Raw genomic sequence first — 53,943 nt, forward strand, 5'->3', positions numbered from 1 at the left:
CTTGACCCCGTCGTCGATGGTCGCAGGTCGGTCCGCCACCCAATCGCGGTCCCGCCGACGATCGACACCGTTTTCGCCGAATCCGATATCGTGGTCCCGGAGCAGATGGTCGCGCCCGAGCCTGCGCCGAGCGCTCTGCGGATCGACATGGCGCTCGAGCAGGCCTTGAGCGTCGGGATCAAGGCCGATGTCGGTCCGCGGCTGCTCGATCTCGACGAGATCGAGCGCCGTTATCCGGCGCTGCGCCACGCGCTCTGAGCGCGTCAGCGCGCAAACACGTTGCCAGCGACCATCAGCTGCGCATGACGCTCTGCGCCCTCCTGCGTCAGATCGCCCGTGACCGGCTTGATGTGATCGAGCCCGACCACTGCGCCTCGCGGCGCGCCTGAGATCATGTTGTTGCTGATCACAGCATTGCCCGCGCCGGCAACGACCGACACGCCGACGCCGGCGAGTGCATTGCGGATCACATTGTTCGAAATCACCACGTCGCGCAGATATTTGCCCCAGCCGGCGACGATCCCGAAAGACGGTGCGTTCTCGATCACGTTGCCGGTGACGGAGGCATCCGCCTCGACATAGATGCCGATGCCGGCATCGTCGTCGGGCGCGGTGCCGATCGGTCGCTTCGGGATCAGGTTGCGGATGATATTGCCCTGGACCACGGCGATGCGGCCGCCTTCGTTGAAATTGCAGACGGAGACGCCGAACGCCGCGCCGTCGACCGTGTTGCCGCTGATCACGGCGCCTTCGAACGCGAACTCGGAATAGAGGGCGACCTCGCGCACGTCGCTGATGCTGTTGCCCGTGATCTGGATGTTCGAGGCTGAGTTGCCGCGCACGGCAGAGTAATCGCAGTTTTTGATGCGATTGCCGCGCACGATCACATTGCTTGCGCGAAAGGCGTTGATGGCGTTGCCGTATTGTCCGGAGCCGCCGGGCCCTGCCTTGATGTTCTCGATCCGGTTGTCGGTCACGAGCGTGCCGTCGTCGCCAATGGCTGTGCGCAGGATCTCGATGCCGTTGTCGGAGGTCGCCACGATTGTGTTGCGCGCGACGATCAGGCCGAGCGCATCGAAGGAGACGATGCCTGTCACGGCGATGTCGGTGATGATGTTGCCGCTGATCTCGCCCGAGACCTGTTCGAGCCAGATCCCGCTGCCGCCGGCATTCCTGATCTCGCAATCGGCAATGCGGACGTCGCGTCCGCCGAGGACATGGAGCAGGCCGCGACGGGCGGGCAGGGGGATATTGCCGCCATCGAGCGTCACCCCGTTCAGGCTCATCGTGTCGGCGCCTTCGCTGAGCAGCATGGACGGACTGCCGCCGGTGAAGAGAAGTTTGCTGGCACCTCTGACGCCGATCAGCTGCGTGCCGGCCGTGAGCCGCAGCATGCCCGTGCTATAGACGCCGGGGGGCAGCGCCAGGGGCAGCTGCGCCCGCGCGGCCTCGTCGATCGCGCGCTGCAAGGCGCGCGTCTGATCGTCGGGGTGATTGGGCCGCACGCCATATTGCGTCGCGTCGCGGCCGAGCGTGGAGATCAAAGGCGCGGCGCGCGCAGGTTCGGCAGGCAGCGCCAGTGCGCCGGCTGCACCGGCCGCTGATGCGCCCAACAGACTGCGGCGATTGACGGCCATCGTGAGCGCCTCACGCAAAAGATGATGTTCAGCCATCACTTAGGCCGAAACCCTCAATCCTGATGGTAGGTCGAGCGCGCGCCCCAGCGATTGTTATCGGTAGGGTTAAATCTTCACTCAAAGGTGTCGCCTTCGGCGGAACCAATGACAGGCGCCGACATTGTTCCGACGAATCGCTCGACGAGGAGAAGGTGATGCATCTGTCCAATGAGAGCCTGCTGGTGATTCTGTTCGTCGGAATCATTGCAGGGTGGCTTGCCGGCCGCGTGATGGAAGGCGGTGGGTTCGGCTTGATCGGGGACCTGATTGTCGGTCTTCTCGGCGCATTCATTGGCAGCTGGTTATTGCCAAGGCTCGGTATTCATCTTGGTGTCGGACTTGTGTCTGCAATCCTCAACGCTTTCATCGGCGCCGTCGTTCTCCTGCTCGTGCTTCGGTTGCTCGGTGGATGGAGGTACCGGCGCCGCGGTGCCTGGTAGACCCGGGCGCGGCAGCTCAAAGCAAGTTGAGCGATGTCCTAGCTGAGCCTCGCCCGGATGGGCGAGGCCTCTTGTTATGAAGAGGGCTCATCGGTTGGGCGTATGAAATCTACGCCTCATTCCGAGCTGTGGATTCGCGTAGCTGATGCCCGCCGGGTCAGTTTCACCAGCTCCATCAGCATGGCTTCGCCGGCATCGACCAGATGCTCCAGCGTGATCCGCCCGCTGCCCTGAGAGAGAGCTGCGCCGTCGCGTGGCAGCGGGGGAATGTGGATGAAGGCGGCTAGCCGCGGACCTCCCTCGGCCTGCGTCGCCTCGATCGCGCGCCAGCTCAGGTAGTTGCACAGATAGCTGCCGGCATCGCGCGACGGCCGCGCGTCGATCCCAGTCGCGCGTGCCGCTCGCAGAAGCCTTGCCGTGTGGGGGCCGAACAGCATCGGCCCCGCGCGAGGAACGATCGACCCCTTACGCGCGAGGGTGCGATCGGCATCGGGGAAGGTGGTCGTGACTGCATTGCGGGCACGGGTCTCGATCCGAACATGCGCGGTGCGCCCGGCCAGCCCAAACATCAAAATGGCGTCGGGGCTGACGCGCGCGATCAGCTCGGGCAGCTCGCGATCGACGGTGCGATAGGTCACATGAAAGATGTGGCTGGCGAGTTCGACCCCGTCGAGCGCAGGCCGGCGCAGTGCCGCCAGCCGCTTTACCAGCGGCATGGTCGGATTGTACGGGGCACCCGGGAACGGGCCGAAGCCGGTGATGAGGATGCGAAGCTTTTGGCTCATTGCAGCATCTCCGCGAGCCGCTCGGCGGCGACTGCCGGTGCAACGTGCCCTTCCGCCACCTCGGCCTCCAGCTTCTTCACCTTGGCGCGAATAGCGGTGTCGGTGCGCAGCTTCGCCATGATCCGTTGTTCGAGCATCGACCACATCCATTTCACCTGCTGCTCGCGCCGGCGCTGCGCGAATTCGCCTGACGCCGTCATCGCCTTGCGATGATCGAGTACCTTCTGCCACAGCCCGGCAATGCCAGCGCCAGTCAATGCCGAATAGGTCACCACCGGCGGATGCCAGTGTTCGGAGCGGGGGCCGAGCAGATGTAGCGCGCCACGGTAATCCGCAGCGGTGACGTTGGCGCGCTTGATGTTGTCGCCGTCGGCCTTGTTGATCGCGATCACGTCGGCGAGCTCGACCAGACCCTTCTTGATGCCCTGCAGCTCGTCGCCGCCGCCGGGCAGCATCAACGCCAGAAAGAAATCTGTCATGTCGGACACCGCGGTTTCGGATTGCCCGATGCCGACGGTCTCGACCAGGATGACGTCGAAGCCGGCAGCCTCGCACAACAGCATCGCCTCGCGCGTCTTGGCCGCGACGCCGCCGAGCGTGCCGGAGGACGGGGAAGGGCGGATGAAGGCGTGGTCGGCATGCGACAGCCGCGCCATCCGCGTCTTGTCCCCCAGGATGGAGCCGCCGGTGCGCGCCGACGACGGATCGACCGCGAGCACCGCGACCTTGTGACCTTGCTCGATCAGATACATGCCGAGCGCGTCGATCGTGGTCGACTTGCCGACGCCCGGCGAGCCGGTGATGCCGACCCGGATGGCCTGACCTGTCTGCGGCAAGACCGCCTGAACCAACTCGCGCGCCGCGGCCTGGTGGTCGGCACGGCGGCTCTCGACCAAAGTAATCGCCCGCGCCAGCGCGGCGCGATGGCCGGCGCGGAGATCGCGGGCCAAGACGGCAATATCGGGCGACAGGACGGCTGATCGTGGGGACATGCCGCCCGTTATAGCCGATAGACGGTCATCGGCTAGTTTTCTTCCGCATCGCCTTTTGGCCGGCCGCCGCCGAAGATCCGCGTGCCTTCCGGCGTGAGATAAGGCTTGAGCGTTTCCCACGGCACGAAGGCGACGTACTCGCCTTCGGCATAGGGACCGACCGCGTAAGGCGGATAGTGGAAGGTGAGGCCGGAGCTCTTGCCGGCGTCCGTCGACGGCGCCAGTGTCACTGCGCCGATCTTCAGCAGCTTCGGCTCCAGCCCCTTGGACCAGTCGTCATTGTCGTCGCCGGCGTCCCGCTTCTTTTTCTCCGCCTTCAGCGCAGTGATCACGGCTTTCAGCATGGCCTTCATGGTCGGGCCATTGTCCGCCGTCTCAGCGAAGAACGGGCGGATGCTGATCGGTTTGTTGTCGGCCTTGTCCCAAAGGATGGTGTTCACGTCACTGTTGGGGTGGGCGCCGCGCATATCCATGTAGTCATCCCGGACCACGCTGATGTAGCGATCGGCAACATTCGAACGCACTGAATATTTGCGCTCGAACGACCATTTGCCGTCGCGGAACAGCGCGAGGTCTTGCTTGCGCTCCTTGGCCGCATCGGCCGCCTGCTTGTCGATCCACTTCCGACCTTCCGCAAGGCAATAGGCGGCAAGCGCCGGATCGGACTTGATCTCGGGATCGAGCGTCACATTGGCCTCGATCGCCTTGGTGTTGATCGTGGCGTCGGGCTTGGGCTCGACCTTGGGCTCGGCGGCCAGCGCGGGATGAAGACAGAACAGGCCGAGGAGCAGGGCGAGGCTCAATTTGACGGGAGACATGGTGACGATCGGATCCGTTGGTTGGTGATCTGTGCGATCCCGCCCGCAGCAGGTTCAATTGCCGGCATCACGCGGCTGCACCGGCCGCGCCGTGACACCAAAGAGAGCTCAGCGGCTTGAACGTCGGCTACTCCGCCGCCTCGCTGTGGCCGAGGCGGGCGTTGAGCTTATGGATCAGCTCCTCGGCGGCATCGGCGATCACGGTGCCTGGCGGGAAGATCGCCTCGGCGCCGGCTTGGTAGAGCGCGTCATAATCCTGCGGTGGCACCACGCCGCCGACAATGATCATGATGTCCTCGCGCCCCTGCTTCTTCAGCGCCGCCTTCAATTCCGGCACTGCGGTGAGATGGGCGGCGGCGAGCGATGACACGCCGAGGATATGAACATCGTTCTCGACCGCCTGGCGGGCCGCTTCGTCGGCGGTGGCGAACAAGGGCCCGATATCGACGTCGAAGCCGAGATCGGCGAAGGCCGAGGCGATCACCTTCTGGCCGCGGTCGTGGCCGTCCTGGCCGATCTTGGCGACCAGGATGCGCGGCCTGCGCCCTTCGGCCTCCTCGAACGCCTCGATCAGCGCCTGCAATTTGTCGACCTTGGCAGACATGCTCGCGGCCTCCCGCTTGTAGACGCCGGTGATGGATTTGATCTCGGCGCGGTGGCGGCCGAACACTTTCTCCAGCGCGTCGGAGATCTCGCCGACGGTGGCCTTGGCGCGCGCGGCATCGATCGCGAGGGCCAAGAGATTGCCATTGCCTTCACCGGCCGAGCGGGTCAGCGCGGCAAGCGCCGCATCGACCTCGGTCTGATTACGCTCGGATCGCAGCCGCGACAGCTTGTCGATCTGCAGCCGCCGCACCGTTGAATTGTCGACCTTGAGCACGTCGAGCGGTGGTTCGTCGGTCGGCTTGTACTTGTTGACGCCGATCACCGACTGCCGGCCGGCATCGATCCGCGCCTGCGTCCTGGCGGAGGCTTCCTCGATGCGCAGCTTCGGCACCCCGGCCTCGATCGCCTTGGCCATGCCGCCGAGCTCCTCGACCTCCTGGATGTGGCCCCAGGCCTTGGCCGCGAGATCCTGCGTGAGCCGCTCGACATAGTACGAGCCGCCCCAGGGATCGATGATGCGGGTGGTGCCGCTCTCCTGCTGCAGGAACAATTGCGTGTTGCGGGCGATGCGGGCGGAGAAATCCGTGGGCAGCGCCAAAGCTTCGTCGAGCGCATTGGTGTGCAACGACTGAGTATGGCCTTGCGTGGCCGCCATGGCCTCGATCGCGGTCCGCACCACGTTGTTGTAGACGTCCTGCGCGGTCAGCGACCAGCCGGAGGTCTGGCTGTGGGTGCGCAGCGACAGCGAGCGCGGGTCCTTCGGATTGAACGGCTTCAGAAGCTTGGCCCAGAGCAGGCGCGCCGCGCGCAGCTTCGCCACCTCCATGAAGAAGTTCATGCCGATCGCCCAGAAGAACGACAGCCGCGGTGCGAAGCGGTCGATGTCGAGGCCGGCGGCGATGCCGGCGCGCAAATATTCGACGCCGTCGGCCAGCGTGTAGGCGAGCTCGAGGTCCTGTGTCGCGCCGGCCTCCTGCATGTGGTAGCCGGAAATGGAAATCGAATTGAACTTCGGCATCCGCTGCGAGGTGAAGGCGAAGATGTCGGAGATGATCCGCATCGAAGGCGACGGCGGATAGATGTAGGTGTTGCGCACCATGAACTCTTTCAGAATATCGTTCTGAATGGTGCCCGACAGCTTTTCCGGCGGCACGCCCTGTTCCTCGGCGGCAACGACGTAGAGCGCGAGAACCGGCAGCACCGCGCCGTTCATGGTCATCGACACGCTCATCTGGTCGAGCGGAATGCCGGAGAACAGCGTGCGCATGTCGTAGATGGAATCGATCGCAACGCCGGCCATGCCGACGTCACCGGCGACGCGCGGATGGTCGGAATCATAGCCGCGATGGGTGGCGAGGTCGAAGGCGACCGACAGGCCCTTTTGCCCGGCCGCGAGATTGCGCCGGTAGAACGCGTTGGAATCCTCCGCCGTAGAGAAGCCGGCATATTGCCGGACCGTCCAGGGCTGGTTGACATACATCGTCGGGTAGGGGCCGCGCAGGTAGGGCGCGATGCCCGGCCAGGTGTCGAGGAAATCGATGCCGGCGAGATCGGCCTCGCCATAAGCCGGCTTCACCAGGATGCCTTCCGGCGTGAGCCAGGGGTCGGCAGCGCCAGGGGGCACCGGGACGGCCGTGGGCGCGAAGGTGATATCGGCAAAGTTCGGTATCCGGCTCATTCCTGGACTTCCTCAAATCGCTTGTTGCGTGCGATCAGTTCCTGGACATTCTTCGTGTAGGCCGGATCGTCAAAGCCCTTGTTCTGCATCGCGTCCGAGAACAGCCGCGGCACGAATTCCAAGAACAGCTCAACAATCCTAAAGGCCAGGTGAAACATCAATCATGATCCGGATGCTGGTGGCTTGTGATGGTCGCCATCTTCTCGGGTCCATAATTCTGCATCGTGGTCTGGCTCGGCAGGTTGGAGATTCCGACCACCCACCCGAGCCGCGATTCGGTGCCGTATTGGCGGGTCGGGACCACGCGGTCAGGCCGGTCGAAGCTGCCGGTCATGATCTCGATGCGCGGCCCATCGATGCGCCCGAAGCCGAGCGGCGTGCCGCACGCGGCGCAGAAGAAGCGTTCGGCGATAGTCGAGGAGCGGAAGGTTCCAGGCCGACCGCGGGTCCAGGCGAAGTTCTCGCGATCGATCTCGGCAAAGGAGGCGAACGGCGCGCCGGCCGCCTTCTGGCACATCCGGCAATGACAGATGCTGACCTTGCTCGGCGTGGTCTTGAACGCGAAGCGGACGGCGCCGCATTGGCAGCCGCCGGTCAGGAGAGGCTTGGTGTCGTCGGTCATGCTCACTCCAGATGCGTATAGGCGTCCTCGAGCGTTGTCAGCGCGTCGCAGCCGGCAAAGACGAAGCCATCGACGCCAGCCGTGCGCAGCGCCGCCTCCTGCTCCCCGGGGCGGCCTGCCAGATAGATATGCCGTGCACCGGCCTCTTTGAGGGCCTTGGTGGCTGAAACAGCGGCGTCAGCGTAGACCTTGTCGGACGAGCAGAGGCAGGCCAGCGCGGCGCCGGACGCCTTGTAGGCTGTGGCCAGCGCGACCGGGTCAGATGATCCCTCGCCATTGATCGCAGCGATGCCGCCGACTTCGAAAAAGCTCTTGGCGAAAGTGGCGCGCGCGGTGAAGTCGGCGGCCGTGCCGAGATTGGCCAGGAATACGGACGGTCTGTTACCCTTGCTCTTGAGCAGGGCATCGGAGCGGTCGCGCAGCCGCTCGAACGGCTCGGCAAGCCGCAGAGGGGCAAGAGCTTGGAAGCTGATTTTCGGCGAAGCCACAGGCGCGAGCGGGACCGGCAAGGCCGCGTCCACCGCGACATCGGCTTCGTCCAGGTTGGGAAACTCGCTGGCGCCGGTCAGCACCTCGCGCCGCTTGGCAATGTTGGCGGCGCGCGCCTGACGTGTCGCGCCGACCTTGGTCTGGATCAGGCCGACCTGCAATGCAGCGAACGCGCCACCGGCCTTTTCGATCTCCTGGAACAGTGCCCAGGCGGCTTCACACAGCTCCTTGGTGAGGGCTTCGATGCCGCCGGAGCCGGCCGCGGGATCGGCGACGCGGGCGAGATTGCTCTCTTCCAGCAGGATCAGCTGGGTGTTGCGGGCCACCCGTCGCGCGAACCCATCCGGCAGGCCGAGCGCGAGCGTGTGCGGCAGCACGGTGATCGCGTTGGCGCCACCGAGGCCTGCGGAGAACACGGCGATCGTGGCGCGCAGCATGTTCACGTAGGGGTCACGCTGCGTCAGCATGCGCCAGGCGGTTTCGGCGGCGATGAACAGGGGCTTCGGCGCCAGGCCGCAAGCCTGCTCGATCCGCGCCCACAGCAGACGCAGGGCACGGAATTTCGCTGATGTGAGGAACTGGCCGGCATCGGCGCAGAGCCGAAACGACAGCGCCGCGCGGGCGTCGTCGAGCGCGACACCGGCTGCCTCCAGCGTGCGCAGATAGGCGAGCCCGAGGCTGAGCGCGAAGGCGAGCTCCTGCGCTTCCGATCCGCCGGCGTCGTGGATCGGGCGGCCATCGGCCAGCACCAGATGCCGCCTGAAGCCGCGGTCCATGAGGCTGTGCACCACCTTTGCAAACGGCCCCTCCATCTCGGACCACGCAGCGGCAGCGCTGCCGCGGACGGCAATGGTGGAAAGCGCCTGATAGTTGATGCGGAGATCGACCCCGGCGGGATCGACGTTGTGGGCTTCGATGAGGGATGCAAGCGCTTCGCCAGCGTTGCCGCGGCCGAGCACGGGATTGAGTGCGATCGAGATGCCGGCATCGAACATGACGCCTTGGAACAGCCGTTGCAGCGTTGCTGGCTCCGCATCTGCGATGCCGAAGCCGCGCGCGCCGGGGCCGCCCTGGAATTCGATCTCGAGACCGGTGGCACCGTTCTCGAGGTCGGTCAGGATCTGGGTATTGGCTTTGGCGACGTCAGGATGATCGACCCGCTGCATGATCTGCCACGGGGCTGCCGCGGAGCGGCCGGCCAGCAGGGACGCATCCTTGGCGCGGCTGTAGATCGGCTGAATGGCCAAGCCATCATAGGTCTTGCCGACGAGCTTTTCGTAAGGCGCGCCCTTCAGCACGCCGTCGACCAGCTTGCGCCACTGATCGTAGCCAGCCGGCGCGAACTCGGCGGCCAACCGCAGCTCCTCGGTTACGGATGTCATTCGGCTTAACTCTCCCGGGCGCCTGCTTCACGTTGGCCGCAAATTGCCACGCCGCGCTGGCCAAGCCAAACGGTTGTTTCGGCTCCTAAGACGGCTGGCGGGGAGCGGGCAGGCGCGTGATTCCGTCGTGCGAAACATTTGCAAGTGCGTCCCGGACGCGGCGGCCGGCGATCAGCCGGTCGGGAGCGATCTCGGCCAGCGGCACCAGCACGAAACCGCGTTCGAACAGGCGCGGGTGCGGCAAGCTCAGCTCGGGCGTGTCGATCGCGACATCGTCATAGGCGATCAGGTCGAGATCGAGCGTCCGCGGTCCCCAGCGGCTCTCCTGCGCCCGGTCGCGGCCGAAGATTTGCTCGACCTCGTGCAAGGTCGCGAGCAGCGCATGCGGATCGAGCTGCGTCTCGATCGCAAGACAGGCGTTGATGAAGGGCGGCTGCTGCGTCTCGCCCCAGGGCGGGGTGAGGTAATCGGCGGAGCGCGCCTCGAGCCGCGCCTGAGCGCGCCGGCAGATTTCGGGGATGGCGCGCTGAAAGGTCGCCTGCACATCGCCGACATTGCCGCCGAGAGCGATCAGCGCGCTCGCCATTATTTTCGTGAGCGCGTCAGCACCACGCCGACGTCCTCGAAGATCGCGGCGATCGGCGCGTGGGGCTTGTGGACGGTGACCTTGACGGCATGGATCCGCTCGAAGCTCGACAGGATCGCGTCGGCAACGGCACCGGCGGCGCGCTCCAGCAATCTGTAATTGGTGTCCTTGAAAGCGGCAGTCGCGCTTGCGACCACGTTCGAGTAGGAAACGGTATCCGCAAGCTTATCGGTTCGCGACGATTCAGACAGATCGGTGTAAAGCTCGAGGTCGATCACGAAGCGCTGTCCGACTTCGTTCTCATGCTCCAGCACCCCGTGACGGGCGTGGACCAGAATCCCCTTGATGAAAATCGTGTCGGTCATCGTTTCATCTCAATCGCGGCGGCCACGCGCAATGCTTGTACTGTCTCGGCGACGTCATGGGCCCTGATGATCTTGGCGCCGTGCCTCGCGGCAATAAGGTGCGCCGCAAGCGATCCGCCCAGGCGCTGGTGCGGCTCCGACGGCGCGACGGAACTGATGAAGCGCTTGCGCGAGGCGCCGACCAGGATCGGCAGGCCGAAGCGGGCGAGTTCATCGAGCCGCGCCAGCATCGTCATGCTCTGCTCCGGCGTCTTGCCAAAGCCGATGCCGGGATCGAGCGCAAGATTGCCCTCGGGAATGCCGGCCTTTGCGGCAATGTCCAGCGAGCGGACGAAGAAGTCGCGCACGTCCGTCATGATGTCGATCGCGGGATCGACGGAGAGGCGGTTGTGCATCACGACGACAGGCACGTCGTGGGCGGCTACGATCTTTGCCATATCTGGATCGCGCTGCAGGCCCCAGACATCATTGGCGATCGCAGCGCCTTGCTCCAATGCAAATGCGACCACTTCGGCCTTCATGCTGTCGATGGAGACCGGCACACCGAGCGAGACGACATCTCGGAGAACAGGCTCAAGTCGCGACAGTTCCTGTTCGGCTGACACCGGCGCCGCGCCGACATAGGGGCGGGTGGATTCTGCGCCGATATCGATGATATCGGCGCCCTCGGCGATCATGCGCCTGGCCTGGTCGAGTGCGCGGTCCGGCGCGTCGAACCGACCGCCATCCGAGAACGAATCCGGCGTCACGTTGAGAATGCCCATCACGGCCGGATACGGCCGCGCCAGCCATCCGCGCAGCAGCGGATGCGCCGCTGAAGCCGGCGTCGGATGGGATTGTGGCACGGGCGCACTCATGCTGCCGCTTTGCGCGGTCGCAGCCACGGAGTCAAGGTCGGCTCGGCGTGGGCCGGTTTGGCGCGGCCTTCCGCTTCAATAACTGATCTTTGGGTCCAGTTTTCGCGCCTGTTCGATCATGTGTCCGATCGATTTTTCCGAAGGCAGGATCCGCACCAGCTTGCGCTTGGTATTGACCTCCTTGATATTCTGCGCCAGCCGCGCCGGGTTGCGATGAGCGAGCTCGCGCACCGTGGTCACGCCGGCTGCACGCACCAGCCCCACCTTGGCCTTGCCCATACCGGGAATCCGCATGTAGTCGGCGACGTTCGCCCACTCCAGCAGTTGCTGCTCGCTGATGCCGGTCTTGGCGGCCAGTGCCTTGCGGCCCTTCGGGGTGCGGGCGGCTTCGAGCAGTGCGTCGGTGGTCCGGATGCCAAGCGCCTTCAGCTTGGACGTAGCGAAGGCGGTCATGTCTTCAATCTCGGAGATAGGATATGTCATGATGTTCAATATGCGAAGGTGCTTCAGGCGAAGTGGCTCAGCCCCGGTGTGCCCACGATCGCGCCCATTCGATCGGCTTGGAGTTTGTCGCGGCGGAACTTGAAAAGTTCACCTGCAACGGCCTGCATGTTGGCGATCCAGAGATCGCGCTCATCGAGTGGATGCCGACTGTTTCGAACGCGCCCATCGCGTGGCGGCGCCGATCGACCTTCATTGCTGCAGGAATCGCGGCCTCCGCGCGCGGGATGGCGTCGATCCGCACATGAACCTGTTCCGAAGGTTCCTTCGTCGTGGCGAAAGCTGAGGATGATGCCGACGGTCTCTGCCGACGCGTCAGATACACCTCTCCCGTTGCCGATCCTTGCGGTCGGCCGCTCAACCTTGTCGTCCATCTTGCCCCGTCCTCGATCCGGCCCCCCAAGACCGGACTTCACAGCTAAGGAATTATCTTGATCGGACGACCAATGAAAGACAACACGAATGCGCGAGCCGATTCGCGATCGCGGCAAAAGTGTTGCAGCCGTGCAAGACGCGGTATGAAAGTTGCGGACAAATCGCGCGATATCTGCTCTGACCGCATGGCGGCGGAGCGCGATTGGCGGTGTGACCGTCAATTGAGGCAGTGCTGGTTTCAATGGACTTGAGATCAAGTATGATGCCAGCAGGCCGATGCCGACTGCAAACGCAAGACAGAAACGAGTGAAAGACCCGTTATAATGGCACTCTCCGGAACATCCCTGGCTGACACCGGGGACAAGATCTTCGTCGGCAAAGGGGAGCAGCCGGCCTGGTTGACGCTGGCACTTGCCAATCGGCACGGCCTGGTCACCGGCGCCACCGGCACCGGCAAGACGGTGACATTGCAGGTGATGGCGGAAGGGTTTGCGCGCGCGGGAGTTCCGGTTTTTGCAGCCGACATCAAAGGCGATCTGTCAGGGATCGCGGAGGTTGGCGAGCCCAAGGATTTCATCGTCAAGCGTGCGAGCGAACTTGGTTTGACCTATCAGCCGGACCAGTTCACGACGGTATTTTGGGACGTATTCGGCGAGCAGGGGCATCCGGTGCGCGCGACCGTCACCGAGATGGGACCTTTGCTGCTGGCGCGCATGCTCGACTTGAACGACGTGCAGGAAGGCGTGCTCAACGTCGCGTTCCGGGTCGCCGACGATAACGGGCTCACGCTGATCGACATGAAGGATCTGCGCGCGCTGCTCGACGCGATCATTCCCGAGGCGGCCAAAAAGAGTGCCGACGGCGAGGAAGATCCGCTGGCCTCGATCCGCAAGGCCGCACAGTCGTTCGGGAATGTGACGCGCGCCACGATTGGAACAATCCAGCGCCAGCTGCTGGTGCTGGAAAACCAGGGCGGCACCAAGTTCTTCGGCGAGCCTGCGCTGTCCTTGCAGGATTTCATGCGCACCGACCGCGACGGGCGCGGCATGGTCAACATCCTGGTTGCCGACAAACTGTTGCAGAACCCGCGGCTCTACGCGACCTTCCTGCTCTGGATGTTGTCCGAACTGTTCGAGGAACTCCCCGAAGTCGGCGACCTCGCCAAGCCGAAGCTCGTCTTCTTCTTCGACGAAGCGCATCTTCTGTTCAATGACGCGCCGAAGGCGCTGATGGACAAGATCGAGCAGGTGGTGCGGCTGATCCGCTCCAAAGGCGTCGGCGTCTATTTCGTGACGCAGAACCCGCTCGACGTGCCGGATCGTGTGCTCGGCCAGATGGGCAATCGCGTGCAACACGCACTGCGCGCGTTCACGCCGCGCGATCAGAAGGCTGTTGCTGCCGCCGCCCAAACCTTTCGTCCCAATCCGAAGCTCGACACCGCGCAAGTGATCATGGAACTCGGCAAGGGCGAGGCCCTGGTGTCGTTTCTTGAAGGCAACGGCACGCCCGCGATGGTCGAGCGCGTGCTGGTCCGGCCGCCGTCGGCGCGGATCGGGCCGGTCACGCCGGAGGAGCGCAAGGCGATCATGGATGCGAGCCCGGTGAAGGGCAAATATGACACCGCGATCGATGCGGAGTCCGCTTACGAAATGTTGCAGAAGCGGATCGCCGGCACGGCCGCGACCGCGGAAAGCTCATCCGGCGGCGTGCTTGGCAAGATCGGCGATATCGCCGCCACCATCTTCGGTACCAATGTCAGGCGCGGCCGGCTGTCAACCGGCCAGCTGATCGCCCGCAATATCGCCCGCTCGGTGACCGACAAAGTTGTCGGCGGTGCCGCCGCCGATCTGGGTAAAGAGGTCGGAGGTTCGCTCGGCGGCTCGATCGGCCGCTCGTTGGTACGTGGTGCGCTCGGCGGATTGCTGCGGCGATGACGATAAACATGTCTGCTGATTGCGTGACCTGCTGATGTCCAAAACTTCGTCTAGCTTGAGATGGCCGTCGCTGCGCGCGCCGGTCGACATACTCTTCTTGATTTGTTGTGTGCTGCTCGTCGGCGATGTGCTGGTCCCGGAGCTGTGGGGCCACGGCAAGAGCAAGGACTATCCACTCTGGTACTGGGCCGGCCAGCAGGTGCTCGGTGGCGCGGATCTCTATCCACAAAATCTGGCTGACTATTTCGCCTTTCTCTACCCGCCGTTCCCGGCGGTGCTGCTCGCGATTCCGGCCTGGTTCGGCAAGGTTGCGCTCTACAGCTGCCTGGCACTGCTCAACGTGGTGGCGTGGTGGATGACGGCGCAGCTCTCTCATGCGATGACCGGGTCGGGCAGGGTGCCCAATCAATGGCTGTACTTCCTGCCGGGCTTTGTGACGATCAGCTTCGTGTTCGACATGTTCGACCTCGGCCAGCCGAACCTGATGCTGCTCGCGCTGATGCTCTACGGCTTCTGGCTGATGCAGCACGCGCGGCCATATGCACGACCATGGCTCGGCGGCAGCATGTTTGCACTCGCAACTGCGATCAAAGTGTTCCCGGTCGCGGTGCTGCCGTATCTGGTCTGGCGCCGGCAATGGGCGGCAGCGGTCAGCATGATCGTGTTCACGCTGGTGTTTCTGTTCGTGGTGCCGGCGCCGGTGCGCGGCTTCCAGCACAATGTCGATGAACTGAAGACCTGGTATCAGGGCATGGTCGGCGGGAGTTCGGAGAAAGGCTTCGGCCAGCGCGACGAGCAGAACTGGTCCTGGGTCAATCAGTCGATCATCGCGGTCACGCATCGGCTGACACGCCCGGTGAACTACAACCAGGACGATCCGTCCAAGCCGGCGGCGACGATGAACGTCGTCGACATCTCCTTCAAGGAAGCCAACCTCGTCGTGCTCGCGGTGTCGCTGGCGCTGGGCCTGGGATTCCTCGCGGTGATGCCGCGCGAGAAGCGGCGCACGCCGCGCTCCGATGCCGAGGAACTCGGCATCCTGTTCTGCCTGATGACCGTAGCCTCGCCCCTGGCGCGGCAATATTATTTCATGTGGCTGTTCTTCCCGATGACGGTGTTGATGCATCGCGCCGCCTATGATCCGCGGCCGCAGGTGCGGCTCTGGACCTGGCTGGCGCTCGCGCTTTCCGGCATCCTGCTTCTCTTGTCCTTGCCGCCGTTTCCGAAGGATATCCAGGCCTGGGGCAACAATCTTGCCGCGACCGCCGTCATGGCCGGCGCGCTGGTCTGGCATATCCTGCATCCGCCTCTGCAGGAGGTCGCTGGCTCGCCGCGGCCAACGGAGCTAAAACCGGCGCAGCAATCAGCTTGAAGGAATTGGCGACCATGGCCAGCGCGCAGCTTCAATCCGTCCTCGACCGCATCGATGCCGATTTCGACAACAGCCTGGAGCGGCTGTTCGCGCTGATCCGGATCAAGTCGATCTCGGCCGATCCGGCCTTCGCTGCAGACTGCAAAGCGGCAGCGGAACATCTCGCCAAGGACCTCGCGTCCCTCGGCTTCGCAACCGAGGTCCGGCCGACCGCCGGCCATCCGGCCGTCATTGGCAAGAGCAACGGTCATGGCGGCTTGAAGCCGCAGGTGCTGTTCTACGGACATTACGACGTGCAGCCGGTCGATCCCCTCGAGCTCTGGCATCGGCCGCCGTTCGAGCCTGTGGTCACCGATCATGCCGACGGCCGCAAGATCATCGTCGCGCGCGGCGCCGAGGACGACAAGGGCCAGCTGATGACCTTCGTCGAGGCATGCCGGGCCTGGAAGGCGGTCACCGGCTCGCTGCCGCTCGATATCACCGTGATGATCGAGGGCGAGGAGGAGGTCGGCTCGAAGAATTTCGTGCCGTTCCTCGAAGCCAACAAGGACGAGTTCAAGGCCGACTACGTGCTGGTCTGCGACACCAGCATGTGGGACCCGAACACGCCCGCGATCACGGTGGCGCTGCGTGGCCTCCTCTATGAGGAGGTCAAGATCAAGGCCGCCAATCGCGACCTGCATTCCGGCGTGTTCGGCGGCGGCGCGCGCAATCCGATCCGGGTGCTGACCGAGATCCTCGGCCGCCTGTTCGACGACAACGGCCGCATTACCATCCCCGGCTTCTACGACGGGGTGAAGGATCTGCCGCCTGACGTCCTGGAGCAATGGAAGCGCCTCAATTTGACGCCGGAAAGTTTCCTGAAGCCGATCGGCCTGTCGATTCCGGCGGGCGAGAAGGATCGCCTCCTGATCGAGCAGATCTCATCGCGTCCAACCTGCGACATCAACGGCATCTGGGGCGGTTATATCGGCGAGGGCTCGAAAACGGTCATCCCCGCACACGCATCAGCCAAGGTGTCGTTCCGCCTGGTCGAGGGCCAGGACCCCGCGAAGATCCGCAAGGCGTTTCGCGAATTCGTTTCGGCCCGCATTCCCGGCGACTGCTCGGTCGAGTTCGGCGACCATTCGGCGGGCCCTGCGATCGCGCTCGATTGGAACATGAAGCCGCTCGCCGCCGCCAAGCAGGCACTGACCGACGAATGGGGCAAGGAGGCGCTGTTGATCGGCTCCGGAGCCTCGATCCCGATCGTCGCCGACTTCAAGAAGACACTCGGCCTCGACTCGCTCTTGGTCGGCTTCGGTCTCGACGACGACAACATCCATTCGCCGAACGAGAAGTACGACCTCAAGAGCTACCACAAGGGCATCCGCTCTTGGGCGCGTATCCTTGCAGCGCTGGCGGAACTGCCGCGGTAGGAGGCCCAGCAGCGCCCCAGTCGTTGCGGAACGCGGCGAAACCTCTCTTTCGCGAGCCTCCGCATAGCTATCTGACCATCTGCTCCTCTATGGCGCTCTCGGAAGTTTGCGAGGGTTCCCGCGCCGGATGTGCACGACGCATGCTAACCTCGTTGAGCCAGATCTTCCTGCTGTCATCAAGCAGTGAAGATCGTTGGCTGGACAGGAGAGTATGTCATGAAGATCGTCGTGATTGGCGGCTCGGGCCTGGTCGGATCGAAACTGGTCGCGACACTCAGGCAGCGAGGACATGATGTTGCTGCTGCTTCACCAAAGACCGGCGTCAACAGCGTGACCGGCGAAGGTCTTGCTGACGCACTCACCGGCGCCGAGATCGTGGTCGACGTTTCCAATGCTCCCAGCTGGGAGCCGGCCGCTGTGCTCGACTTCTTCCAGACGTCGAGCCGTAACCTGGTCGCTGCGGAGGCTGCGGCAGGGGTCAGGCATCACGTCGCGCTGTCGATTGTCGGCACCGACCGCACGCCGGCTATCGCCTATTTCCGTGCCAAAGTGGCGCAGGAGCAGGTGATCAAATCGTCCGGCCTGCCATATTCGATCGTTCGCGCCACGCAGTTCTTCGAGTTCCTGAGCGCGATTGCCGATGGCGGCGTCGTCGACGGCAAGATCATCGTTCCCTCGGCATTGTTTCAGCCGATCGCGACCGATGACATCGTGAGTGTGCTTGCCGAGGTCGCGACCGGTGCTCCGCTCAACGCGACGATCGACATCGCCGGTCCGGAGAAAGCGCCGTTCAACACCTTCGTGGCGCGCCGCTTGAAGGCGGCAGGGGACGCCCGTCCCGTTCTCGGCGATCCCAAGGCTTCGTACTATGGCGCGCCCATCGATGACCGTTCGCTGGTCCCGCTTGGCCCGGCACGCCTCGGTCCGACCGGTTTGGACGCATGGCTCGCGAAGGCCTCTTAGTTAGTCAGCCAGCCATTCACCCCGAGGTTCGCGGGCGCGCCCGCTCCTCCGGAATGGGCGCCACCTCGACCACGGCATTGCCTTGCGCGCGATCGCGCTCGAAGGTGAGGCGGACGCGCTGGCCGACCGGCGTCAGCCCGATCAGGTTGCGCACCTGGGTGGCGCTGCGCACCGGCACATCATTGGCCTTGACGATGATGTCGCCCTTGCGCAGGCCGGCCCGTTCCGCCGGTGAACCGGCGCCGACATCAGCGATCTGCGCGCCCTGAACATGGCCGTTGGCGGGCGCGTCGAGATCCAGCAGCGTGACGCCGATGCGGCCGCGGTCGACCCGTCCGCTCTGCACCAGCTGTTCCATCACCCGCCGCGCCATGTTGATCGGCACGGCAAAGCCGATGCCGACATTGCCGCCGCCCGGCGAGATGATCGCGGTGTTGATGCCGACCAGCTCGCCGCGCAGATTGATCAGCGCGCCGCCGGAATTGCCGGGATTGATCGCCGCGTCGGTCTGGATGAAATCCTCATAGCCTTGCTTGCCGAGGCCGGTGCGCCCGAGCGCGCTGACGAGGCCCGATGTCACGGTCTGGCCGAGACCGAACGGATTGCCGACCGCGATCACGAAGTCGCCGACCTCCAGCGCATCGCTGTCGCCAAGCGCGATCGCCTTGAGATCGCCGGGATTGCTGATCTGCAGCAGCGCAATATCGGTGGCGGGATCGCGGCCGACCAGGCGCGCTGCAAACTTGCGGCCGTCCTTGGTCCGGATCTGCACCGACGTCACGTGCTCGACGACGTGATTGGCGGTCATCACATAGCCGCGCTGGGCATCGACGATCACCCCGGAGCCGGTGGCGCTGAACTGCTTCTCGACCTGCTTGGGGACGTCGAAGAACTCGCGAAACAGCGGATCGTGATAGAGCGGATTGTCCTCGCGGAGCCGGCCTTCGACCGAGATGTTGACCACCGCCGGCGTCACCTCCTTGACCAGGGGGGCCAGGGTCGGCACCCGCCCGAGCTTCAGGTCCGGAATTTGAGCGTCGGCCGGAACCACGGACAGGCAGAGCAGGACGGCTGGCGCGATCAGCAAAGGCCGGACCCAACACAGAAGCTGCATCGTTCACCCCTCGAACAGGCTGATAAAGGATTTTTGGCGCCGATTTAGCTGGGAAAATGTCGGGGCGCGGTCAAGACCATGTTTGGCAATCGTTCTCTTGGACCGCCAAAAAATTTCGACCTCCCTCTTGAAACCGACTTCCGTTTTTCTAAGTCGCTTGTTGCCGCCGCAAGCGGCGCCGGGCGCCCTGTCGGGCCCGGCGAACTGCCTGGGCGCAGGACCGGTCCCGTACCAACCAGGTCTGGCACCGGCCTTGTGCTCCTTCGTATCCATCTTGCTCTTAGGAGGACTTGGCTATGAGGACTTATGACTTTACGCCGCTCTGGCGTTCGACCATCGGCTTCGACCGGCTGTTTGATCTGCTCGACGAGACGCAGCGCGCGGTCGAGGACCATTATCCCCCTTACAATATCGAGCGGCTCGGCGAAGACCGCTATCAGATCTCGCTGGCGCTTGCGGGCTTCAGCCCGGACGAGCTCGCCATCACGGCCGAAGCCAACGTGCTGACGGTGGAAGGCCGCAAGACCGACAAGGATGCCCGCGAATATCTCTATCAGGGCATCTCCGCGCGTCCGTTCAAGCGGCAGTTCAACCTTGCCGACTATGTGCAGGTGACGAACGCCTCTTTCGACAACGGCCTGCTGCGGATCGAGCTGGTGCGTGAGATTCCGGAAGCGATGAAGCCGCGCCGCATCGCGATCGGCGTCGCGCCGGTCGAGACCATCGTGCAGCAGAAAGCCGCTTGAGGTCCAGACGGCCTGATCCGTTCCCTCGCGGAGGCGGCCGACCGGCCGCTTCCGCATTCACAAAACTGTCTCTGCGAAAGGAGCATTGGTAGGAGACACACGACATGAACGAGCGCAGTATTTCGATCAATCTCGGCGAGGCCGCGTTTCATCCCGTCTCGCACTATGCATCCCCGGCTGCGGTACTCCGCGATGACAGACTGTCCGCCGCGGAGAAACGGCTGATCCTGTCGTCCTGGGCGTCCGACATGTACGCAATCGAGGACCAGCCGGCGCTGCGAAAGATCCCGGGAGTTCCTGAGCCGCTTCGGCTCGCCGACATCCTCGGCGCGCTGCGGCAGCTTGACGGGGAGGATCAGCCGCCGCGACCGCGGGGCGGTGCGGCGATGCGGGTCCCGTCTCCGATCAACGTGGACGCGCGGGCGGGCTCGCCGGATGGAGAGGGCGGAATGCCGGCGCACGGTCTGCGCGGTCGTCCGATCCGGCTGTCCCCCCGGGCCCGCTTCTCTCGCGAAGCCAATGTGCGACGTTATCGGAGCCTGCTCGCAACCAAGCTTGCAGATCACGAGCGGCGCTTCGTCGAACGCAGGCTTGCCGAAGAGCTGCAGAGCTGAACGCAAAGCGCCGTCGCTTTGCGCGGACCCGCACGTCCTAAGCTCGCCAAACAAAAACGCCGCCCGGAATTGGGCGGCGTTTCATTCCAAGACGTGTAGAGGGTGTGTGAATTCCAGATAGCACATTCGCGCGGCCCGGTCCAGTTACGCAGCGTTGGGCCTCTTAACTCGGCCCGTGTCCGACCGGGTAGGGGCCGTCAGCGAAACTGCGGTCGTGATAGCCCTTGCTGCCGATCGCCTGCGCCAGCGGACTGCGGAAGTCCTGGTTGGCCTCAAGCCGCGCCAAGATCGATCGGAAATCGTGGCGCGGCCGCCAGCCGAGCTCCAGGCGTGCCCTCTCGTTGACATAGACCCGGTCGACCCCAGCGAACATGGTCCAACCGCGCCGCGCATATTCCGGCTCATAGTCGGGAACATGACGTCGCACCACCTGCGGCGCGTGCCGGCGCAGCTCCGCGAGATCCTCCGCCGAGAACGGCGAGGTGGCGCTGATGATGTATTTCGCAAATCTCGCCGCTGGCGCCTGGGCCGCGGCCAGCAGGTGCGCATCCACGACATCCTCGATGTCGACGCGGCGGTACAGGAATTCGTTCACCTTCGCGTTGGCTTCAGCATAGGCGTCGCGCAGCTCGGCGTTATCGTCCGCTTCAGGAAAGAAGCGCGAGACCCGCAGCACGATGGTGGGCAGGGACTGGTTGCGCGCGAACAGCTGGCAGAGATCCTCGGCAGCGGCTTTGGTGACGCCGTAGATGTTCTTCGGAACCGGCGTGACGCTTTCGGTCACCCAGGCCGCTGGCTCGCTGGCCGGCGGAATCAAGGCGTCGCCGAACACGCTCGTGGTGCTGGTGTAGATGAAGGCCGTGACGCCGGCGGCCGCCGCCTCTTCGAGCAGGTTCAGCGTGCCGGTGATGTTGACGTTGACGAAGGCCTGGCGGCTGTGGGTCGCCACATGCGGCTTATGCAAGGTTGCGGCGTGGAAGACGGTGGCGACGCCCTGCATCGATCGGCGCACGAAGTCGCGATCGGCAATCGAGCCGACCCGATCCGTGAAGGCGCCAGGCAGGATGTCGATTCCGAGCACGTCGCAATTGCGCGCCTGCAGCGTGCGGACGAGCGCCTCGCCGAGATGGCCGGAGCTGCCGGTCACCAGATACGTCATGGTTCACTCCGTCGCGACCAGCGCACGACCTCCGGCCGGTTGATTTTGGTCAACGCGCACCTTCGTGCGGTCATTAGCCTGCGATGCGGCATGCGGCGTACACGCACATGGTTCGATCCGCAAGGATCTCGCCGCCTGGTCGCGCAGAACGGGCAAGAGGGCGCTCGAACGGAGTAATGACAAATGGCCTATCAAACCATCAACCCGTACACGGGTGAGACGCTTGCCTCCTTTCCGGATGCGACCGATGATGACGTGCGAGCCGCGATCAGCAGTGCGCATGCGGCGTTTCTCAGTTGGCGGCAGACGTCGTTTGGCGAGCGCGGCCGTATCCTTCAGAAGGCGGCCGATCTTCTGCGGCGTGACAGCGACGCCTACGCAAAGCTGCTGACGCTGGAAATGGGCAAGCTGTTCGGCGAAGCCAAGGCCGAGGTCGAGCTCTCCGCCAAGATCTTCGAATATTATGTCCGCCACGCCGAGGCGCTGCTCGCGCCGGAAAAGCTGCCGGTGTTCGATGCGGCCGAAGGCGATGCCGTTCTCGTGCATGAACCGCTTGGTGTCCTGCTGGCGATCGAGCCCTGGAATTTTCCCTACTACCAGATCGCCCGCATCCTGGCGCCGCAGCTTTCGGCCGGCAACACGCTGCTCCTGAAACATGCCTCCAACGTGCCGCAATCTGCGGCCGCCTTCGAGCGACTGATGGCGGAGGCGGGGTTGCCGCAGGGCGCGTTCAGGAATCTCTATGCCACCCGGTCGCAGATCGAGCTGATTCTCAACGACGATCGGGTCCACGGGGTCGCGCTGACAGGCTCCGAGGCTGCGGGTTCACTCGTTGCGGCACACGCGGGCAAGGCGCTCAAGAAATCGACCATGGAGCTTGGCGGTGCCGACGCCTTCATCGTGTTGGCAGATGCGGAGCTCGACAAGACCACGAAGTGGGCGGTGTTCGGTCGCCACTGGAACGGCGGTCAGGTCTGCGTTTCGTCGAAGCGCATGATTGTCGTTGATCCGGTCTATGACGAGTTCCTCACACGCTACCGCAAGGGCGTCGCGGGCCTGGTTGCTGGCGACCCGTTCGACCTCAAGACGAGCTTGGCGCCGCTGTCGTCGCAGGGGGCTGCCGACGAGGTGAGGGAGAAAATCCGCGAGGCCGTGAAGCTGGGCGCAAAAGCAGAGGAGGTCGGACCGCCGGTGCCGAACCGGGGCGCCTTCGTACAGCCGACGATCCTGACGGAGGTCCGCGAGGACAATCCAGCACGCTACTGGGAGTTCTTCGGGCCGGTGTCGATGCTGTTCCGGGCCAAGGACGAGGACGATGCCGTGCGCATCGCCAACGATTCGCCTTTCGGCCTCGGCGGATCGGTGTTCACATCCAACACGGCTCGTGGTGCCGACGTCGCCAAGCGTATCTCGACCGGCATGGTGTTCGTGAACCATCCGACCAAGGTCGAGGCCGATCTGCCGTTCGGCGGCATCCGCAGGTCAGGCTATGGTCGTGAGCTGCTCGGGCTGGGATTGAAGGAGTTCGTCAATCACAAGCTCATCGATGTGGTTGATATCGACGCTCGCTTCTGAGGCCATTGAGGCTGACGGAGTGAAGCCCTGAATACGATGGTGACGCTGCCCGGCGGTTGTCCGTGAATTCGGACAGCCGCCTTCTTGTTGTCACGAGGACGAACTCTACGGTGCCGGGATCGACAGCAGGCTCGAGATGCTCTTGCCGCGGATGTCATACACCCGCGCAAACACGACGTCGTCGCGCTTGATTTCCACCATCACGGGCGCATTGAGACCCTTGCAGTAGAACTCGCCAAGGGTCATCGCGAAATCGGCGCCCTGGCTGTCCCAGCCGATCGTGAAATCGGGACCGAGCGCCACCTGCGCAGGCCGCTGCGGGCCGCAGACGGCGACCTTCCACTTGCGTCCCTCGAGCGGCACTTCCTGGCGCTCATCCAACTGCTCCTTCAGCCCGTCGGAGGCCTGCTTGAGCGCCAGTCCCCAGTAATCCAGCATGAAGCGGTCGTCGGCCTCGCGCACGGTTCCCGCGATGTAGTTGAAATGCGTGTATTGGTACGGATGCAGCCGGATCATCTCGGCAAGCGGCAGGAGCAGGCCGAAGCTGAACACGGCCACCGCGACCGGCTGCCAGGCCCGCCGCTGGTCAGTGCCCAGCCAATCCAGGAGCTTCGCGAAGGCGACGCCGCCGAGCAGGGCCATCGGCGGGATCACAAATACGAAATGGCGGATACCGTTGTAGAGCGCCGGACGCTTCACGATCGCGATCAGGATCGGCAGCGTCGCGGCCACCGTCAGCATCAGGAGGATGCTCTTCTTGCGGGCCGTTACATCGTCACGGGTCAATGACAGCACTGAGGTCACTGCGCCGCCCAGGAACAGGCCGAGCATCAGTTCCGGCAGCTGTAGCGCGAACAAGGTCGGCAGATATGACCACGGCATGTCCGGCACCGAAACCAGCGCGCCGTCGAACATCTCCTTCCAGGGTTTTTCGAAGAAGTGCGAGAAGTAGGTCAGCGCGCGGAACGGATTGGCCGGCTCGATGATCGACCACGGCCAGATCAGCCCCATGATGAGGTAGCCGAGGATCAAGCCGGGAAGCAGCACATAGAATGCGCGAACCAGACGGCGCGTGGCTTCGCGTAAGCCTTGCGTGCGGAACTCCTCAAGGAACAGCGGCAGGAAACCGAGGACGGCATAGACCAGCGCCAGTCCGCCCAGAATTCGCGAGCCGATCGAGAGGCCGGCGCCCATGCCCACGATCAGGATCGTGCGCGGCGAAGGGTAGGGGTATTCCTCCGCGAGCCGGACCAGCCCCATCAAGAGAACCACCATGGCGACCGCGAAGGGAGCGTCCTTCGGGTTCATGAACATGTGGCCGTAATAGATTGGGCAAAGCGCCAGCAGCAGCAGGGCCGCGAGGCCGGCCACCGCGCCGCCAATCCGGCGCGCCAATCGCCAGGTCACGGCAAGGCCGATCAGCCCCACAACAGCACCGACCAGCCGCCGCGTTTCGAACAGCTCGAGCGGAACCACCTTGTGCAGCAGGGCTGCGACCATGTCGAAGCCGCCGCCATACATATAGAGGTTGGCAAAGGAGAGCGCCGAGGTGTCCTTGAAGCCGGACGCGTACATGCGCAGCAACAGATCGGCATATTCGGCGTGCGTGTAGTCGTCCCAGCCGAGGCCGTAGTCGCGGAACGTCAAGCCGGCGACCACTGCGACCGCAGCAAGCACGAAGATCGCAAGATCGTCGCAGGTCCGTTCGACGGTGCGCCGCGCAGGCGTGTCGATGACCGAAGTCGTAATCGATGTCATGGCTGATGGTAACCCGGCGTCCCTGACGACCTGCGCGTGCAAGCTGAAGGCCTATTCCCCGGGGGGCTCCTATAGCGCGATTGTGTTTCCAAGTAATTCGTAAACGAGACATAAGACCTTCGTTGCAATGCAGCAATGGTCGGGTCCCGGTACATGTCTGCACTATTGGCACAATGACATGAACGCACGCTGAACCGCCGTGCAAAGAGGTCGGGGGTAAACCGCCGGTGGAAATCCGGGTTTGCTGTCCTGTACTTTGTGACGGTGTCGTGGCAACGGTATCTGACGGATGCGTTGTGTTGGGCGTCGCGAGTTGCTGTTTTGCTGCAAAATGTCGCGGTGTGTTGCCGAGACACAGGGTCAAAAAAGCAGGCAACCGTTGGATTCTAATGCGATTTTAGCTTAGGACTGCGATCCTGAGCCACCGCATCGAAGGGTCGGTTTGATGATGAGCGCCCTGTTGGTCGCCGGGACTGTCGCCGTGTTGGCGGGCCTCGGAGCGATCGCATACGGAATTCCGGTCAAGGAATTCAGCTTCGGCAACACGATGGTCCTTTCTGGAACCATCGCGGTCTGCACCGGGCTGCTTCTCTTCGGGCTTTCAGCCGTCCTCGGCGAATTGAAGGTGATGTCGCACCGGCTTCGTCTCCGCCTCTCGACCGACGCGGATCCCGAGGCGCTCAAGTTGCCCGGTCGGGAACGGGACGACGTCGATGTCGCGGCTGCTCCGCCGATCGAAGATCTTTGGCGGGAGGGCGGATCACCGCGCGGGCGCAGCAGCCGGGCGCTGGAGCGCCCGATGCTCCCCGAGCCGGAACCAGAGCCCGAACCGGAGCCCGTGGTCCCTGAGCTCAAGCCGAGGCGGAACCTGTTCGAGGCGGCGGCCGCGCGCAGGGAGCGCGAGCGCACTGAGAAGCGTGCCGCAGATCCGGTCATGCCTGACTTTCGCGCACCGCCCATGAGCGAGCCTCCCGCACTTCCTATGGAGGAACCCGCTTTGCCGGCATCACCGCCCAGCTTCGAGGAGACCTGGCCGCAGCAGGAGCGCATGCGTGCGCCAGAGCCAGTCTTGCCGCCTTTGCCTCCTTTGCAGCGCCGACCGGCGCGTGCGGCGCCTGCGTTCATGGAACCGCCGCCGCTGTCGCGTCCGGCCGAATCTCCCGCCGTTGCCGTCATCAAGTCCGGTGTTGTCGACGGCATGGCCTATTCGCTCTATTCGGACGGTTCGATCGAGGCGCAGATGCCTGAGGGCATGATGCGATTTGCCTCGATCGACGAGCTCCGCACGCATCTGGATCAGCGCCGCTGACCACTGGATCAGCGCCGCCCGCCAGCGGATCAACGCGGCACGGGATCAGCGTGGCCGAGCGCGGGGCCTTGCGCTCGCGCCTCTACTTGGGCAGCTAACGGTATTCCAAGAATAATGCGATACTCTTCTTGTCACGCCTTTGGTTGTCGGCCCATAATATTGCTCGCGATAAGGTAGTTTATGGGATTCGACTGCCGTGATACTTGGGCAGCGAGGCGAGGTTCCGATGACAGAGAGCGCTGGCAAAAGCTTTATCGACCTGACGGCCAGTATTGTCTCGGCCTATCTGAGCAACAATCCGACGCCGGCGGCGGAGATCCCGAACCTGATCAGCCAGGTGCACTCCGCTTTGCAGCGGGTGGCCAATGGACGGCCGGAGGGCGCGCCCGAACCGGCGAAACCGGCCGTGGCGGTGAAGAAGTCGATTCACCCCGACTATCTGGTGTGTCTGGAGGACGGCAAGCGCTTCAAATCGCTGCGGCGGCACCTGCGTACCCAGTACAACATGACGCCCGAGCAGTATCGCGAGAAATGGAACCTGCCGCCGGACTATCCGATGGTCGCGCCGAACTACGCGGTCACGCGCTCGCAGCTTGCGAAGAAAATGGGGCTGGGACAGCAGCGTCCCGAGCGGGGCAAATAGCCCTCACGAGGCCGTGGCCAGCGCCGCGCGGGCGTCGCTGCGGATGCGCTCGACCATCGACCGCAGGCCGTTGGACCGCTGCGGGGTCAGATGCTCGCGAAAGCCGAATTCGTCGAACACCGCAGGCGCGTCGATGGCCAGAATCTCACGGGGTGTGTGCCCGGAATAAAGCGTGAGCAGGATCGCGATCAGACCGCGCACGATGTGCGCGTCGCTGTCGCCGATGTAGGTCAAGATGGGTTCCTGGCCGCTGCGCCCGATGTGCTTGGATAGCCAGACCTGGCTGACGCAGCCCTGCACCTTGTTCTCGGCCGAATGCTCGGCCTCCGACATCGGGGTCAGGGTGCGGCCGAGCTCGATCACGTACCGGTAGCGGTCGTCCCAATCGTCAAGCAGTGCGAAGTTGTCGCGGATTTCGTCGATCGTCATGATGCTCGTCATTCCCGTCTAAGCCTTTATATAGGCGACCGACGGGCTGAAAGCGATACGAGTTCCGATCGCTTGGAGCATGATACGGAAAAATGCGAAGCGGTTTTCCCCCGCGACGAACGCGGAACGCGTTTGCGCGGAGATCCTGCTCAATCAAAAACCTGGAGAGTGATGGCGACCTGACCCGATCCCATCGCGGTCTAGAGCGTCGGCGACAGATGCCATTCCATGGCGAGATCATCGGCCGAGAGCGTGTCGGCCGGCGCTTCGCCTGCCGGCAGTTCCTCGATCACGGGGGCGTCGATCGAGCCGGTTCGATCGGAATAGCGCTTGTCGAGACCGGCAGGCTTTTCCGGACCGATCGGCTTCTCCGGCCCGGCCTGTTTCTCGGCCTTGTCCGTGATGATCTGATAGATCTTGCGCGCGCCTTCCTGGGCGCGGTGGCCGATCACCGTGGCGGCCTGGCCGCCGACCTCGCAGGCCTGCGGCTGCCGTTTGCAGAACTGGCTCATATCCGAGACCGCCGCCGTCGCAGCCTGCACCGCTTCCTGGGCATTGATCTGCGGCAGCTTGTCGGATTCGGGCGTCTTTTCCCGCGGCAGCAGCACAAGCACCAGCCCGAGCCAGAACGCCATGCGAAGCAGAAAAAACATTTACGCGACCCCGACCGTCTCGCCTGATCCTGCGTTGGCTTCAGCGACGCGCCGGATCGGCAACTACCTCTTTTGATAAATCGCGACTGCTTGCATTGAGCTTAATTGGTTGAGAAATCGCGAAATCCTGCAGTGATTTTTCGATCAGTAAATATTTGCTTGATACGGACGCGCTTCCGGAGGCGCCGAACGCTTTTGCAACTATGCGCACACGGAAACTTTGCGTTCACCATCCCGGCCGAATGCCGCAGCCCGCAGGGGACGGGCCTTAGCGTTCGCTTAATGGGAGTCTGAGACGGTGACACGCGACGACAGGGGCCGTCCCGGCGCGTCCTCCTGCAGGACGACCGTTAGGCCGAGGCGCGAAAGCCGTGAGTGTGTTGAGTATCATCCGCGATTGTCTTGATGCCCTGTTGCATCCATCGGCTCGAACCGACGCGTTGACATGTGCGCGGCACCGCGCCTTCATCGCGCCGCGGCTGCTGGGCAGCCTGGCCGCCTTCGCGGTGTTTCCTGCTTATCTCGCCATGCGCGGCGCACCCAGTGCGCTCGAGGTCGGGGCCTTGGCGTGGCTGATCGCACCGATTCTGCTGTCCTGGTTCCTGTCGCGCACGGGTTACTACGAAGGCGCCTACGCGCTGTCGTCGCTCGCGCTGTCAGCCTTGATCATGGCCGTCGCGATCGAGACCGGTGGCATGGAATCCTTCGCCGCCGTCTGGTTGGTCGTCATTCCGATCGAGGCTTCGCTGTCGGCCTCGCGTCGGGTGGTCGTGTTCGCAGCTTTGCTTGCGCTCGGCTGTGCCGCCGCGCTGATCCTGATCGGCGATTTCGGCTGGCTGCCACCTCCTGAAAGCAGCCCTGCGCTCCGTGTCAGCTTGATGGGCGTCGGTGTGGCTTCGGCCACTCTCTATGCCTCGGTTATCGCCTTTGCCGCCGATGCGCTGGCGCGCACCAGCGTTACGCTGCTGTCGAGAGAAGAGGAGCGCTATCGCCTGCTCGCGCGCAACATGAGCGACGTGATCTCGCGGCACCGTCGCAACGGCGCGGTGATGTTCATCTCGCCGGCCGCGGAGTCTCTGCTTGGTGTGCCGGCGGCACAGCTTCACGAGCATGGCCTGTTCGAGCGCGTTCATGTCGCCGATCGTCCGGCCTATCTGACCGCATTGTCGGATGCGGCGCGAGGCACCGAAGTCGGCGTCGAGTTCAGGCTGCGGCGGGACACGCCGGAGGATGTGTGCGGCTCAACGCATGCCGTCGATTTCATCTGGGTCGAGATGCGCTGCCGGCCGCTTGACCGGGCGGGCTCGTCGAGCCTGGGCTCCGATGCCGAGGTCGTGGCTGTCATGCGCGACGTGACCGACCGCAAGCTGCAGGAACAGGCCTTGGACTTGGCGCGCAGTGCGGCCGAGCAGGCGGATGCGGCCAAGACGCGCTTCCTCGCGACGATGAGCCATGAGCTACGCACGCCCTTGAACGCGATCATCGGCTTCTCCGAAATGCTGATGCAGGAGCAGGCCTTGATGCTGAACGCCGGCCGCCGTCGCGAATATTCTCAGCTGATCAACGATTCCGGCCAGCATCTGCTCTCGGTCGTGAACGGCATTCTCGACATGTCCAAGATGGAATCGGGCAATTTCGAGATTGCACCCGAGCCGTTCGCACCGCGTGCGGCCCTGCTCAATTGCTGCAACCTTCTGGCGTTGCGCGCCCGTGAGAACGGCGTCGATCTGTCGGCCGACGCGCCGCAGGATCTGCCTGACGTGACCGGCGATCCGCGCGCTTTCAAGCAGATCGTGCTCAACCTCGTCTCCAACGCGATCAAGTTCACCGAGCGGGGCGGCAAGGTGACGGTCGCGGCCGCTGTGGAGGGCGTGCGACTGGTTCTGCGCGTGACCGATAACGGCGTCGGGATCGCCGCCGACGACCTCAAACGGATCGGCGATCCTTTCTTTCAGGCCGGCAAGACCTACCAGCGTCGGCACGAGGGAACCGGGCTTGGGCTTTCGATCGTGAAGAGTCTGGTGAACTTGCATGCCGGCGAAATGTCGATACAAAGCAAGCTCGACGAAGGGACCACGGTAACCGTGGCGTTGCCGCTCACCTTCGCGCTGCCGGATGGCGGCAAGATCACGACCCTGGCTCCGGCCGCGCGCACAGTGCAGTCCGGACAGGCGTTTCAGGTGAAGAAGAGTGCCTAGACGAGCTGGAGACGAGGACGAGACGCCGCGCCGTCGCAAGCGCGCCGCTGCCGTCGCGGTGGAAACCGCCGACGAGCGCGGCCTGTTGATGCGCGCGCTGCTTTACAGTCCCAAGGATCTGCTTGCGGGCCTGCTCGCCTGCGCCGCGGCGAGCGCCATCATCGTCAACGCGGTGTTCCTGCAGTCGGGGCCGCATCCGGCCCCCATGTTCGGCGCATTCGTGGCGATGCCGGTGCTGCCCGGTTCAAATCCATTGCCGCGTCCGCGCCCGACCGAGGCGGACATCTCGCCGTTCGACCCGAAGGCGATCGAAACGCGGCCATCTGAAGCAAAGACGGCCGAGACCAAGGTGGTCGATGCGAAAGTCGGGGAAGCCAAGGGGGATCAGAAATATTCCGATCCGCTGGCCGATCTCGTCAAGTCCGTGAGCGGCGGACAGGGGGCGACGGCACGGCCGCAGCCGTCTCTGGCTCAGAGCGGCAACCCGCACCGCATCGCCGCGATCCAACGTGCCTTGACCGAATACGGCTACGGGCAGCTGAAGCCCACCGGCATGGTGGGACCGGACACCCAGGCCGCGATCCAGAAATTCGAGCGCGACCGCAAGCTGCCGGTGACGGGACAGGTTTCCGATCGCATGGTGCGCGAGCTCGCGATTGTCATTGGCCATCCGATCGAATAGAGCAGGGGGCTTGTTGCGCCGCTGCCCCACTGCGCGCTGATGCGCCAATCTGAAGTTCTCCGATGCGATTGAAAACCAGCATTTGGGTCGCGGCCTATCTGCGCCGCTGCCAGGCTACAGGTGCGTTCGGCGCGGTTCGCCGGCGCGGCGCCGAGGAGGCCGGTGCTGTCTTCGTCAAAGTCGCATTGATGGATGGCACGGCCATGCTGTATGTGCCGGCGCCGCAGACCGTCTATGACGACAGCCGGCCGATCGATCGCTTTTTCGTGGCGGCCTCGGCGCAGCCGCTGCCGGAAGCTGACATCGAGGAGCGGCTCGCCAAAGAGCTTCGTTTCGATCCGGACGCCTGGATCATCGAGACCGAAGACAAGGAAGGTCGCCACTTCCTCGACATCGCCCGATGATCAGAAGGATCAGGACGAGAAAAGACCCGCTCACGGATGAAGCGGGCCTCTCAATCCGCCACGCGCCTGGTTAAGCCCGCGCGCCGGTAAAGGGAAAGCTGCCCATAAAGCCAATGCCCATCTCGCCTGCGATCGCATCGCCGGTGACCTTGCCCTTGAAATCGAGCGTCAGCGGCATCGGGCTCGTGATCGAGACCTTCCAGGCGACATCGTCACCGTTCACGGTGCCGTCGAAAATCTCGGCGGAATCGCCTTCCGCGGCCTGCGTGCCGGTCAGGGTGCCGCCGGAGCTCTGCAGGCTCAAGGTCGCGGTCCGTTCGCCCATCGGCGTGTTCAGGGTCAGATTCCAGTTGCCGTCCACAGCCATCCGATCGTTCTCCTCGCGTTGCTCCTCCGGCGCCGAGTCCTACTCTCGCTGTCCGGCTCGGGCGTCGTCCGGCCGCCGCTATAGCGCATCTTTGTCGATAAGCCCATTGCGGCGATCAGGCGCGGGCGGCGCGAATGCGGCTTGCGACGATCAGACGAAACGCGATCAGCTGGATCGCGAAAGCGGCGATCTTGGTGCCGCCGGCAACAACGGTGATGTAGAGCGCCCAGAGCTTGAGGTCGCCGGTCGCAGCCACCGCAATGGTGCCAATTCCGAGCGCGAGCATCAGCGCCGACCAGGCGTAGCCTGCGACCGTCACATATTCGGGGATCGTCTCGGCCACGATCGGAGGCACGTAGCGCAGCATCCAGCCACCCCGGAGCATGAAAATGGCGACTGCAAAATGGGCGATCGCCGGCTTTGCGAAGATGAAGCGGGGATCATGGGTGAGGAGGGTCGCGGCGCCAAGCACGACCACGAGCCCCAGGCTCGCGTAGGTCATGAAGGGCAGCGACCGGCCTTTCAGCCGTGCATGGATCACCTGCGCGATTGCGGTTGCGATCGCGACTGATGTCGCCAGCACGACGCTGTCGGTGACGAGATACACGGCGAGAAAGATCAGGGCAGAGAGAAAATCGGTCGCCAGCCTGACGAAAACGTCCTTCATCGTCGCGTCCTGTGATTGGGCTTGCCTTGCAGCTTGAGTTCCAGCACCAACATCCGTTGCTTCCGAAGCAGGCCACCCTAGCGGATGTTGCTACCAAAGAACATTGGCCAAGCTCTTGCTGTGATTAGAATGTTTGGATGTGCGGTTGGTGGCGAGGCGCCGTGGGACTTGAAGCAGAACATCAAATTTGCCGCGCAAGCCCGGTCGCCGCTTGGGCTTGATCCTTCAGGCGCCGATAGGCCGGATACCATCTGGTGAAATAAAGGGCGCTGTTGCGGGCGGCAATGGCGATCGCAAGCCCACTCCAGTAGGGCAGGCCCGGCACGTAGAGCGTCATCAGATTGCCGACGATCATCAGGGCCGCTGCCAGGGTCCAGGCTCCGGTGATGACGTAATTGGCCTGCAGGAAGCCTGGCATGGCGGCGGTTTCCGCAGGCACCGACTCGATCGCATATTGCAGCGTGAACGGCGTCCGCAGCAGCATCGAGCCGAGCGAAAGCGCGAAGATGCCGCCGTCGACAGCGAGGCGCACGGTCGAGGAGCTGATCGCAGGATCGATCCAAGCGGCGTAGCAGGCGAGGGCCGTGAAGAGAACCGCCGATCCCGCGCCCAGGATCTTGATCGAGCGGCCGCGGCTGGCGTCGAGCGCCACCACGGCAAAGCAAAGGACCGCGCCCACCGCGAGGCTGAGCGTCGCGGACGCGACCATCAGCAGCGCGGCGTAGACGCCGTAGGGCGCAAGGATCAGGAAAATCGCCATGAATGGCTCCTCCAGAGCCAATCTTTACATTGGAAAGATAGATAGCGCCTGGTGCTGTTGATCGTCAAGTCGAATCTTGACGGTGTCAAAATAATGTGAGTGCGGGAATGGCGGCTGCCGCATAGCGCCTATGGGCGTGTGCCGGATCAATCCTTCGAGTCAGCAAACCGGGCGCGCGCAACACCCTATCTTTACAGTGTCAAAATGATGCTATATGATACCTTGATGACACGGAAGCCCGAGCCCACCAAAGCACGCAATCGCCGCAACCACACAGCTCCCGCGCGGACGCCACGGCCGCGCCGTAACGCGCGCGCAAGCGGCGCTGGAGAGGCTGTGACGCCCTATCATCATGGCGCCTTGCGGGATGCGCTCCTCGAAGCCGCCGAGCGGGTGCTGGAGCGAGACGGGCTTGCCGGGCTCACCTTGCGGGCGGTGGCCCGCGAGGCCGGCGTGTCCCATGCGGCTCCGGCGCATCATTTCGGCGATTTGACCGGGCTCGTGAGCGAGCTCGCCGCGATCGGCTTTCGCCGCTTCAATGCCGCGATGAAGGCTGCGGGTGAGGGCGCAACCACGCCCACGGACAAGGGGCCGGCGCGCGCCCGCGCCTATGTCGCCTATGCGCAGGCCAATCCCGGCATGTATGGGTTGATGTTTCGGACCGAGCGTCTGGATTATACGCGGCCCTCGCTGCACGATGCGGCAACAGCCTCTTTTGCCGGACTGGCGGGGGCTATCAGCGCCGAGCGCAATGAGCCGATTGCCGAGGAACGGCTGTCGCTGGAGCAGGCTGCGGCGATCGCGCGGGCCTGGTCGCTGGTGCATGGTTACACCATGCTGCTGCTCGAGGGCCGGCTCGGCGACATCCTGCGTCGCGCACCGGCGGGGACAACGGCCGAAACATTGTTGGATGCGATGCTGAAGACCACGATCGGCCGCCCGCATCCGTAAGCCGCAAGGTGCGAAACCTGAGCAGCCCTCATGCGTTGATGCGCATGGCACGAACTCCCCGCGCTCCCTGGAAGAAAGCAAATCCACGCAAGCGCGCCGGCAAGGCGCCGACGCATCTCTCCTCGGCCGAAAAATCGGCCGCCAAACGCAGCGCCAAGCGGGCAGGGCGGCGCTATCCCAATCTGGTGGACAACATGCGCGTCGCTGCGAAGAAGGCACGCAAGACCAAGACCAGTGGCAGGAAGCGCGCTGCGACGAAATCGTCGCCCCGTGGCCGTACTTCGACACGCTCGACCGCGCGCAAAAACAGCGCACGGAAGAGCGCGTCGGACCGTTAGTGCTGCATAGCCAGTTCGACGGCGCGCCCGCGATTGCCGACGATCTTGACCTGATCCTTGCCGCATTCGAAGCCCTGCGCGATCTGGTCGGCGGCCTGACGAGCAAGGTCATTGGCGTCAGGATTGGCTGCGGTGTCGATATAGGCGACATGGCAGACCGGGCCGGGCGACAGCCGCGTCACGATCAAAAGCGATTTGTCCCGCGGGTGCCCCGCTTTGTCCTGATCGGACTGGTCGGCGATCTGCCAGCGCTGGATCAGCGCGAACGGCTCGCTGCCGGCCATGCGCCATTCGACCCGGGGGGAGGCTGAACTGAACGGCGCGAACCAGGTCCGCGCGGCCGGCTGTCCGGCGGCTTCGCCACGATTGCGACCGGCGGAGACCGTCTCTCGCAAATCATCGACATTTACCGACACGACAAGGCCAGCCTTGCCGCGACAGATGCGCGAGGCGTGCTCGTCTGCGTCCTTCTTACCTTCCGCGCTCCAACAGTTGGCCGCGGCCGTGGTGGAGTAGGTGCTGCCGAACACAGGCTGGGCGATCGCCCTGTCCATGCAGGCGGGAACGCACATGAGCGCGGCAAAGGACGCGTTCAAGGCTACAAAAGCGGCTGATGGCTTGCGACGGTTTCTCATGGCCTGCTTGAGACCTCCAACTTTTGTCTTTTGTTCGACGTGCTCAAGTTGGGGACGAGGCGATAAAGCGTCCGGAAGGACCTGACTTTGCCCAGAATTTGTCTTAGAACGACGGGCTTGCGACGTCGTCACCTGCCAACACACTCCCATCATGCCTGTCATCTCGTCGAACAAACCTTACCGCATCGGCCGGTCCAAGACCGGCCTTGGCCTGTTCGCCACCAAGTCGATCAAGAAGGGTGAGAAGATCATCCGGTATTTCGGGCCACTCCTGGACACCAAGAAGGAGGAGGACGACGCGGTCGAGAACAAATATCTGTTCGAGCTCGACAAACGCTGGACCATCGACGGATCGGTCCGCGAGAACATCGCCCGCTATATCAACCATTCGTGCCGGCCGAACGCCGAATCCGACGTCAAGCCGCGCAAGAAGAAGATCTTCATCCGCGCCATCAAGAACATCGAGCCGGGCGAGGAGATCAACTACGACTACGGAACCGACTACTTCAAGGCCTACCTGAAGCCAATCGGCTGCAAATGCGAGGCTTGCGAACGGAAGCGCAAGAAGAAGCGCGCCGAGGCGCGGGCGGAGCGCATCAGGCTGAAGGAGAAGGAAGAACGCAAGGCCAAGCGCAAGGCCGAGAAGCCGGTAAAGGGTGACTCGCGCGTCAAGGCCAAGCCGAGGGTCAAGTCCACGGTCAAGACCACGACCCATGGAAAGGCCGGAACCAAGCCGACAACCAAAGCCAGGCGCGGCCTCAACAGCGGCGTCAGACGGAGCAAGGCGCCCTCACTCAACGAACAGGCCCAGGCGGCCTGATCCAGGGGGCCGCAGCGCCCGAGGTCGGCGACGCACGCGTCGCCATGCTCTCGTCACTGCGCTCTCGTCAGGGCGCCTTGACGAAGCCGAGCGTTGTCCAGGTCACGCCGGCGGCCTGGTTTCTCGCGTCTCTCGAAATGGCATGTTCGTTGAAGACGAGCGTCATGTTTTGCAATCCCGCCAGTGCGATGATTTCGTCGTCTGCGACCTCGAACATGCGCCGGCCCGGCGGCACCGGCCCGTGACGCAAACGCATGATCAGGCGGCCGCCGGCCGTAATTCGGCTCGCAATGTTCGGCATCGCCTGCGCGCGCTGGTCGGCATCGAGATGCATGAACACGGCCGTCAGCATCACCAGATCGAAGCTCTCTGCTCGCGCGCGTAGCACCGCAAGTTCCGGCAGGCTGTCGTCGATCCAGGTAATGGCTGGTGAGGGATGCAGCGCCATCGCCCGCAGCCGCAATGTGTCGGTCGGCTCGACCGCGACCACCTGATGGCCCAGTCCAGCCAGCCAGGCGCCATCGCGGCCGGTGCCCGCGCCGATGTCCAGCACACGGGCCGGGGGCTTCGGCATGAGGTGCAGCACGGCACGATGCAGATCCTGCGCGGGATGGCTTTCGTAGCGGACGAAGAGATCGTCCGCCTCCTCGGCATAGCCCTCCGTCCCGCTCACCCGATCGGCCATGGCAATTCCTCGCGGCTGTCCCGCGGACTCTATCCCCGGAACGATGCGCGCGCACCGCCGAAATCATGATCATCCCCGCGGTTCGCGGCCTTCGTGTTCAGCGCAGCCATGATTGCAGACGACGAGACAGACGTCGCGCTCGCAACGTCTTGACCGCTCTGGTCTCGAAGGCCTGGACATGCGCAAATACGAGGCTGCCGGTCGCCGCAACCAATGGCTCCGGCATGTTGAGCGAGCGCGCCAACAGCCAGGTGGCAAATCCAGTCAACCATTCCAGGATCGCGGAAGCGGGACGTGCGTCGGGGCCGGCCGGCGTGCTCATACTCATCTCCTTGGATGCGAAGATGATCCGGCGGGCGAGGCAATTCGATTACCTGGTGCGTAATGGAAGCCCTGACATCAGCGTGATAGGTTTCGCAGCATGAACGCACAGGCATCTGCGGCGCGCGCCGACCGCGCCACCCCCGTTCATGTCGGCGAACATTTGCGGCAATGGCGGCAGCGGCGTCATCTCAGCCAGCTCGATCTCGCGCTGGATGCGGAGATTTCGGCCCGGCATTTGAGCTTCGTCGAAACCGGCCGCGCCGCGCCGTCGCGCGAGATGGTCCTCAAACTGGCGGAGCGATTGGACGTGCCGCTTCGAGATCGTAACGTGCTTCTGGTCGCCGCCGGCTACGCGCCGGCGTTCCCGCAACGGCCGCTCGATGATCCCGCGCTCACGGCGGCGCGTGCGGCGATCGATCTGGTCCTGAAGGCCCATGAGCCCAATCCAGCCCTGGCGGTGGACCGGCATTGGAATCTCGTCTCGGCCAACCGCATGGTGGCGGCGCTGCTCGCCGGTGTTCCGCAACGGCTCCTGGGATCGCCGGTCAACGTCCTGCGCCTTGCCTTCCATCCCGAAGGGCTGGCGCCCCGCACCGTCAATCTCGCCGAATGGTGCGGCCATCTGCTCGAACGGCTGCATCGTCAATGCGAGGCGACCGCCGATCCCGAGCTGGTCAAGCTCTATCAGGAGCTGAAGACCTATCCGATTCCGGCGCGATTAGGCCCGCCGGCAACCAATGACATCGCGATCCCCTTGCGACTGCGGCATGGCGAGGAGGTGCTGAGCTTCTTGTCGACCACCATGGTGTTCGGCACGCCCGTCGATATCACACTGTCGGAACTGGCGCTGGAGACCTTCTTTCCCGCGGATGAACTGACTGCTGCGCGGCTGCGGGAGATCGCCGCCGGCCTCTAGGCTTCGCTTGCGCTGGGCTCAAGGCGGCTTATCTTGGGCGGACCGTCGCGACCAGAGGATCCACCATGAGCACGTCACCGAGCAGCCTGAAGCCGTTGGTCATCGACATCGTCTCCGATGTCGTCTGCCCGTGGTGCTATATCGGCAAGCGTCGGATCGAGCAGGCTTTGGAGCTGGTGCCCGACGTTCCGGTCGAGGTGCATTGGCGGCCGTTCTTCCTCAATCCCTGGGTGCCGCGCGAAGGCATCAGCCGCGAGCAATATCTCACGACAAAGTTCGGCTCGGTCGAAGCCTATAAAGGTATCGCCGGTCGCGTGGTCGCGGCTGCGGAGCAGGAGGGGCTGAGCTATCGTCCCGATCAGGTCGCGCGCCAGCCTAACACGACCGATTGCCATCGCCTCATTCACTGGGCCGAAGCGATCGGCAAGGCGGCAGAAATGAAGCAGCGGCTGATGGAATTGTATTTCCGCGATGGCGGCGATCTCACCGACGTGAACGTGCTGGTGCAGGCGGCGGCCGATTGCGGGCTTGATGGTGACGATGTGCGCCGTCGCCTCGCCACCGACGGGGATGTCGCCCTGGTTTCAGCGCAGGCGCAGGAGGCGGCCGAGAAGGGCATTTCCGGCGTGCCGACCTATGTGTTCGCGCAGAAATACGCCGTCTCCGGTGCGCAGGATCCGCAAATGCTGGCCCGCGCCATCCGCCAGGTCTCGGCCGAGGTGAACGCAGAGGCGGCTGAGTAGCTGCAGCGGAAGAGGCTAGCGCGTTCGCAAGCCACGCAGGATGTGGACGCCGCGCCGAGCCACGTCGAGCGCACCGCGGCGCGCGGCGAGCGCAGCGTGGATCAGCTCCACGAGCGGATCGCGGGCGCGCAACGGCAGCAGCACATCGCCGATCACAAGCCGACCTCGCCAGATCGGATTGATCATCGGATGGTCCGGTGCGGCCGTGGAGTCGGCCGAGGCGATCGCGGGATCGGCGCAGAGATGCCGAGTGAGCGCGATTGTGAGCTGCACGCCCGGGGAGTACTTTGCGTAGCGCTCGTCGACGCCAAGCTTGAAGAAGAAGGCGCGGCTCTGATGCCGCAGCACGACGCCCGAGGCAACGGCCGTATCGCCGCTGCGCAGGGTCACGACCTCGCACTGGCTGTTGGCCGCGAGCGCAGGTGCGGCGCGGCGGATGAAGGCGGCGTCGCCTTCGTGCTGGATCAGCGCAGTGCCGCGCCGGCCTTTCCAGCCGCTGGCTTCCAGCTCCAGGAAGGCTTCCAATGCAAGCGCGACCTGACGCGGCGTGCGCGCAATATCGAAGCTGACCGGGCCGTGCTCGGCCAGCCGATGCCGTTGCCGCCGCAACTCCTTCAGCTTCTTGGGTCCCAGCGCATCGCGCAGCATGTCGTCGCCGTCACCGGTCGCGTCGAGGCATGCGCGCGAATAGGATTGTAGCACACGCGGTTTTAGACCCTCGCGCGCAAGCGCGGAGCTGATCGCCTGCATGACAGCGCCTTCGAGAGCCACGTCGCGCAGCAGCAGCGCCCGCGCGCCGGCCTGCCGGGCGGCCTGGAGGAGCTGCGTGACGGCAGGTTCCGCAAGGTCGCGATCGACCAGCGGTGTGCACAGCGTGCCATAGGGATGGCCGCTGACCAGCGCAGGCAATGGCACTTTGTACGCGCGCCGCAACGAGGTGACGGGCATCAACCCGATCAGGCGCGCGGGCGGGCCGTCGTTCCAAACGCACAGCGCCGACGTGTCGGTCCGGCCGCGCGCGGAGGCGTTCACTGCGGCTTCCCAGTCGGGGAGGTAATAGCCATTCGGCTCCAGCGCGCGATCGCAAAGTGCGCGCCAATCGCCGAGCGGGATGGTGTCCAGCTGTACGAGGCTATGCGCCGGGCCAGAGGTCAGGCGCACGGCTCGCGCATCGGCGCGCGCGTCACCGCAGGCGATCGTTCGATCGATGATCTCGGCCACGTCTTAGAATCCCCATGCAAACCACATCGGCCTTTTGGCGATGCTACCGTAAAGTTCGCAAAAGGGACTTGCAGGCTGCCGGCAATTTGAGCGGCAGTGTTAACCTTCGGTTCGCGAGGCGAGCTAGGCCTATCTGACGAGCGCGACAGGTCGGAAGGCGCCAATCAACGGCTTCTCCAGCTTTCCTTCCATGCTCTCGAGGATCTCATAGGCCTTCTCACGCGGCATCACCGGCCGGTAGCTGCGATGTTCGATCAGGGCCGCGAAGATATCCGAGATCGTCAGAATCCGCGTCAGGTCCGAGATGCTGTCGCCGTACAGCCCGTCCGGATAGCCGCTACCGTCGAGATATTCGTGGTGATGCCTCACCGCGTCGAGTGTCTCGGCCGTGATCGCGGCATTGGCCTTGAGCGCATCGTAGCCGGCGGCAGGGTGGGTCTCGATCAGAGTCCGTTCCTGGACGTTGAGGCTTCCCGGCTTATCGAGGATGGTCAGTGGAATCTTCGCCTTGCCGATATCGTGGAACATCGCGGCCATATAGAGCCGTTCGAGGTCGCTGTTCGGAACGCCGAGGCTCAAGCCGAAATCGACGGTGACGCCGGTCACCAGCAGGCAGTGCTGATAGGTGCCCTCGTGATGGCGACGAACCGTCGCAAGCCAGTCGGCGAGCCCATTTTCGGCGATGCAGTCGGCGATGCGCCTGCCGGCACGGCGGGTCTCATCGACGTCGATCTCGCTGCCGCTCAGCACGGAGCCGAACATCGATGCGATGCAGGCGGCTCCGGCAAACGCGGCCTGCCGGCCACCGTCCTGCGTGATGCTCGGTCCCAGCGACGAGGACCGCAGATCGAGGAGCTTGCCCAAGAGCTGGTTGCGGTTGGGCGTGCTGGACATCACGCTGGTGGCTCCGAGCGCATAGGCCTGAACGGTCGACAGGCGGGACTTGTGATCGGTGAGGAATATCCGCTTCGGGATGCGCGAGAGCTGATCGGAGACTTCTTTCAGCGCCGTTATGTTGGAGACGTTGCGCAGATCCGCGGCGACGACCACCGCGTCAACGCCGCGGCCGCTCATGCGAGCGTCGTCAAGCATTTCGGAGGTCAGCGAAAAGCGCTCTTCCAGCATGCCGCGGAGCACCGCCAGCTTGGCTATGTCGTCGCCCACGAGATGAACGTTCATGAAAAACCCGAAACCGCAATCATCCGCTTTTGATATTCGGCGATGAAGATGCTGAAGAATCGTTAAATTTGCGCGCGTCCTTGAATCACCCGTTGGCGGTCCGAATTAGTCGAAAAATAACGAATGACGGTCACCGCCGTCGAAAACGGTATGGTTGTAAGCCCAAATCGAAACACGTTGGATGCCGCCGGTCGAAACCGCGACGCTCCATCGGTGTATTTCATCCTATTTGGTCACCATAATGGAAGTGTAATGTTCGGATACGCAATTGTCTTCATTACCGACGCGGCGGCGATCCTTGATCTCGCCCTCGGCAATGGTGAGCCGGTAGGTCTGCGACCCCAACGGGGTGCCGGTTGCCGAGGTCAGGTCGGCTCGAACGCAGGCGGTCCACCCGTCGCCGCGGACCGCGCGGTGCGGCTCTGCGACCCGCATGTTGCGCGGATAGGATGTGGCGAGAAAGACCTTGTCCAGGTTGGCGCGGACCAGGCGTTCGACATCGGGGGCTGGCTCAGGAGGCGGCTGGTCGGGTGCTTTGGCGCGCATGAATTCTGGGAGCGACGCGTGAGGATCGGCGGCGCATCCCGTGACCGTCAACGCCACGGCCATCATCAGCACCGAACGAGATACAACTGACTGCATTGGCAACCTGGCCCACACCTCGGGCACAGAATATTCGTGATCGCGGCAAAGACCGGCCGCGGCGGATCAACATTTGCTGATCGCAGCCCGTTTCGCCCTCACGCTTTCTCTCGTGCCGGCGACAGCCGGCGAGCCGGTGATCGCCGCATGCCGCAATGAACCGGGGCAGGAATCCGCCCGACAAATGCTCAAGCGAGGATCGTCAAGGAGATCGCCATGTTCCGCCACATCCTGTATGCCGCATTGTTAGCCGGCGGATTGTTGGCCGGTGCGAGCCCGGTGAGGGCCGAAAACCGGCTGGCGCTGGTGATCGGCCAATCGGCCTATCGCGTCGTCACGGCGCTGCCAAATCCGGCCAACGACGCCAAAGCCATGGCGCAATTGTTGGGCGATGCTGGCTTCGAGGTCACCGCAGCTGCCGATCTGTCGCAGCGCGATCTCAACCGGCTGGTCGGCGATTTCGCTGCCAGGATCGCCGCGAAGGGGCCGGACACGGTTGCGCTGGTGTTCTACGCCGGCCACGGACTGCAGATTGACGGCGAGAACTATCTGATCCCGGTTGATATCGATCCGCAGCGCGAGGCGGACATTCCGCTGCAGGCGGTGCGGCTCAATGACGTGCTCAATACTTTGAACTCGGTGCCGAGCCGGATGCGCATCCTGTTGCTCGATGCTTGCCGCAACAATCCATTCCCCGCGATCAATAGCACCGCGGGCCACGGGCTTGCGCTGGTCGACACCAAGACCGGTGCGCCCGGCACATTCCTGTCCTACTCGACCTCGCCCGGCGCGGAGGCTGAGGATGGCAGCGGCGCCAACAGCCCGTATACGACTGCGCTGCTCCAGGCGGCGCGCGAGCCGGGCCTGCCGATCGAAGAGGCGTTCAAGCGGGTGCGCCTTGCCGTCAACAAGGTGACTGAAGGCCGTCAGACACCCTGGGATTCGTCCTCCCTGACGGAAGATTTCCGCTTCATCGCCACCAGCGACCCCGCTGCGGCGAACGCCGGACCACGGCCCGTCGTTGTCAAACGGACGGTGGAGGAATGGAAGCGGACGTTGCAGGGCAAGCCGACCGAACTCGCGCACGAGATGATCGTCGGTGACGGCAGCGTTGCAGCCTACGAGGCCTTCGTTGCGATTTACACCGCGCCACCCTACGGGCCGGAGGCCCGCGCCTGGCTTGATCTTCATGACAGGATGGCGGCGTGGAACGAGGCCGTGCTGATCAATACGGTCGCGTCCTATCAGGCGTTCCTCGACCGTTATCCTAATAGCGATTTGACGCCGACCGCACGCAAGCTGATCGAGCGCTTGCGCAACCGTCCTGTCCTCACGCGGGTCGCCGCTGTGAGCAGCGCGCCGGCAGTGCCGGCTGTGCAGAGTGCTCCGTCGATCGCGCCGACCAATGCGGCGATCGGGCCGACGTGTCCGTGCGCGGCTCCGCCGCCCGGAAACAAAGAGACAAAGAAGGTCGAAGAGAAGCCGACAAAGAAGCGCGACTCTGATCAGCCCAGGCGCACCGGCCGTCCTCACGTCCGCGATTTCGACGATGTCGTGGTCTATGAGCCGCCGGTTCGCCCCTATTACGGTCCGCCCGTTGGTGTGCCTCCGGTCGGCATCGGCATCGGGATTGGGATCGGCGGTGGATATGGCGGCGGTTACACGCGTGGCCCCGCGAATTTTCCTGGCCGGCGTGGCTATTAAGTGAACGGGCAGCGCGATGAAGGCGGGCGCCCGGAACGGAGGACCGCCATTTTTGAATGGCTTCAGCTTGAATGACTTCAGCCCTGCGAATTGCGATCGCGCAAATTTGCCATTGCCCCTGCTGCGGCTGCGGCTAAGTTCGTCCGCGAACGAGGCTGGAGCGTGCGATGAGAATCCTGCTGATTGCGGTGCTGGTCGGACTTGTTGCCTGGCCGGCCCAGGCGCAGATGGGTGGCAGACGCTCTCGCGGCGACGACCAGCGCAGCGGCGAGCCGAAGAAGCCTCAGATCGACGAAAAGGCCTATAAGGCGGCACTGGAGAAAATCCCCGAGCCGAAGGAAAAATATGATCCTTGGAGCGGGGCGCGGCCGACACAGCCGGACAAGAAGCAGAAGTAACCAGACAAGGACACTGCGCCTCAGGGAGCAGCCGGCCAGCCGATGCTGACCGGCGCGTCGGCCATCCAGACCTCAGTCGAACACGATCCCGATCCGCTTGTCGTGGCTCCAAACGGCGTGGCAGCGCCGGGTGAATTTGTCAGCCGGAATCACGAGCGTGAAGATCTCGGGCAGGCCGACCGGGTTCACGACTTCAACCCGGGCTCCGGTGTCCGAAATATTACGGACCATGCAATCGACGGCGCCGCCGCCGTCGAATGCGAGCCTGCCCTGTTTAAGCACCCGGTGGCGCTGGGCTATTCGTTTATCGCTTGTCGTGTCGCTCATGGCCGTTACTCGATGACTGATCGCACCGCCTTCACATCAAAATGTACCGAAAAAGTACCGCTAAACCGTTTCACCGTGATGAATGCGGTACCGTTCAGCGGCGCCGTCAGGTTCATATCGCGTTAACGACGATGCTCCCGCCTCACAGCATGGCGAATGCGCTCGAGACCATCGCGACCGGCCTGGCATCGGCTGCACTTGTCAGCGTCACGCGACCGAAGCTCATGGTCCGGCCGAGGCGCACGACCCGCGCATCGGCGAGCACGTCGGAGGAGGCCACGGCACGCATGAAATGCGTGGTCTGGTCGACCGTCGTCATCGGTCGATAGCCGCGATTGGCGGCGACCATCGCAATCACCATCGCCGTGTCCGCGAACGCCATGAGAGCCTGTCCGCAGACCACGCCATTGTCGCGGCAGAGTCGGTCGGAGAAGGGTAGGCGCAGCACCGCGCCGGGCTCTTGCCCCTCCGTGAGCACGATGCTTTCGACCGAGAGCGCAAGCTCCTTGATCCAGGGCGCGAACACGTCGTCGAGGATGCGTCGTACGGCCTCGATGCTGAAAGCGGGGCTGTCTTCTGCCATGAACGTGCGATCCTCCCGTTTTTGATGGGGTAGTCGAGACGGCGGGATCGGGCAAGGATGCCGCAGGTACTCGGCTTGAAAACGCCGGAGTTGTCACCCTATGATGCCGCTCTATGCGGGGACCGCACGCGAGAGGACGTCGCGAAGCGTGGTTGTATCTGTTTGTTTCCGTCGTCCCCGTCAGCCAGGGTCTCGGGGTGTTGCTGCACCCGATGCGGATCGGCTGACACGACGGAACCGAGTAGATCGGACGATCCCCAAGGATTGGACGCGCGCTTGGCGTCCGGGCGGGCGGTGCTATAAGACGGCCGCGTTTCAGGGAGCATGCGATGAAGAAACTTGGTTTGGCGGTCACCGTTGCAGTGCTGACGGCATGGATCGCGCCGGCAGTGGCACAAATGCCCAACATCAATCTGCTCGCCGACGGCCCGTCCAAGTCCGATGAGGAGAAGGAGGCCGATGCGGCTCGGGAGAAGGCCTACAAGGAGACCCTGAAGAAGATCCCGAATGCCCAGACCAGTTCGGATCCATGGGGCGGGGTTCGCACCACCGACACGCCAAAGACACCCGCGGTGAAGACCACGGCTGCGGCCAAGAAGAAGGGCGGCGCCAGCGCCAACTGATCGGGGCCGACGACGGCCCAGTGTCCCGCCGGGGGCGCGCGTTTGCTTCGGACTCGGATTCGCTCAGCCCTTGTCTATATTGACGGGATTGTGGCGTTGACGGAGTTCGCGAGTGAGAGAGCGTCCGCGAGACCTCGCCAGCCGAATGGCGGCCCGGCGCAAGGGGGCCGACGGCTACGTGCGCGACACTTTTACGCTGCCACGTGACGAGGCTCGCGCCAAGGCCCGCGAATACCTCACCCGCTATCCCAAGGCCGGCTATATGAGCGCCGTGGAAAGCTGGCGGGAACTGCCGGACGGCGCGATCGAATTCACGATGCGGCGGCTCCGGAGCGCCGATTGAGAGCCGGCTGCACGCACGCCTGTGCCCGCATCCCGGTCGCTATTCCTTCTCTCCCAGCAGCTTCCTTGTGTGCCGATTGATGAAGTGAAGCCGGGTGCAGGCCTTGCAGATCACGGTTTCATAGGCGCTCGGATCGCCCGGCCTAGCTTCTTCCAGCCAGTGCTGCACGTTCATCCCGGTCCGAGGACATTTGAAGATCAGATTACCCATATCCTTGTAATATCGGACAGGATCGGGCTGAACATTTTGATCTTGATCAATTGCTGCAGCGCAACCGCTTGGGTCGCCGGGGCGCTCCAGCGCTGACCGGACCACGTTCCCGGGCCAATTCTGCAAGTCGGGGGGGGGGCGGCCGCCTCAGGCGGTATCAAGCGACTCGGCAACGATTCGGATCCTGAACACCGGCTGCCGGGCTTCGTTGAGGAGCTCCATCTGCCACTCGGAATTTTCGGCAAGCTTGCGCGAGATGCTGCTCGCCATATCGGCGCAGACGGTGGTCATCTCCTTCCAGGCGGCGTTCCGGTCGGGACACTCAGTCCCATATTCGGAAACCCCCGAGTAGGAGCCGTTTCGGATACGAAAGAAATAGAGCGGCATTGCCAAAACCGGTGAGCCCCGACCGCCCCCAGGCCGTGGTTCCCATGAACGCTTAAATAAATGGAGGCGGAAACCTGGCTCAGATCAATTCCGGGAAACTACGGTCGGTTTGTTCATCTTAAGATTGTAAATTGGCCGAGCCGAATTTCCGCGTGCTTTGCCGTCATTGCGGCGGTCAGGCGGGTCGATTTTCATTCGCTTTCGGTGATCCGCAGCAATCCGTCGCCAGTCACCACGGGTCCTTCGTCGGTCACGGCGACATAACCTAATGTCACCAGCCGGTTCAGATGAGCCGGCGGCACGCTGGGGGCAGACTCGCTGACCGCGATCTCGATCAGCGATGCGAACTCTTCGGGCGTAAGCAGGGGAGGGGTGTGGACGGTCATCGTTCAACTGAAGGTCGGTTCACGCGTTGCGGGGCTGCGGGTGCCGGCCAATGCAGCCGTTGCAGCAGCTGAATGTCAATCGATGTGCGATGACCGACTGCGATGACTGACGACGATGAGATGTGCAATCCCGGATTCGCGGGTGGGATCGCAAAACCTTGCGAGCGAGGTGGCCGAGCCCCGGACCGCCGCGGACCGAGGCTCGGCGTCAACGTCGCAGCTCCCCTCGAGGGCAGTTCGGCAATGACGTTGTAACTCTAGTACGAACCGTCCGTCGAACCTTGAGTCAGGTCAAAAAGGGGGCGGCACCGGAAACACACGGATAGATTGTCAGCAGTTGTCGTTAGAAATCTTCTCCGGCGCGACGGTCAGTCGATATGCAACTTCGGTCGATCCGTCGACCACTTCGAGAAGCTCCCCGCAGAGCAGGCAGCGGATCTCGCCGGCGCTGCCGGTCTGCGATTGGAGTTCGATCCGGCGGAAGCCGGCTTTGCAGGCGGGGCAGATCACGTCGTCTGTTCGCATAGGTATTTATGCCGAGCCCCGCCTGATCGTTCCCGCTGGCGGCTGCGCACGCGCACATTTAACGACGCGAACATCTTGCGATCGTGATGCTGGTTCCGATCATCCATTCCAGGCTGCGTGGGGGTCAAAAGCCCCGGCGTTGCAGCCGGGGCTTTCTTTCGGCGCGGATGGATTCAGGGCCTTGCGCCTACGTGTGACAGCGAATGTGTGACAGTGAATGTGAGACTATGAAGGCGTGAACAAGGAGTGTGTGAGGACGAACGCGCGACGATGAGGGAGGGACAACGAGCCTGCGATCTAATGAGCCGGTGACTTAATGAGCCCGTGACTGTGAGCCGGGTGGGCAGCTTGCCACAAGCGGAACTCGCGATGCAGTGGGAACTCACAAGACCACTTTGGCAACCTTAATTCTATACCGCAACTAAAAGTTTATCGCAACCGAGTGTGATATGCGATTGCATCGCGTTGCGTGATCGCGGTCACATTCGCATGCGCCTGCTCAGTGAGTCGCGACTGCGACGAGGTCGAGCGATGTACAAGGTTATCGACACCATTCTCAATATCGGTTGCCTGCTGACAGCAACCTTCTATGTCCTGACCGTGCTGTGGGCGCAGCTTAACTGCTCGCTGATCCCGATGCTCGGTAGTCCCTGTCATGGGTCTGAGCGTGATGCCTGGATGGTCCCGCTCTTCCTGGCCCCTATCGGCGTGCCCGCGCTGATTGGACTCGCGGTGATGCTGTGGGGACCGCCCCGAGGCTGACGTTGCGACCGAGCGTCCAGGCGCGGCCGGCCGAAGGCTGATGTTCCGGCGCCGATGTTGGCTCAAGCGTCGAAGCCGCTGCACGAGATTGCACGCTTGGCACGACTGCCGGGTCTGAGAGCGGAACTCCGTTCTTGGCCGGAGAACTGCGGAGCGGTGCAGCAGCTGCCTAAAACTGCAGCGTTTGCATGCGAACAAAAGCGGAAGCGAGGCGGGAACTTCGTTCTTCTCAGGAGAACCACGGAAGCGTCAGGGGAAGCTCCTGATTACTTCGATGATGCCGACAATGGCGGGGTTGAAGGCGTCGAGATCTGCCGCGGGGATCCAGTACTCGCGATGGTCGCGGCCGCCAACCTCTTGCACCTCATAGTGTGCGAGGAAACTCCGTTTCACCTCGAAGCGCGTCACATGTCCCGCACCGCTCGCCGGCATGTTCCAGTCGCGCGCGATCTTGGTTGCGTAGTCCTCGCTCAGCACCGGATAGAAAATCGGCTGCTCCGGAAGACGCGGCGGAAAGCTTCGCATCCCGGAGGAGCGGATCAGCGCGAGCTCATCCGGGCCGACGGGGCGCCAGAGTGTGATGGTCGGTTCGTCTGCGGGCATCGGCGCGTCAGGAACGATCGGTGGTTGCAACAAGACGGGTGTGCAGAACTATCATGAATCCTGCGTGCGGTCGCGATGGACCGCGACCGTCATGGCTGCGGCTTGGCATTCGTGTCGATCTGGCAGGCTGGGCTTAGGCTCTATGGCACGAGGCCTGAGACGTGACGGTTCGTCTGCGAGGAGCCCCTCGGCTTCGTCCTGTAGGGGCAAGTGCGACGCCCCGCGCACACCTTGTGCTGTGGGCATCGTTCACTTTTCGGGGACGACGCGCAACATCAGCGGCGCCATGTTATGTTGTCGGAGGCAACTGCTGCTGCCGAGGAGATGGCCAATGGCCGGGTGGGTTATTTTCATCTTGTCAGTTGCTTCGATACCGCTCGCGACAGAGATGGCGCGCGAACGTCAGAGATCGCAGCGAACGTGGTTCTGGATCGCCTTCCTCGTCGGTCCGTTGGCGCCCCCGGTGCTTCTGGTCCTCGGAGATGCCAAGCAGCCCATGCGCGCGAATTAGAGACGCTCGCAACCTGTTTGTGTTGGCGATCGTCACAGGCCGCGACGGGGGGGGGCGAGGTCGAGAATGGCCGCGGCTCTCCGGTGAAGTTATCCGCCGCAACTCAGACGGACTTAGCGCTTTTGAGTGCGCTTTGCTTCCTCGACAACTTCCGTTGATCGTTCAAGAACCGCAAGGCTCTTGGCCAAGGTGAGGTAGGTCTCGGCCACCGTCTCAAGCTGTCGGCGCGCTGCGGGATCGGCCGCCTGCCTGGCAGCGCGTTCGTAGCGCGTCGCAAGATGAAGATATTCGGCCGGCGTCGTCATGGCCGGGCAACGAGAGCTCCTGCAGAGCGTTCCTGATGGGATCGCAAAATCAAACTCGGACACTGGCGAAAGTGAGGAGAGCCTAGCCTCTAAGAAAAGAACATATTGCGAACATAGAACAGATCGGGTACGTTGCGGGACAGATAAACCGAAGATTGCCGGCCCGTCTCGTTAACCATTTGTCCATCCCGCGAATCCCCGCCATAAGGAGCGCCAATGTCCGCCACCGCACTGCGCATCGTCGAAGGTTCTTCCATGGATAAGAGTAAGGCGCTGTCCGCAGCCCTGTCCCAGATCGAGCGCCAGTTCGGCAAGGGCTCGGTGATGAAGCTCGGCAAGAACGATCGCTCGATGGACATCGAGACGGTCTCGACCGGCTCGCTCGGGCTCGACATCGCGCTTGGGGTCGGCGGTCTGCCAAAGGGGCGCATAGTCGAGATCTACGGCCCGGAATCCTCGGGCAAGACCACCTTGGCGCTGCACACCGTTGCGGAAGCGCAGAAGAAGGGCGGCATCTGCGCCTTCATCGATGCCGAGCACGCGCTCGACCCGGTCTATGCGCGCAAGCTCGGCGTCAATATCGACGAACTCCTGATCTCCCAGCCCGACACGGGTGAGCAGGCGCTGGAAATCTGCGACACGCTGGTGCGCTCGGGGGCGGTCGACGTGTTGGTGGTCGATTCGGTCGCGGCGCTCGTGCCCAAGGCCGAGCTCGAAGGCGAGATGGGCGAATCGCTGCCGGGTCTGCAGGCGCGGTTGATGAGCCAGGCGCTGCGCAAGCTGACCGCCTCGATCAACAAATCCAACACCATGGTGATCTTCATCAACCAGATCCGGATGAAGATCGGCGTCATGTACGGCTCGCCGGAGACCACCACCGGCGGCAATGCGCTGAAGTTCTATGCCTCGGTGCGTCTCGACATCCGCCGCATCGGCGCGATCAAGGAGCGCGACGAGGTGATCGGCAACGCCACGCGCGTGAAAGTGGTGAAGAACAAGCTGGCGCCGCCGTTCAAGCAGGTCGAGTTCGACATCATGTATGGCGAGGGCGTCTCCAAGATGGGCGAGATCCTCGATCTCGGCGTCAAGGCCGGCATCGTCGAGAAGTCCGGCGCTTGGTTCTCCTATGACAGCCAGCGGCTGGGGCAGGGACGCGAGAACGCCAAGTCCTTCCTGAAGGCCAATCCTGACATGACGGCCAAGATCGAGACCGCAATCCGGCAGAACTCCGGCCTGATCGCCGAGCAGATCCTGGCCGGCAGCGCCGAGCGCGACGCGGACGGCGAAGAGCCGGCTGAAGAGTAAAGTTTACGGCGGCAGCGGGCGCCTGGGGACGTTGAGTTGCCGACGTCCCGGCGCCCGCTTGCGTGTGTATGGTGCGCCACCGAAATTCGCGTGCCTTGCGTTTGCACTCTACGCCGTATTTGGGAGGCGGGGGTGCCGTCTTCATGCGCTTCATACAGTTTGAGCTCGAATTGCTGACGCCGAACGCGCGGACGAATTGCCTGGATCCGCGCCCTCATTTCCACATCTAATATGCCGTACGCGTTGCATGGTGATGGGTCATGACGCGCCTGATCCTGACGACGGACTACATCTATTGCAGGTCAGATGCGGACGATTCGCCCGATCTGTTTCTGCATTTCGGTCACGACTTCGGCCCTCATCTGCAGCGGCTCGTGTTTGGTCATCCGCCTACAGAAGCTCAGCTCGAGGATCGCTTTGATGTCCGATCTGAACAACGACACCAAAAGCGAGGTTCACACTGGCTGGATTTCCTTCCCTCGAAACGTCTCGACCGGTTCGAGGTGCGCGGCATCGGCCTCGCCCAGCTTTGCGCATGCTCTGAAACCGTCGAGCTTTGGATCGGGCCGACTGCGAATGACCAGCTCGAGTTGATCTGGCTGCTCGACTATCTCAGGCGTCGCAGAGCCATTCCGCGGCGTCTTTCCCTTCGACCGGCCGATCCGCTGGTCGGCAGTTCCACCGAGGAGGTGGCTGCAATGGACGCTCCGCGAATTCCCATCACGTCCACGCATGTCGAGCTCGCTTCGAAAGCCTGGCAAGCCTTTCGTTCGCCGACGCCGCAAGCCTGGGTTGACCTGCTGCGGGAGGATCTGAGCGCGTTGCCACGCCTGCGCGACACCGTATTGAGGCTGTTGATTGAGTTGCCGGCCCCCGGCACCGGCCTCGGGTCGACCGAGATCGGATTGTTGGAGCTGATCTATCCCGATCCGCCGCACCGGCTCAGCGTCATCCTGAACACGCTCGTCTACTTCAACGGATACTATCGCCACACGATATTCAATGACTGGGAGACGGCTCTGTTGGCAGAGCCGCTGGCTTTCGGTCCTGAGCCTGCGATCACGGCGCTCGATCCTGAACTTCAGACTCTCGCGCTCGGGAATTTTCGGCGACGTCAGGATATCCATCGGGAAAGCCGGCCGCGGCTGACGGAATTCGGTGAAGCGGTCCTGATCGGCCGCGCGGATTTTTCCCGGCACAATCCGATCCATCGTTGGTGGGGCGGCACGGAGCTGACCAACGCCAATCTCTGGCGCTGGGACCCCGTTGCGAACGTGCTGATCGCACCTTGATCTGTCGGACAACGCGTCTGGTTGAGCGCCGCGGACCACGGCGCTCAACCGAGGGATGGATCGCAGCTTACTCCGCCGCCTCCGCATAGTCCGCCAGCGGCGGACAGGAGCAGACCAGGTTGCGGTCGCCGTAGACATTGTCGACGCGACCCACCGGGCACCAATATTTGTCGGTACGCGAGGCGCCCGCCGGGAAGCAGCCTTCGCTGCGGCGATAGGCGCGATTCCAATCATCATCGGCGACGTCGTGCACCGTGTGCGGCGCGTGCCGCAGCGGCGAGGCCTCGATCTTGAAACGGCCCTGTTCGACCTCGGCGATCTCCTTCCTGATCGCGATCATCGCGTCACAGAAACGATCGAGCTCTGCCTTTGATTCCGACTCGGTCGGCTCGATCATCAGCGTCCCCGGCACCGGGAAGCTCATGGTCGGTGCATGGAAGCCGTAATCAATCAGCCGCTTGGCGATATCGTCGACGGTCACGCCGCTGGTCTGCTTCAGCGGCCGGGGATCGACGATGCACTCATGCGCGACCCGGCCGCGCTCATTGCGATAGAGCACCGGGAAATGCGCATCCAGCCGCGCTGCGATGTAGTTGGCATTGAGGATCGCGATTTCGGTGGCGCGTTGCAGGCCCTCGCCGCCCATCAAGAGCATGTAGATGTAGGAGATGGTCAGGATCGAGGCCGAGCCGTAGGGCGCCGCCGATACCGGCCCGACTGGGCGCACGGTCGCGCCATCGGTCGCCGGATGGCCTGGCAAGAACGGCGCCAGATGTGCCTTGACGCCGATCGGACCCATACCCGGTCCGCCACCGCCGTGCGGAATGCAGAAGGTCTTGTGCAGGTTGAAATGGCTGACGTCGGCGCCGTAATCGCCGGGGCGCGCCAGCCCGACCTGCGCGTTCAGATTGGCGCCGTCGAGATAGACCTGGCCGCCATGGGCATGAACGATATCGCAGATCTCCCCGATATGCTCCTCAAACACGCCATGCGTCGAGGGATAGGTGATCATGATGGCGGCGAGATTGGCCGTGTGTTTCTCCGCTTTCGCCTTGAGATCGGCGACGTCGACGTTGCCGCCACCGTCGCAGGCGACCACCACGACCTCCATGCCGGCCATGTGGGCGGAGGCCGGATTGGTGCCGTGGGCGGAAGAGGGGATCAGGCAGACCTTGCGATGGCTCTCGCCGCGGGCGGCATGGTAGCCGCGGATCGCGAGCAGCCCGGCATATTCACCCTGGGCGCCTGAATTCGGCTGCAGCGACACCGCGTCATAACCGGAGATCCTGCACAGCCAGTCTTCGAGACGGCTGAACAGCGCGTGATAGCCGGCTGCCTGCGCGCGCGGCGCGAACGGATGCAGGCTCGAAAATTCGGGCCATGTGAGCGGGATCATCTCGGTGGTCGCGTTCAGCTTCATGGTGCAGGAGCCGAGCGGGATCATGGCGCGGTCGAGCGCAAGATCGCGGTCGGCGAGCTTGCGTAAGTAACGCAGCATCTCGGTCTCCGAGCGGTGCGCATGGAACACCGGATGGGTCAGGAAGCGGCTCTGCCGCTTCAGCCCGGCCGGCAGCGCCTCGCGGGCGTCGGCTTCGACCGCCGCATAGGACAGGCTGCCGCCGAACGCGCGCCACACCGCTTCGATGGTCTCAGGCGTCGTGGTCTCGTCCAGCGCGATGCGCAAGGCGCGATCACCGCGGCCGAGATTGATCTTCTCGTTGAGCGCGCGCGCGATGATGTCATCGCGCTTTACGCCGGCGTCGATCGAGACGGTGTCGAAGAAGGCGTCGCTGTCGGGCGTAAAGCCGAGCTTGCGCAGGCCCGCCGCGAGCACCGCGGCGCGCCGGTGCACATTGCGCGCGATCGCCGCTAGCCCCTCGGGTCCGTGATAGACCGCGTACATCGCGGCGATGACGGCGAGCAGCACCTGCGCGGTGCAGATGTTGGAGGTCGCCTTCTCGCGGCGGATGTGCTGCTCGCGGGTCTGCAGCGCCAGCCGATAGGCGGGCGCGCCGCGCGAATCCACCGACAACCCGACGATGCGGCCGGGCAGCGATCGCTTCAACGTGTCGCGCACCGCCATGTAGGCCGCGTGCGGCCCGCCATAGCCCATCGGCACGCCGAAACGTTGCGCGGACCCGATCGCAATGTCGGCGCCGAGCTCGCCAGGGGAAGCGATCAAGGTGAGCGCCAGCAGGTCGGCGGCGAGGATCGCCAGCGCGCCTTTCGCGCGCAGCTTGGCGATATCAGCGCGAGGATCGCGCAAGCGCCCGGTCGTATCCGGATAT

60 protein-coding genes (2 of these 60 cut by a window edge) are annotated in these 53,943 nt (G+C 63.8%); 25 read left to right on the forward strand and 35 right to left on the reverse strand.

The genetic code is table 11. The features are described 5' to 3' along the window. Positions 1-258 carry the final stretch of a TIGR03809 family protein gene (locus tag ACQR1W_RS19560; protein ID WP_434852310.1) on the forward strand. It extends 288 nt beyond the left edge of the window, so the window shows 258 of its 546 coding nt (coding positions 289-546); its start codon lies beyond the left edge, outside the window; its stop codon occupies positions 256-258. A gap of 5 nt (positions 259-263) precedes the next feature. On the opposite strand, the gene ACQR1W_RS19565 is transcribed toward ACQR1W_RS19560, so the two are convergent. Further along, positions 264-1,637, reverse strand: a complete 1,374-nt coding sequence (locus ACQR1W_RS19565) for a TIGR03808 family TAT-translocated repetitive protein (protein ID WP_434852311.1) — start codon at positions 1,635-1,637, stop codon at positions 264-266. A 194-nt stretch (positions 1,638-1,831) separates the two neighbouring features. Between ACQR1W_RS19565 and ACQR1W_RS19570 the strand changes: the two genes are divergently transcribed. Further along, positions 1,832-2,116: a GlsB/YeaQ/YmgE family stress response membrane protein gene (locus ACQR1W_RS19570; RefSeq protein WP_008971695.1), complete on the forward strand. Its 285-nt coding sequence runs from the start codon at positions 1,832-1,834 to the stop codon at positions 2,114-2,116. Between the two features lie 116 nt (positions 2,117-2,232). Here the strand turns inward: ACQR1W_RS19570 and ACQR1W_RS19575 are convergent, their stop codons facing one another. The 12 genes from ACQR1W_RS19575 to ACQR1W_RS19630 form a co-directional block, all read right to left on the reverse strand. Next, positions 2,233-2,901, reverse strand: a complete 669-nt coding sequence (locus tag ACQR1W_RS19575; protein ID WP_434852312.1) for a pyroglutamyl-peptidase I — start codon at positions 2,899-2,901, stop codon at positions 2,233-2,235. After that, positions 2,898-3,893, reverse strand: a complete 996-nt coding sequence (gene meaB / locus ACQR1W_RS19580) for a methylmalonyl Co-A mutase-associated GTPase MeaB (protein WP_434852313.1) — start codon at positions 3,891-3,893, stop codon at positions 2,898-2,900. Before meaB ends, ACQR1W_RS19575 begins: the two co-directional genes overlap by 4 nt. 32 nt (positions 3,894-3,925) lie before the next feature. Beyond that, complete coding sequence (locus ACQR1W_RS19585; protein WP_434852314.1) at positions 3,926-4,711, reverse strand: DUF3298 domain-containing protein; 786 nt, start codon at positions 4,709-4,711, stop codon at positions 3,926-3,928. A gap of 127 nt (positions 4,712-4,838) precedes the next feature. After that, positions 4,839-6,995, reverse strand: a complete 2,157-nt coding sequence (gene scpA / locus ACQR1W_RS19590) for a methylmalonyl-CoA mutase (protein ID WP_434852315.1) — start codon at positions 6,993-6,995, stop codon at positions 4,839-4,841. Then, positions 6,992-7,153 (reverse strand): hypothetical protein, encoded by a 162-nt coding sequence (locus ACQR1W_RS19595; RefSeq protein ID WP_434852316.1) that lies wholly within the window; start codon positions 7,151-7,153, stop codon positions 6,992-6,994. The genes scpA and ACQR1W_RS19595 overlap by 4 nt, the downstream gene beginning before the upstream one ends. Beyond that, complete coding sequence (locus ACQR1W_RS19600; RefSeq protein ID WP_434852317.1) at positions 7,153-7,617, reverse strand: GFA family protein; 465 nt, start codon at positions 7,615-7,617, stop codon at positions 7,153-7,155. The genes ACQR1W_RS19595 and ACQR1W_RS19600 overlap by 1 nt, the downstream gene beginning before the upstream one ends. Before the next feature lie 2 nt (positions 7,618-7,619). Then, on the reverse strand, positions 7,620-9,488 hold the full coding sequence (locus ACQR1W_RS19605) for a methylmalonyl-CoA mutase family protein (RefSeq protein WP_434852318.1): 1,869 nt from the start codon (positions 9,486-9,488) through the stop codon (positions 7,620-7,622). An 85-nt stretch (positions 9,489-9,573) separates the two neighbouring features. Continuing rightward, complete coding sequence (gene folK / locus ACQR1W_RS19610; RefSeq protein ID WP_434852319.1) at positions 9,574-10,074, reverse strand: 2-amino-4-hydroxy-6-hydroxymethyldihydropteridine diphosphokinase; 501 nt, start codon at positions 10,072-10,074, stop codon at positions 9,574-9,576. Further along, a complete protein-coding gene (gene folB, locus ACQR1W_RS19615) occupies positions 10,074-10,439 on the reverse strand; it encodes a dihydroneopterin aldolase (RefSeq protein ID WP_008971687.1) in 366 nt (121 codons plus the stop codon). The genes folK and folB overlap by 1 nt, the downstream gene beginning before the upstream one ends. Beyond that, positions 10,436-11,296, reverse strand: a complete 861-nt coding sequence (folP, locus tag ACQR1W_RS19620) for a dihydropteroate synthase (RefSeq protein WP_434852320.1) — start codon at positions 11,294-11,296, stop codon at positions 10,436-10,438. Before folP ends, folB begins: the two co-directional genes overlap by 4 nt. Before the next feature lie 75 nt (positions 11,297-11,371). Then, positions 11,372-11,779 carry a DUF4332 domain-containing protein gene (locus tag ACQR1W_RS19625; RefSeq protein ID WP_434852321.1) on the reverse strand — a complete coding sequence of 136 codons (408 nt, stop codon included), beginning with the start codon at positions 11,777-11,779 and terminating at the stop codon, positions 11,372-11,374. Between the two features lie 23 nt (positions 11,780-11,802). Next, positions 11,803-12,171, reverse strand: a complete 369-nt coding sequence (locus ACQR1W_RS19630) for a hypothetical protein (protein ID WP_434852322.1) — start codon at positions 12,169-12,171, stop codon at positions 11,803-11,805. Positions 12,172-12,495: 324 nt separating this feature from the next. On the opposite strand from ACQR1W_RS19630, the gene ACQR1W_RS19635 reads away from it, so the two are divergent. From ACQR1W_RS19635 to ACQR1W_RS19650, 4 genes are all read left to right on the forward strand, one after another. Beyond that, entirely contained in the window at positions 12,496-14,106 is a 1,611-nt protein-coding gene (locus ACQR1W_RS19635; protein WP_434852323.1) for a helicase HerA-like domain-containing protein, read from the forward strand. Between the two features lie 34 nt (positions 14,107-14,140). Continuing rightward, positions 14,141-15,478, forward strand: a complete 1,338-nt coding sequence (locus tag ACQR1W_RS19640; RefSeq protein WP_434852324.1) for a glycosyltransferase family 87 protein — start codon at positions 14,141-14,143, stop codon at positions 15,476-15,478. 14 nt (positions 15,479-15,492) lie between these two features. Continuing rightward, the gene (locus ACQR1W_RS19645) at positions 15,493-16,896 is read left to right on the forward strand and encodes a M20/M25/M40 family metallo-hydrolase (RefSeq protein WP_434852325.1); all 1,404 of its coding nucleotides are present in this window, start codon (positions 15,493-15,495) and stop codon (positions 16,894-16,896) included. 216 nt (positions 16,897-17,112) lie between these two features. Continuing rightward, complete coding sequence (locus ACQR1W_RS19650) at positions 17,113-17,859, forward strand: SDR family oxidoreductase (RefSeq protein WP_434852326.1); 747 nt, start codon at positions 17,113-17,115, stop codon at positions 17,857-17,859. Between the two features lie 16 nt (positions 17,860-17,875). Here the strand turns inward: ACQR1W_RS19650 and ACQR1W_RS19655 are convergent, their stop codons facing one another. Further along, a complete protein-coding gene (locus tag ACQR1W_RS19655; RefSeq protein ID WP_434852327.1) occupies positions 17,876-18,973 on the reverse strand; it encodes a trypsin-like peptidase domain-containing protein in 1,098 nt (365 codons plus the stop codon). Positions 18,974-19,269: 296 nt separating this feature from the next. Between ACQR1W_RS19655 and ACQR1W_RS19660 the strand changes: the two genes are divergently transcribed. Together ACQR1W_RS19660 and ACQR1W_RS19665 are read left to right on the forward strand one after the other, a co-directional pair. Next, on the forward strand, positions 19,270-19,719 hold the full coding sequence (locus ACQR1W_RS19660) for an Hsp20 family protein (RefSeq protein WP_434852328.1): 450 nt from the start codon (positions 19,270-19,272) through the stop codon (positions 19,717-19,719). A gap of 104 nt (positions 19,720-19,823) precedes the next feature. After that, positions 19,824-20,333, forward strand: a complete 510-nt coding sequence (locus ACQR1W_RS19665; protein ID WP_434852329.1) for a hypothetical protein — start codon at positions 19,824-19,826, stop codon at positions 20,331-20,333. Between the two features lie 163 nt (positions 20,334-20,496). Here the strand turns inward: ACQR1W_RS19665 and ACQR1W_RS19670 are convergent, their stop codons facing one another. After that, on the reverse strand, positions 20,497-21,492 hold the full coding sequence (locus ACQR1W_RS19670; protein WP_434852330.1) for an NAD-dependent epimerase/dehydratase family protein: 996 nt from the start codon (positions 21,490-21,492) through the stop codon (positions 20,497-20,499). Between the two features lie 183 nt (positions 21,493-21,675). Here ACQR1W_RS19670 and ACQR1W_RS19675 point away from each other — a divergent pair, with 183 nt between their 5' ends. Then, on the forward strand, positions 21,676-23,067 hold the full coding sequence (locus ACQR1W_RS19675) for an NAD-dependent succinate-semialdehyde dehydrogenase (RefSeq protein ID WP_434852331.1): 1,392 nt from the start codon (positions 21,676-21,678) through the stop codon (positions 23,065-23,067). 105 nt (positions 23,068-23,172) lie between these two features. Here the strand turns inward: ACQR1W_RS19675 and ACQR1W_RS19680 are convergent, their stop codons facing one another. After that, complete coding sequence (locus ACQR1W_RS19680) at positions 23,173-24,825, reverse strand: glycosyltransferase family 39 protein (RefSeq protein ID WP_434852332.1); 1,653 nt, start codon at positions 24,823-24,825, stop codon at positions 23,173-23,175. 445 nt (positions 24,826-25,270) lie between these two features. On the opposite strand from ACQR1W_RS19680, the gene ACQR1W_RS19685 reads away from it, so the two are divergent. Together ACQR1W_RS19685 and ACQR1W_RS19690 are read left to right on the forward strand one after the other, a co-directional pair. Next, positions 25,271-26,134, forward strand: coding sequence for a hypothetical protein (locus ACQR1W_RS19685; protein ID WP_434852333.1), 864 nt, complete (start codon positions 25,271-25,273; stop codon positions 26,132-26,134). Positions 26,135-26,360: 226 nt separating this feature from the next. Further along, entirely contained in the window at positions 26,361-26,777 is a 417-nt protein-coding gene (locus tag ACQR1W_RS19690) for a MucR family transcriptional regulator (RefSeq protein WP_008971671.1), read from the forward strand. A gap of 3 nt (positions 26,778-26,780) precedes the next feature. On the opposite strand, the gene ACQR1W_RS19695 is transcribed toward ACQR1W_RS19690, so the two are convergent. Continuing rightward, complete coding sequence (locus ACQR1W_RS19695) at positions 26,781-27,206, reverse strand: SufE family protein (RefSeq protein WP_008971670.1); 426 nt, start codon at positions 27,204-27,206, stop codon at positions 26,781-26,783. A gap of 200 nt (positions 27,207-27,406) precedes the next feature. After that, entirely contained in the window at positions 27,407-27,859 is a 453-nt protein-coding gene (locus ACQR1W_RS19700; protein ID WP_434852334.1) for a DUF5330 domain-containing protein, read from the reverse strand. Positions 27,860-28,230: 371 nt separating this feature from the next. On the opposite strand from ACQR1W_RS19700, the gene ACQR1W_RS19705 reads away from it, so the two are divergent. The 3 genes from ACQR1W_RS19705 to ACQR1W_RS19715 all read left to right on the forward strand — a co-directional run bounded on the left by ACQR1W_RS19705 (position 28,231) and on the right by ACQR1W_RS19715 (position 31,143). After that, on the forward strand, positions 28,231-30,057 hold the full coding sequence (locus tag ACQR1W_RS19705) for a PAS domain-containing sensor histidine kinase (protein WP_434852335.1): 1,827 nt from the start codon (positions 28,231-28,233) through the stop codon (positions 30,055-30,057). Continuing rightward, on the forward strand, positions 30,050-30,739 hold the full coding sequence (locus ACQR1W_RS19710; protein WP_434852336.1) for a peptidoglycan-binding domain-containing protein: 690 nt from the start codon (positions 30,050-30,052) through the stop codon (positions 30,737-30,739). Before ACQR1W_RS19705 ends, ACQR1W_RS19710 begins: the two co-directional genes overlap by 8 nt. Positions 30,740-30,801: 62 nt before the next feature. After that, entirely contained in the window at positions 30,802-31,143 is a 342-nt protein-coding gene (locus ACQR1W_RS19715) for a DUF1491 family protein (protein WP_008971665.1), read from the forward strand. 70 nt (positions 31,144-31,213) lie between these two features. Here the strand turns inward: ACQR1W_RS19715 and ACQR1W_RS19720 are convergent, their stop codons facing one another. The 3 genes from ACQR1W_RS19720 to ACQR1W_RS19730 all read right to left on the reverse strand — a co-directional run bounded on the left by ACQR1W_RS19720 (position 31,214) and on the right by ACQR1W_RS19730 (position 32,937). Then, positions 31,214-31,510 (reverse strand): hypothetical protein, encoded by a 297-nt coding sequence (locus tag ACQR1W_RS19720; protein WP_434852337.1) that lies wholly within the window; start codon positions 31,508-31,510, stop codon positions 31,214-31,216. 115 nt (positions 31,511-31,625) lie between these two features. Then, positions 31,626-32,177 carry an inner membrane-spanning protein YciB gene (locus ACQR1W_RS19725; RefSeq protein ID WP_434852338.1) on the reverse strand — a complete coding sequence of 184 codons (552 nt, stop codon included), beginning with the start codon at positions 32,175-32,177 and terminating at the stop codon, positions 31,626-31,628. Between the two features lie 181 nt (positions 32,178-32,358). After that, positions 32,359-32,937: a hypothetical protein gene (locus ACQR1W_RS19730; RefSeq protein ID WP_434852339.1), complete on the reverse strand. Its 579-nt coding sequence runs from the start codon at positions 32,935-32,937 to the stop codon at positions 32,359-32,361. Between the two features lie 225 nt (positions 32,938-33,162). Between ACQR1W_RS19730 and ACQR1W_RS19735 the strand changes: the two genes are divergently transcribed. Next, positions 33,163-33,888 (forward strand): TetR/AcrR family transcriptional regulator, encoded by a 726-nt coding sequence (locus tag ACQR1W_RS19735; RefSeq protein WP_434852340.1) that lies wholly within the window; start codon positions 33,163-33,165, stop codon positions 33,886-33,888. 334 nt (positions 33,889-34,222) lie between these two features. Here ACQR1W_RS19735 and ACQR1W_RS19740 read toward each other — a convergent pair whose 3' ends face one another. Further along, the gene (locus tag ACQR1W_RS19740; protein ID WP_434852341.1) at positions 34,223-35,035 is read right to left on the reverse strand and encodes a hypothetical protein; all 813 of its coding nucleotides are present in this window, start codon (positions 35,033-35,035) and stop codon (positions 34,223-34,225) included. On the opposite strand from ACQR1W_RS19740, the gene ACQR1W_RS19745 reads away from it, so the two are divergent. Next, complete coding sequence (locus tag ACQR1W_RS19745) at positions 35,013-35,681, forward strand: SET domain-containing protein (RefSeq protein WP_434852342.1); 669 nt, start codon at positions 35,013-35,015, stop codon at positions 35,679-35,681. The two genes, ACQR1W_RS19740 and ACQR1W_RS19745, sit on opposite strands and share 23 nt — an antisense overlap. Before the next feature lie 67 nt (positions 35,682-35,748). Here the strand turns inward: ACQR1W_RS19745 and ACQR1W_RS19750 are convergent, their stop codons facing one another. After that, positions 35,749-36,366, reverse strand: coding sequence for a class I SAM-dependent methyltransferase (locus tag ACQR1W_RS19750; protein ID WP_434852343.1), 618 nt, complete (start codon positions 36,364-36,366; stop codon positions 35,749-35,751). A 97-nt stretch (positions 36,367-36,463) separates the two neighbouring features. Beyond that, positions 36,464-36,688, reverse strand: coding sequence for a hypothetical protein (locus ACQR1W_RS19755; protein ID WP_434852344.1), 225 nt, complete (start codon positions 36,686-36,688; stop codon positions 36,464-36,466). Between the two features lie 99 nt (positions 36,689-36,787). On the opposite strand from ACQR1W_RS19755, the gene ACQR1W_RS19760 reads away from it, so the two are divergent. Together ACQR1W_RS19760 and ACQR1W_RS19765 are read left to right on the forward strand one after the other, a co-directional pair. Continuing rightward, positions 36,788-37,606: a helix-turn-helix domain-containing protein gene (locus ACQR1W_RS19760; RefSeq protein ID WP_434852345.1), complete on the forward strand. Its 819-nt coding sequence runs from the start codon at positions 36,788-36,790 to the stop codon at positions 37,604-37,606. A 65-nt stretch (positions 37,607-37,671) separates the two neighbouring features. Beyond that, on the forward strand, positions 37,672-38,349 hold the full coding sequence (locus tag ACQR1W_RS19765; RefSeq protein ID WP_434852346.1) for a DsbA family oxidoreductase: 678 nt from the start codon (positions 37,672-37,674) through the stop codon (positions 38,347-38,349). Positions 38,350-38,364: 15 nt separating this feature from the next. On the opposite strand, the gene ACQR1W_RS19770 is transcribed toward ACQR1W_RS19765, so the two are convergent. From ACQR1W_RS19770 to ACQR1W_RS19780, 3 genes are all read right to left on the reverse strand, one after another. Next, positions 38,365-39,510: a GNAT family N-acetyltransferase gene (locus ACQR1W_RS19770; RefSeq protein ID WP_434852499.1), complete on the reverse strand. Its 1,146-nt coding sequence runs from the start codon at positions 39,508-39,510 to the stop codon at positions 38,365-38,367. A gap of 189 nt (positions 39,511-39,699) precedes the next feature. Further along, positions 39,700-40,749: an HD-GYP domain-containing protein gene (locus ACQR1W_RS19775; RefSeq protein WP_434852347.1), complete on the reverse strand. Its 1,050-nt coding sequence runs from the start codon at positions 40,747-40,749 to the stop codon at positions 39,700-39,702. 225 nt (positions 40,750-40,974) lie between these two features. Then, a complete protein-coding gene (locus ACQR1W_RS19780; protein WP_434852348.1) occupies positions 40,975-41,391 on the reverse strand; it encodes a hypothetical protein in 417 nt (138 codons plus the stop codon). A 216-nt stretch (positions 41,392-41,607) separates the two neighbouring features. Here ACQR1W_RS19780 and ACQR1W_RS19785 point away from each other — a divergent pair, with 216 nt between their 5' ends. Together ACQR1W_RS19785 and ACQR1W_RS19790 are read left to right on the forward strand one after the other, a co-directional pair. Beyond that, positions 41,608-43,095, forward strand: a complete 1,488-nt coding sequence (locus ACQR1W_RS19785; RefSeq protein WP_434852349.1) for a caspase family protein — start codon at positions 41,608-41,610, stop codon at positions 43,093-43,095. A 167-nt stretch (positions 43,096-43,262) separates the two neighbouring features. Beyond that, positions 43,263-43,493, forward strand: a complete 231-nt coding sequence (locus ACQR1W_RS19790; protein ID WP_434852350.1) for a hypothetical protein — start codon at positions 43,263-43,265, stop codon at positions 43,491-43,493. Positions 43,494-43,565: 72 nt separating this feature from the next. Here the strand turns inward: ACQR1W_RS19790 and ACQR1W_RS19795 are convergent, their stop codons facing one another. Next, on the reverse strand, positions 43,566-43,820 hold the full coding sequence (locus ACQR1W_RS19795; protein ID WP_434852351.1) for a PilZ domain-containing protein: 255 nt from the start codon (positions 43,818-43,820) through the stop codon (positions 43,566-43,568). Positions 43,821-43,962: 142 nt separating this feature from the next. After that, positions 43,963-44,403, reverse strand: a complete 441-nt coding sequence (locus ACQR1W_RS19800; protein ID WP_434852352.1) for a PaaI family thioesterase — start codon at positions 44,401-44,403, stop codon at positions 43,963-43,965. Between the two features lie 329 nt (positions 44,404-44,732). Here ACQR1W_RS19800 and ACQR1W_RS19805 point away from each other — a divergent pair, with 329 nt between their 5' ends. Both ACQR1W_RS19805 and ACQR1W_RS19810 read left to right on the forward strand, forming a co-directional pair. Next, positions 44,733-45,026, forward strand: a complete 294-nt coding sequence (locus ACQR1W_RS19805) for a hypothetical protein (RefSeq protein ID WP_434852353.1) — start codon at positions 44,733-44,735, stop codon at positions 45,024-45,026. Between the two features lie 112 nt (positions 45,027-45,138). Next, positions 45,139-45,369, forward strand: a complete 231-nt coding sequence (locus tag ACQR1W_RS19810) for a hypothetical protein (RefSeq protein WP_035982583.1) — start codon at positions 45,139-45,141, stop codon at positions 45,367-45,369. A gap of 357 nt (positions 45,370-45,726) precedes the next feature. On the opposite strand, the gene ACQR1W_RS19815 is transcribed toward ACQR1W_RS19810, so the two are convergent. From ACQR1W_RS19815 to ACQR1W_RS19825, 3 genes are all read right to left on the reverse strand, one after another. Further along, a complete protein-coding gene (locus ACQR1W_RS19815) occupies positions 45,727-45,966 on the reverse strand; it encodes a DUF6894 family protein (protein ID WP_434852354.1) in 240 nt (79 codons plus the stop codon). 191 nt (positions 45,967-46,157) lie between these two features. Next, positions 46,158-46,352, reverse strand: coding sequence for a hypothetical protein (locus ACQR1W_RS19820; protein WP_008971642.1), 195 nt, complete (start codon positions 46,350-46,352; stop codon positions 46,158-46,160). 330 nt (positions 46,353-46,682) lie between these two features. Continuing rightward, the gene (locus ACQR1W_RS19825) at positions 46,683-46,877 is read right to left on the reverse strand and encodes a hypothetical protein (RefSeq protein ID WP_434852355.1); all 195 of its coding nucleotides are present in this window, start codon (positions 46,875-46,877) and stop codon (positions 46,683-46,685) included. Positions 46,878-47,408: 531 nt separating this feature from the next. Between ACQR1W_RS19825 and ACQR1W_RS19830 the strand changes: the two genes are divergently transcribed. Continuing rightward, the gene (locus ACQR1W_RS19830; protein ID WP_434852356.1) at positions 47,409-47,639 is read left to right on the forward strand and encodes a hypothetical protein; all 231 of its coding nucleotides are present in this window, start codon (positions 47,409-47,411) and stop codon (positions 47,637-47,639) included. Positions 47,640-47,888: 249 nt separating this feature from the next. On the opposite strand, the gene ACQR1W_RS19835 is transcribed toward ACQR1W_RS19830, so the two are convergent. Next, positions 47,889-48,242, reverse strand: coding sequence for an ADP-ribosylation/crystallin J1 (locus ACQR1W_RS19835; protein WP_434852357.1), 354 nt, complete (start codon positions 48,240-48,242; stop codon positions 47,889-47,891). 624 nt (positions 48,243-48,866) lie between these two features. After that, positions 48,867-49,058, reverse strand: a complete 192-nt coding sequence (locus ACQR1W_RS19840) for a hypothetical protein (RefSeq protein WP_434852358.1) — start codon at positions 49,056-49,058, stop codon at positions 48,867-48,869. A 216-nt stretch (positions 49,059-49,274) separates the two neighbouring features. On the opposite strand from ACQR1W_RS19840, the gene recA reads away from it, so the two are divergent. After that, positions 49,275-50,363, forward strand: coding sequence for a recombinase RecA (recA, locus tag ACQR1W_RS19845; RefSeq protein ID WP_434852359.1), 1,089 nt, complete (start codon positions 49,275-49,277; stop codon positions 50,361-50,363). A 260-nt stretch (positions 50,364-50,623) separates the two neighbouring features. After that, positions 50,624-51,655, forward strand: a complete 1,032-nt coding sequence (locus ACQR1W_RS19850) for a hypothetical protein (RefSeq protein WP_434852360.1) — start codon at positions 50,624-50,626, stop codon at positions 51,653-51,655. Positions 51,656-51,722: 67 nt separating this feature from the next. On the opposite strand, the gene gcvP is transcribed toward ACQR1W_RS19850, so the two are convergent. Further along, positions 51,723-53,943 carry the 3' portion of an aminomethyl-transferring glycine dehydrogenase gene (gene gcvP, locus ACQR1W_RS19855; RefSeq protein ID WP_434852361.1) on the reverse strand. Its footprint extends 653 nt past the window's final position, so the window shows 2,221 of its 2,874 coding nt (coding positions 654-2,874); its start codon lies off the right edge, out of view — the gene reads right to left on this strand; its stop codon occupies positions 51,723-51,725.

The organism is Bradyrhizobium sp. HKCCYLS1011, assembly GCF_051167795.1.
Classification (GTDB): Bacteria; Pseudomonadota; Alphaproteobacteria; order Rhizobiales; family Xanthobacteraceae; genus Bradyrhizobium.

What these genes read in the sequence shown, in the direction of transcription:
- ACQR1W_RS19565 (WP_434852311.1), bottom strand. Translation starts at nt 1,637, where the DNA reads ATGGCCGTCAATCGCCGCAGTCTGTTGGGCGCATCAGCGGCCGGTGCA.
- ACQR1W_RS19570 (WP_008971695.1), top strand. Translation starts at nt 1,832, where the DNA reads ATGCATCTGTCCAATGAGAGCCTGCTGGTGATTCTGTTCGTCGGAATC.
- ACQR1W_RS19575 (WP_434852312.1), bottom strand. Translation starts at nt 2,901, where the DNA reads ATGAGCCAAAAGCTTCGCATCCTCATCACCGGCTTCGGCCCGTTCCCG.
- meaB (WP_434852313.1), bottom strand. Translation starts at nt 3,893, where the DNA reads ATGTCCCCACGATCAGCCGTCCTGTCGCCCGATATTGCCGTCTTGGCC.
- ACQR1W_RS19585 (WP_434852314.1), bottom strand. Translation starts at nt 4,711, where the DNA reads ATGTCTCCCGTCAAATTGAGCCTCGCCCTGCTCCTCGGCCTGTTCTGT.
- scpA (WP_434852315.1), bottom strand. Translation starts at nt 6,995, where the DNA reads ATGAGCCGGATACCGAACTTTGCCGATATCACCTTCGCGCCCACGGCC.
- ACQR1W_RS19595 (WP_434852316.1), bottom strand. Translation starts at nt 7,153, where the DNA reads ATGTTTCACCTGGCCTTTAGGATTGTTGAGCTGTTCTTGGAATTCGTG.
- ACQR1W_RS19600 (WP_434852317.1), bottom strand. Translation starts at nt 7,617, where the DNA reads ATGACCGACGACACCAAGCCTCTCCTGACCGGCGGCTGCCAATGCGGC.
- ACQR1W_RS19605 (WP_434852318.1), bottom strand. Translation starts at nt 9,488, where the DNA reads ATGACATCCGTAACCGAGGAGCTGCGGTTGGCCGCCGAGTTCGCGCCG.
- folK (WP_434852319.1), bottom strand. Translation starts at nt 10,074, where the DNA reads ATGGCGAGCGCGCTGATCGCTCTCGGCGGCAATGTCGGCGATGTGCAG.
- folB (WP_008971687.1), bottom strand. Translation starts at nt 10,439, where the DNA reads ATGACCGACACGATTTTCATCAAGGGGATTCTGGTCCACGCCCGTCAC.
- folP (WP_434852320.1), bottom strand. Translation starts at nt 11,296, where the DNA reads ATGAGTGCGCCCGTGCCACAATCCCATCCGACGCCGGCTTCAGCGGCG.
- ACQR1W_RS19625 (WP_434852321.1), bottom strand. Translation starts at nt 11,779, where the DNA reads ATGACATATCCTATCTCCGAGATTGAAGACATGACCGCCTTCGCTACG.
- ACQR1W_RS19630 (WP_434852322.1), bottom strand. Translation starts at nt 12,171, where the DNA reads ATGGACGACAAGGTTGAGCGGCCGACCGCAAGGATCGGCAACGGGAGA.
- ACQR1W_RS19635 (WP_434852323.1), top strand. Translation starts at nt 12,496, where the DNA reads ATGGCACTCTCCGGAACATCCCTGGCTGACACCGGGGACAAGATCTTC.
- ACQR1W_RS19640 (WP_434852324.1), top strand. Translation starts at nt 14,141, where the DNA reads ATGTCCAAAACTTCGTCTAGCTTGAGATGGCCGTCGCTGCGCGCGCCG.
- ACQR1W_RS19645 (WP_434852325.1), top strand. Translation starts at nt 15,493, where the DNA reads ATGGCCAGCGCGCAGCTTCAATCCGTCCTCGACCGCATCGATGCCGAT.
- ACQR1W_RS19650 (WP_434852326.1), top strand. Translation starts at nt 17,113, where the DNA reads ATGAAGATCGTCGTGATTGGCGGCTCGGGCCTGGTCGGATCGAAACTG.
- ACQR1W_RS19655 (WP_434852327.1), bottom strand. Translation starts at nt 18,973, where the DNA reads ATGCAGCTTCTGTGTTGGGTCCGGCCTTTGCTGATCGCGCCAGCCGTC.
- ACQR1W_RS19660 (WP_434852328.1), top strand. Translation starts at nt 19,270, where the DNA reads ATGAGGACTTATGACTTTACGCCGCTCTGGCGTTCGACCATCGGCTTC.
- ACQR1W_RS19665 (WP_434852329.1), top strand. Translation starts at nt 19,824, where the DNA reads ATGAACGAGCGCAGTATTTCGATCAATCTCGGCGAGGCCGCGTTTCAT.
- ACQR1W_RS19670 (WP_434852330.1), bottom strand. Translation starts at nt 21,492, where the DNA reads ATGACGTATCTGGTGACCGGCAGCTCCGGCCATCTCGGCGAGGCGCTC.
- ACQR1W_RS19675 (WP_434852331.1), top strand. Translation starts at nt 21,676, where the DNA reads ATGGCCTATCAAACCATCAACCCGTACACGGGTGAGACGCTTGCCTCC.
- ACQR1W_RS19680 (WP_434852332.1), bottom strand. Translation starts at nt 24,825, where the DNA reads ATGACATCGATTACGACTTCGGTCATCGACACGCCTGCGCGGCGCACC.
- ACQR1W_RS19685 (WP_434852333.1), top strand. Translation starts at nt 25,271, where the DNA reads ATGATGAGCGCCCTGTTGGTCGCCGGGACTGTCGCCGTGTTGGCGGGC.
- ACQR1W_RS19690 (WP_008971671.1), top strand. Translation starts at nt 26,361, where the DNA reads ATGACAGAGAGCGCTGGCAAAAGCTTTATCGACCTGACGGCCAGTATT.
- ACQR1W_RS19695 (WP_008971670.1), bottom strand. Translation starts at nt 27,206, where the DNA reads ATGACGATCGACGAAATCCGCGACAACTTCGCACTGCTTGACGATTGG.
- ACQR1W_RS19700 (WP_434852334.1), bottom strand. Translation starts at nt 27,859, where the DNA reads ATGTTTTTTCTGCTTCGCATGGCGTTCTGGCTCGGGCTGGTGCTTGTG.
- ACQR1W_RS19715 (WP_008971665.1), top strand. Translation starts at nt 30,802, where the DNA reads ATGCGATTGAAAACCAGCATTTGGGTCGCGGCCTATCTGCGCCGCTGC.
- ACQR1W_RS19720 (WP_434852337.1), bottom strand. Translation starts at nt 31,510, where the DNA reads ATGGCTGTGGACGGCAACTGGAATCTGACCCTGAACACGCCGATGGGC.
- ACQR1W_RS19725 (WP_434852338.1), bottom strand. Translation starts at nt 32,177, where the DNA reads ATGAAGGACGTTTTCGTCAGGCTGGCGACCGATTTTCTCTCTGCCCTG.
- ACQR1W_RS19730 (WP_434852339.1), bottom strand. Translation starts at nt 32,937, where the DNA reads ATGGCGATTTTCCTGATCCTTGCGCCCTACGGCGTCTACGCCGCGCTG.
- ACQR1W_RS19735 (WP_434852340.1), top strand. Translation starts at nt 33,163, where the DNA reads ATGACACGGAAGCCCGAGCCCACCAAAGCACGCAATCGCCGCAACCAC.
- ACQR1W_RS19745 (WP_434852342.1), top strand. Translation starts at nt 35,013, where the DNA reads ATGCCTGTCATCTCGTCGAACAAACCTTACCGCATCGGCCGGTCCAAG.
- ACQR1W_RS19750 (WP_434852343.1), bottom strand. Translation starts at nt 36,366, where the DNA reads ATGGCCGATCGGGTGAGCGGGACGGAGGGCTATGCCGAGGAGGCGGAC.
- ACQR1W_RS19755 (WP_434852344.1), bottom strand. Translation starts at nt 36,688, where the DNA reads ATGAGCACGCCGGCCGGCCCCGACGCACGTCCCGCTTCCGCGATCCTG.
- ACQR1W_RS19760 (WP_434852345.1), top strand. Translation starts at nt 36,788, where the DNA reads ATGAACGCACAGGCATCTGCGGCGCGCGCCGACCGCGCCACCCCCGTT.
- ACQR1W_RS19765 (WP_434852346.1), top strand. Translation starts at nt 37,672, where the DNA reads ATGAGCACGTCACCGAGCAGCCTGAAGCCGTTGGTCATCGACATCGTC.
- ACQR1W_RS19775 (WP_434852347.1), bottom strand. Translation starts at nt 40,749, where the DNA reads ATGAACGTTCATCTCGTGGGCGACGACATAGCCAAGCTGGCGGTGCTC.
- ACQR1W_RS19780 (WP_434852348.1), bottom strand. Translation starts at nt 41,391, where the DNA reads ATGCAGTCAGTTGTATCTCGTTCGGTGCTGATGATGGCCGTGGCGTTG.
- ACQR1W_RS19785 (WP_434852349.1), top strand. Translation starts at nt 41,608, where the DNA reads ATGTTCCGCCACATCCTGTATGCCGCATTGTTAGCCGGCGGATTGTTG.
- ACQR1W_RS19790 (WP_434852350.1), top strand. Translation starts at nt 43,263, where the DNA reads ATGAGAATCCTGCTGATTGCGGTGCTGGTCGGACTTGTTGCCTGGCCG.
- ACQR1W_RS19795 (WP_434852351.1), bottom strand. Translation starts at nt 43,820, where the DNA reads ATGAGCGACACGACAAGCGATAAACGAATAGCCCAGCGCCACCGGGTG.
- ACQR1W_RS19800 (WP_434852352.1), bottom strand. Translation starts at nt 44,403, where the DNA reads ATGGCAGAAGACAGCCCCGCTTTCAGCATCGAGGCCGTACGACGCATC.
- ACQR1W_RS19805 (WP_434852353.1), top strand. Translation starts at nt 44,733, where the DNA reads ATGAAGAAACTTGGTTTGGCGGTCACCGTTGCAGTGCTGACGGCATGG.
- ACQR1W_RS19815 (WP_434852354.1), bottom strand. Translation starts at nt 45,966, where the DNA reads ATGCCGCTCTATTTCTTTCGTATCCGAAACGGCTCCTACTCGGGGGTT.
- ACQR1W_RS19820 (WP_008971642.1), bottom strand. Translation starts at nt 46,352, where the DNA reads ATGACCGTCCACACCCCTCCCCTGCTTACGCCCGAAGAGTTCGCATCG.
- ACQR1W_RS19825 (WP_434852355.1), bottom strand. Translation starts at nt 46,877, where the DNA reads ATGCGAACAGACGACGTGATCTGCCCCGCCTGCAAAGCCGGCTTCCGC.
- ACQR1W_RS19830 (WP_434852356.1), top strand. Translation starts at nt 47,409, where the DNA reads ATGTACAAGGTTATCGACACCATTCTCAATATCGGTTGCCTGCTGACA.
- ACQR1W_RS19835 (WP_434852357.1), bottom strand. Translation starts at nt 48,242, where the DNA reads ATGCCCGCAGACGAACCGACCATCACACTCTGGCGCCCCGTCGGCCCG.
- ACQR1W_RS19840 (WP_434852358.1), bottom strand. Translation starts at nt 49,058, where the DNA reads ATGACGACGCCGGCCGAATATCTTCATCTTGCGACGCGCTACGAACGC.
- recA (WP_434852359.1), top strand. Translation starts at nt 49,275, where the DNA reads ATGTCCGCCACCGCACTGCGCATCGTCGAAGGTTCTTCCATGGATAAG.
- ACQR1W_RS19850 (WP_434852360.1), top strand. Translation starts at nt 50,624, where the DNA reads ATGACGCGCCTGATCCTGACGACGGACTACATCTATTGCAGGTCAGAT.